The sequence below is a fragment of the Actinomadura litoris genome (genome assembly GCF_009733595.1).
Taxonomy (GTDB): domain Bacteria; phylum Actinomycetota; class Actinomycetes; order Streptosporangiales; family Streptosporangiaceae; genus Spirillospora; species Spirillospora litoris.
Window position 1 is genome coordinate 114373 of sequence record NZ_WOFH01000012.1, and the last position, 57318, is coordinate 171690.

Genomic DNA, 57318 nt, shown 5'->3' on the forward strand with positions numbered 1-57318 from the left:
CCCCGCCCCGAGTGTCACCTCCTCGAACCTGGACCAGGTCCTGCTTCCGGGCGGCGGCTCCTTCGTGGGCGTCCTGACCGCCAGGGGACGGCCCCCGCAGTCCTTCGCCCTGCTAACCGACCAGGGGATCCGCTATCCCGTGCCCACGTCGGAGGACATCGCGAAACTGGGCTACTCCCCGGCCAAGGCCACTCCAATTCCGACAAATCTCCTACAACTGTTCAAAAAAGGGCCGACCTTGACCGGCGCGAACGCCCTGCGTCCGGTTCCGGCCAGATGATCAGCACATGGAGAAACAAACACTGAGCAAGCCCACATATAAGACGAGCCGCAATGGCGCTCCCGAAGGTATTGCATAGACATGCCAACCACGCCTTCCCTACGCTGTACTTTGCTCGCAGTCACGGGGTGTGTCGCGTATCGATCAAGGAATTCGATCGGCACGCGCGAGCGCTCGTCGTGACGCGCACAGGGACCGACGCGCGAGGAGAGCCACAGATGACCAACCACTCATCGGTCAACCGGCAACACATGCAGCAGGCGGCCGGAAAGGTCCAGGACGCCCACGGCCGGATCGGTCAGATCAAGGGCCAGCTGAACGCCCACCACGCCGAGCTCCAGGGCGCGTGGAAGGGCGAGTCCGCCGCCGCGTTCACGCAGGTCTACAACATGTTCGAAACCGAGTTCACCAAGGTCCTCAAGGACCTGGGCGTGATCCACGAGAAGCTCGTGGGAACGAAGGCCAAGTACGAGAGCGCCGAGCAGGAGAAGACCGCCCGGGTCAGCAGCCTCAAGGGCCTCGTCAACGGCTGACCGGCCCACCCGACCGCTAGAACTGGAGGATGCCGTGAGCACCGAATACACCTACGTCAACTTCGGCGGCATGCAGAACGCGCAGGCGAACTTCATGAAGGCGCTGAGGAGCTACCAGGCCACCCTCGACACGCTCGACGCCCAGGTCCGCGCCAACCTGGCCGAATGGGACGGCGACGCCCGCGCCGCCTACGAGCAGAAGTCACGCGAGTGGAAGCAGGCCGCCCAGCGGATGGCCGCCGCCGTGTCCGGCATGGGCACGGCCGTCGGCGACTCCCACGACATCCACCTGGGCGCCGAACGCTCCAACACCGCCATGTGGACATAGCCGGTCCGCGCACAGGGAAGAAGACCACCATGGCCCCCCGGGATCAGCCCGACGACCCGACGTCCCCACCACTCCCAAGGCCGGACTCCGGACCCGCAGGCGCCATCGCTCCCGTCTCGCTGAACCGGACGCCGCCCGGCGCCGGGACCATCGCCCATCGCCGCGAGCAGATCCGCCAGGTGGCGCGGGAGATGGGCAAGGACCTCGCCGACCTCAAGAACACACTGAGCCTGCTCCAGGGCGGCTCCCGCGTCGCCGGGCGCGTGGGCGGCTGGGACGTCGCCTGCGAACTCGGCTCGGGACTGGACACCGCGCACGAGAACATGGTCGCCGCCGTCAACGCCTACTGCGCGGCCTACGACCAGGTGATCAAGCGGCTTGAGCGCACCGCGACCAACCTCGACAAGGCGGAGGAAGAGGCGACGCACACCGTCCGCCGCCCCCGTCCGCCCTCCGGCGTGAAGCCGTGGCAGCAGCAGTGACACCACGACGCGTGACTGGAAGGGATCATGGGGCGTAGAAAAGAGGAGCAGGAACTCCGGCAGGGCGCCCTCGGGCACGGGAACCCGGCGCAGTACGACCACGACACGATCGTCGCCTACCTCCAGGGCGCGAACGTGGCGCCGCTACAGGAACTCGGAAGAGCTCACGCCCAGGCACGTCCGGTGTTCCAGCGTGTCCAGCAGGCGCTCGGCGCCCACGCGAACCGCCTCAACGCGGTGTGGACGAGCGAAGCGCAGGTGCTCAGCGCCAAGGAGTTACGCGCCCTCACCGACTCGGCGAGCGCGCTCGAAAAGGCGAGCAGCCGGTTCGAGACGGCGATGGCGAGCGCCGAAGGCACCATCCGGAACGCACAGACCAATATCCCCGCCCCCGGCCCCCTGGGAGTGCTACCGCAGTCCGGAGCCTCGGCCGGCCCGATGATGAGCCAGGCCGCCGACAAACAGGCCCAGGAGCACCTGGCCAAGACAAACTCCGGCCTGGCCTCCGCCTTCGCCCAGATCCCACCGAACATCCCACTCGATCTGATGAGCCCCATCGAAGACCCGATCGGTGGCGGCTCAGCACCGGGGGCGACCTCCGGCGCCGGAGTTCCCGGGTCTTCCGCAGGTGGCGCTCCTGCGAGACATATGGGAGGCGATGGACCCGAAGCTGCGGGAGGTGCCGCTCAGTCTCTCGGTCAGGCCGGCGGGACGCCGGGAGGACTCCCGACGTTGGAAGGCGTGGGACCCGGCGGTGAGCCAGCGCCGGGTGGCCAGGTGGGCGCCGGTCCCTCAGATCTCCAGGGAATCCAGCCGTCACCATCCGGCACCGGCGGCGGCCCGGGAAGTCCGGGCGTACCACCCCCAACGGTCGCGTCGCCGGGCTCCCCGCCCAGTGGAGGAGCCGGGCCGCCCCTTCCTGGAGGACTTGGCGTTCCGCTCCCGCCGAGAGCGCTTCCGACGATCCCCACCAATCCAGTGACAGCGCCCAATGGTCGAGGCACCAGCCCCGCCGTCGGTCAGTCCCCGGCCGGTGGACGCGGCAATCTGCCGGTTGCCGGTATGGGCGGTGGAGGAGTTCCACGGGCAGGTGGGGTGCTCGGCGCCACCGGGACGTCGAGTCGCCTGCCCGGTCTGAACAGCGCGTTGGGCGAAGGGCTCGGAACCAGGGCGATCGCACCCGGCGGAGTGATCGGCGCCGGCCCGTCCGGCGGTGGTCGGACGGCATCGCGGCCGGGAACGGCAGGTGTCGGCGAGCCGGGAGGGACACGCACCGGACTCGGAATGCCGATGGGAGCCGGTACTGGCCGCACCGCCGCTTCGCGCGAGCGCAGCATCCCTCTGACCGAGGACGAGGACGTGTGGAGCGAGCACGAGGGGGTCGCCCCGAGGGTGATCGGAGAACCGACCGGCAACGGTCGCTGAGGGGCTGTCAGATCGTGCACACGAGAACGATTCGCTCGGCGATTGCGCTGACGGGCGTGATCGCCCTGGTCTCAACTCACGCGGCGCCTGTCAGGGCCGCGTCCTCGGTAGCGCGTTCAGAGGAATGGTGGTTCGACGCGTGGGAGATCGAAGAGAAGGTCTGGCCCGTGACGCGCGGAAAAGGAGTCGTCGTCGCCGTCGTGGACACCGGCGTGGAAGCCCGACTGCCTGACCTCGACGGGGTGGTCCTCAAGGGCACCACCTACAACGGTCCCGGCGGCGGAGACGGCCGCAAGGATGGAGACAGTGAACTCGGCGGCCATGGGACCGCCATGGCCGCCTTGATCGCCGGGCAGGGACGCGGAACCGGAATGATGGGGATCGCCCCGGAGAGCCGGATCCTTCCCATTACAGCCGGGGGGCTCGCCTACGCGCGTTCCATACGCTACGCGGTCGATCACGGCGCTCAGGTCATCAATATTTCGGCAGTAAGTGATGGATCGTCCTGCCCAGATGACCTCCAGCGGGCCGTTGAATATGCAGCACAGCACGATGTCGTGATCGTCGCAGGCGCAGGCAACGATGGTTTCGTGGCCGAATCGGGGTTCTATCCCGCCAACTGCGCAGGTGTGCTCACCGCGGGCGCCGTGGACGCCTACTTGAAGATCTGGACGAAGAGCACCCCTGGCGACAATGTGATGATCGCGGCTCCCGGCGTAACGGTGGGATCGATCAGCAAACGCGGAACCTTCGACTGGGATCGCAACGGCACCAGCCAGGCCACGGCTCTCACATCGGGCGTGGTGGCGCTCATGCGCGCCCGGTACCCGCGGATGCCGGGACGCCAGATCGTCCAACGCATCCTCGCCACGGCGAAAGACGTCGGCCCCAAGGGCTGGGACAAGAGGTCCGGCTACGGCGCGATCATCCCCTACCTGGCCCTCACCGCGAACGTGGCGTCCGACGCCCCTAATCCGGTCTACAGCAGGCTTCCTCCGGCACAGATGAAAGGCGGTACAAATCCTTCACCATCGAAACAATCGATTAGGACGACAGCTACGGACTATCGTAAATCGGGAGGCGGCGGCCTGCCCTGGTGGTCCTTGATGGTCATGGTTTTGGGAGTCGCCCTAATAATGGCCGGGGCAATTCTTGTTCGGCGTCGTCGTTTTAGGGGCGGCAGGGAGCTGTGAGTTGCGGTAGTTGGAGGTTTCACAGCATGGGAGCGCACTGTGAGTGAGCATCGCCTTTGGGTCAGGGACATCAATCGTCTGCAGGCGTTGGGACGGACCGCGCTACCCGACCTGGCCAACGACGTGAATAAGACGAAGTTCGGAATAGATTCTCTGAATTTGAACCCGGCGGCCTTCGGGGAGAATCCGATAAGGGTGGAGATGGAACGGGCTTACGAGGATGCGAGAGCGCAGTTCAGCAAACAACTTCAAGCCGCCTACGCCGGCCTTCGTGACTCCGGCAACGCCATCGCGAAGGCAGCCGATCATTATCGAGAAATAGAGAAGAAGTTGGCGAGCTGACTGCATCGCCGTTATCGAAACAGAAAGGAAGAGTTCATGGGGGTCGGCGATGTCAAGAAACTTCTCGGCATGCATGGTATTGAACTCATAGATGCGGCTGCTCAAATGGTTGGACAGGCGCCTCCGTCGCAAATGAGTAGGCCTATGACCACGCCTGATCCCAAACTTCTCAGGCCTACCCAGGATGAATGGTGGCGGGCCAGTGATCACCTTACCGCGCACATCGAGGAGGTGAGAACGCATGTGAGCGTCGTTCTCGCCAACTGGGATGTCCCGGCTGGGTTCGAGACCTACATGAATAAAATGATTCAGCTTCTCCAGGACCAGCAGGCGGCAGTTCGGGGTGTCTCGTGGCACCTGGATGCGGTTGGCGAGGCTCTCCAGAAGGCGAAGGACGACACGGAGGAGAAGATAAGCGAGGTTGCCGCCGGCATCGCCGCCGGGATTATTGGCGCGGTGGTGGGATCTGCGTTCTCGCTTGGTGCGGCGTCGGCGATCGGCCTCGGATTCCTCATTGCCTTCATTACCGGCTTCCTCACATGGTTGGTCAACCGCGCGAATATTCAGAAGTCGCTGCTGAGCGCGCAAAATGGGCAGCTTGAAAACTTGAAAAAACTTGTCAGTCGAGAGAGCCTGGCGAAGGTGACGCCGCCGGACCCGCCGAACCTCAGTCGGGTGAAGGGCTTTTCCTCGATCCACGAGCCCGACGGAGTCTAGGTCTCGGCGTTCGGTTCGGACCGGCCAGCGATGAACGGATGAACAATGTACGATGAGTCTGAGCAGGCACACCGCCTCCGGGAATTGATCCTGGAAGTCGGTCAACGTCCATTCGTCGCCACCTCCGCCGATAAGATGATCAAGATGACCGCGGTCGCCAGTGGACAGGTCGTGGGGTTGGAGATAGATCCGAAAATCTATCGAAACCCGAACAGTGCCGGACTGGCGCGCAACATTCTCGAAACTTTGAACCGAGCCATCAGTGGTGCGGCCGGTATGCATCTGGAAAGCCTCCAGCAGATCACTGGAAACGACTCTTTTGGGCAATTGATGCAGGGTGCGACCGATCTCGTGAGTGAGCTTATCGACGAGGCGGACGATTTTAGGCGCGGGCCGCACGGCGCCTAGAGAGGGCGCCCTTCAAGTTCCCCATATAAAATTTCGATGGAGAAGGAATGTCGGAAGTTCGACCAGGAGTCGTAAGGCTTTCAACGGGCCCAGGGGCTCGTGGGTGGGTCGTGTGGATTTTCAATTCCGTTTGTACTGTTGCGGTCGAGGTCGCCGGCTTCTATCTTGCAGCTGATCTCATCGGCGACGACAAATATGCTATCGCTGCCCTTCTGATTCTAACGCTCGTGGTATTTTTCGTTTTCATCGCCGGTATGCTATATTTTGCCTATCGTAGATCGTTCTGGCTGGATGGCAGATGCTTGTGGCGGCGTGGGATCGTGCGTGACCGCGAATATGATCTCTCGGTTGCTCGGATCGGTTTGGAGTTCTCGGGTGTTGGGTTGGCCGGGCCGGTGGTTCCTCGGTTGAAAATAACTGCGGGCGGGGAGGGGCGTTCGGTCAACTTGTTGTTGTGCAACAGGGATTTTCGGTACAAGGTGTTGCCGGGGGAGCAGTTGCTCGCGCTTGCTGCGGCTATCGGCACCGGGCGGGGAGCCGAGACGCCTGAGGCGTCGGTCGCCGCTCGGTTGCGGCAGATGGCTGAAGATTCAGGTGTGGGCGGGGTTGTTTAGGTGGGTGAGGAGTTGGTGGTGGCGGTGCCAGTAGTCGGGGGAGCGGCCGTCGCCTAGGGGGAACCAGGTCAGGGGGGCGGACGGGGGGCCCAGGCGTTGGCGGGTGAAGCCCGGGGGGCCCGTGCGGGCGCCGGCGGCGGCCAGGCCGATCGGGGACGCGGCGCCTGACCAGCGGGGTTCGGTGGTGAGGTCGGGGCGGCCCGGGGAGAGTTGGGCCATGAGGGCCGTGATCGGGGTTTTGGTGGTGAGGGCGTCGATCAGCGGTGGGAGGTCGGTTATGGGGGGACGGGTGGACGGAGGGTAGGCGACCACCAGCGTTGTCGTTTCGGTTTCGCCGGAGAAATTCAGGGTGGCTATCGCGTTTTTTCCGGTGAGGATGAGGTGTGGGGCCCGGGGTAGGTCGGGGCCCTTCCAGGGGTGTTTCAGGGGTTCGGTGGGGCCCCAGCCCAGGGGTGGGTGGCCGGTTATGAGGTGGAGGAGGTGCTCGATCTGTGCGCCTGGGTTTTCCGCGGGGCGGGCCTGGAAGGTCAGGGTCAGGTGGGAGCCGAGGGGTGCCGACGGGCGGGTTTTGTAGGTGGGGGCGTAGTCGGTCGCGTCGGGGACGTGGGTGAAGGCCGTGCCGTCCCAGCGCATCGGGCGGCCGGTGAGGCCCTCGTAGTAGCCGTCGCCTGGGGCGACCACCCAGGTCGCTTTCGGGGTCCCCGCCAGGGTGCGGAGGGGAATGGTCAGGCGGCTGGCGGGGCTTGTGACGATCTGGAGGACGCGGGGGCCGCATTCCGCCAGGGCCTCGGCCAGGGCGGGGCTCAGCGCGACCACCGGTCGGTCCCGGAGGACGACCATGGAGTGCGGTGTGAGGGCGTCGGCGCCGCCCCGGGTTTCGTTCACTGGCCCCATACCGTGCCGTTGTGGCGGGTCGCGAGTTCGCGGGCGCAGTGCCGCGCGAGGTGGAAGGCCTCGGGAGGTGACGCGGCGGCGTGGAGTTCGACCCACCAGACCGGTTCCCGGGCGGGGGCGGAGAGGAGCCGTTCCACCTCGCCCGGGACGGTGATCAGCGTCGCGTCCTGGACGCGTAGGAGGAGGCGGTCGTGGGAGTCGAAGATGTAGGGGCCGCCTACGTCGAGGCCCTGGATGCCGGACGAGGCGACCAGCGCGGGCAGTGCGTCCAGGTCCGGTTCCTCCTGGGACAGGACGACCAGCTCGCGGCTCATCGGACGGCCAGGGCGCGGGCGAAGGCGGCGGCCGTCATCCGCGCGGCGGCGGTGTGCGCCGCGGCGCCGACGCGCTCGGGGGTGATCGAGACCCCGGCGGCGAGGTGGCGGTCGAAGGGGATGTAGACCACGGGGAGTCCGCCCGCGCTCAGCATCTGGACCGCGCGTTTCACGTCCGTGCCCGGGTTGGGCGCGTGCGCCACCAGGGCGATGACCGTCCGGGGGAGAAGGCCGGTGTTCTGGGCGAGCCAGTTGACGGCGGCGCGGGCGCTGAGGGCTCCGTCCACGGTTCCGGGGGTGACGAAGACCTGGGCGTGCGCTTCGGCGAGGATCCCGCGCTGGAGGTCGTCGGACAGGCCGGCGCCGCAGTCGATGACGGCGGTGGAGAAGTAGCGGCTGAGGTTGCCCACGCCCTGCTGGAAGAGGGCGTGGTCCAGCGTTCCCGCGACGGCTCCTCCGGGCGCGGCGGGGAGTACGTAGAGGCCCTCGTCGGTGCGTCCGAGGTGGGCGGCGGTCTCCTCCCAGGAGCGTGGACGCGCGGCGGCGAGGTGGCGGAGGGAGCTGGGCGAGGTCGCCCCCGCGCGCAGGGGGAGCGAGCCGAGGCCCGGGTCGGCGTCGACCGCGACGACCCGGTCGGCGCGGTGCCGGCGGATGATCCCGGCGACGAGCGCCGCGACCGTGGACTTGCCCGCGCCGCCCCGGACGCTCGTCACCGCGATCCGGCGGCAGGACGGCACGGGCGCGCCCAGCTGGGCGCCGACCCACTCCAGTTCGCCGGCCGCCGAGGACGGCCCGACGGGCCTGCGCGGGCCCGGTGTCCGACGGGGGGCGCTCTCCTGGGCGGGGGTGTTCTCCGACGGCTCCCGGGGGCGGGGGTCCGGTGTGGGATGCGGGGCGGGGGCCGGGACGCGGGGGGACGCCGGTGCGGGATGCGGTGCCGGTGCGGGGACGGGCGGCTGGGGGACCGCCGGTGCCGGGTGCGGCACCGGGGGCTGGGAGGCCGCGAGGGCGGCCGTCCATGGGCTCTCTACCTGGGGCGCCGCAGGGAGCGCGGCGGGACGCGGGGACGGCGCGACGAGGCCGGACTCCAGACCGCCGAGGTCGTGGAGGACGGCCCGCTGCCAGTCGCGATCGGTCACCGGTCCCCTTCCAGCGCCGCGAGATCAGTCGGCCGAGACGAGTCTAGACAAGTCAGGAAAAAGGGAGAGCGGTTTCGACCGGACGTGTGAGGCGGGGTCAGAGGTAGAGTCCGACGGCCTCGGCCGAGGCGGGGGCGGCGGGCTGGAAGTCGGCGGCGCGCAGGGTGATGATCTCGATGTCGTCCGGGCGGTCGCCGGAGGTGAGGCGCTGCCCCTGCGCCGCGATGGCGGCGTCCAGGAGGTTGCGCATGAGGCGGCCGTTGCCGAAGGACGGCCCGCGCGGCACCGCGTGGAGCAGCGTCCGCAGACGTCCGGGGACGTCCGGGGCGAGCGTGAGGCCCTCGGCGGCGGCGAGCCGCTCGAAGATCGCGACGAGTTCGGTGTCGGAGTAGTCGGGGAACGCCAGCCGTTTGGGGAAGCGGGACTCCAGGCCGGAGTTGCCGGTGAGGAACGCGGTCATCTCGCGCTCGTATCCGGCGGCGATGACGACGAGGTCGCCCCGGTACTCCTCCATGAGCTGGACGAGGGTGGCGACGGCCTCCTGCCCGTAGATGTCGCCGGCCAGCGCGTACGCCTCGTCGATGAACAGGACGCCGCCGAGCGCCTGTTCGACGGCGGCGCGGACGCGGGGCGCGGTCTGGCCGAGGTAGGGGCCGACGAGGTCGGCGCGGGAGACCTCGACGAGGTGGCCGGAGGACAGCAGCCCGAGCCGCCCGTAGACGGACGCGACGAGGCGGGCGACGGTGGTCTTGGCGGTGCCGGGGTTGCCGGTGAAGACCATGTGCCGGGTCGGGGTGACGACGGGCTGTCCGGCGCCGCGCCGCAGCTCGGCGCCCCGGGCCTCGGCGACGAGGCGGTGCACCTCCTGCTTGACGTCGGCGAGGCCGACCAGGGCGTCCAGCTCGGTGAGCGGGTCGGTGGCGGGCAGGACCCGCGAGGTGCCGCTGAGGCTGTCGGGGATGTCGTCCGGGAGGAGGGTGGCGAGGTCCTGGGGGGTGGCGCGCTTCTTGGCGGTGACGCGGCGCGCCTGGAGCACGGTGGCGCGCTCGGACAGGTTGCGCATGACGCGGGCGTTGCCGAACGAGCGGCCGCGCGGGGCCTTGCGGAGCAGGCCGGAGATCTTGGCGCGGGCGGCGGGGGTGGGTTCGAGGCCGGTGGCGAGGGCCTGGCCGGTGAAGATCTCCAGCAGCTCGTCGTGGGTGAAGTCGGGGAAGCGGATCGTGTGCGGGAAGCGGGAGGCGAGCCCGGGGTCGGAGGAGACGAACCGCTGCATCTCGCGCTCGTATCCGGCGGCGATGACGACGAGGTCGTCGCGGTTGTCCTCCATGACCTTGAGCAGCTCGGCGATGGCCTCGGGCCCGTAGTCCTCGGACATGCCGCTCTGCGTGAGCGCGTACGCCTCGTCGATGAACAGGACGCCGCCGACGGCCTGCCGGGCGACGGCGCGGGTCTTCACGGCGGTCTCGCCGAGGTACTGGCCGACGAGCCGGGAGCGGGACGCCTCGACGAGGTGCCCCGACGACAGCAGGCCGAGGTCCTTGAAGATGCGGGCCAGCAGCCGCGCGACGACGGTCTTGCCGGTGCCGGGGTTGCCGGTGAAGACCATGTGCCGCGCGGGCGGGACGGGCGCGGGCAGCCCGGCCTCGCGGCGCATCTTGGCGGCCTCGGCGCCCGCGACGAGCAGCTCGATCTCCTGCTTGACGGTGTCGAGGCCGGTCAGCGCGGCGAGTTCGGCGAGCGGGTCGCCCGGGGATCCGGACGCGTCGAAGGCGGCGGGGACGTCGGGCCGTTTCACCACCAGCTCTTCGCCGGGCTCGGTGCGCTCCCGGACGCCCTCGACGACGACGTCGGCGAGGCGCTGCGCGAGGCGCGCGTTGCGCAGGTTCCGGACGGGCGGGGTGCGGACGAGCAGTTCCCCCGCGGCGGTCAGCGCGCGTTTGTGCGCGCGCGCCCCGCGCTGTTGCAGCGCCCGGTTGAACAGCTCGGTGTACCCGTCGGCGGTGAACGGGTGCGTCGGGACGACCTGGAGCCGCAGCGCGAGCCCGGGGTTGACCTCGCGGATCCGCTCGTCCCCGCCGGGTTCGCAGAGCGCGACCACATGCAGGTCGTCGTGGACGTCGAGGGCCCGGTGCAGCTCCTCCAGGATGGCCTCGCCGCTGCGGACGTCGCGGGACATGTCGTCCAGCCCGTCGATGACCATGAGGCGGTGCCCGGCGGAGTCGCGGGCGTCGTTGTAGAGGTGCGTGGTCGCGGCGGACACCTCCTTGGCGGCGAAGAAGTCGCCCGCCAGCCAGAGCGGCGGCTCGGTGACCTGGCGTTCGCGCAGCAGCCGGGCGATCTCCTGGGCGGCGTCGCGCTTGCCGGTGCCGTCCGGGCCGACCAGCATCAGCCGGACGGGCGCGTCCCCGCCCGCGACGTCCTCCAGGGCGGCGAGCACGTCGGGCTGCCCGACCAGCTCGGAGCCGACGTCGGCCTTGCGGACGCGGCGCGCCCGCGTGGAGGGCCCCTTGCCCACACCGGCGGCGAGCGGATTCACCATGCGGCGGCGCGGGGTGAACAGGCGCCGGACGTCCTCCTCGAACTCCCCGACCGGGATCCACTCGGGCTCGGGGATCTGCGCCTCGTCCGGGAAGCCCTGGGCCGCGCCGGTGAACCGCATCGCCATGTCCAGCCAGCCCCGGCACGCCTCGATGGCGCCCGCGCCGAGCGCCCGGCCGAGCCAGGCGCGGGTGGAGGTGTACCAGGGGTGCGGCTTGAACCCGGCGCGTTCGGCCGCGAACCGTTCGAGCAGCTCGCCGTAGCGGTCCTCGGTGACGGCGGCGGCCAGCTCGACGGGCACCTGCTCCAGGCCGCCCTGGAGGAGGAGGTGGACGAGCATCTCCTCCACCGACTCCTCGTGCGGGGCGACCTCCAGAAGGTGCTCGTGCACGGCCAGGAGCCCCGAGCACACCCATTCCAGATAGCCGATGGGGCCCGCGAGCTCCGGCAGGACGGCGACGACGTCGTCGGGGGCGTGGGCCGTCCAGAGCGCGCGCTGGTCGGGCAGGGGCGCGTTGATGTCCAGTCCGGGCGGCGGGTCCTCGTAGAGCCGGATCATGGCCTGGCGGCGCTGCTCGACGGGCTCCAGCCCCTCCAGGACGTCGAGCGCGTCGCGGGCCAGGCCGAGCGCGAGGTCCTTGTCGGGGGCCTCCTCCAGCCATTCCAGCGGGCGGAACCCGCCCTTGGTGACGCCCCAGTCGCTGATCGTCCGCAGCGGCTCGCGGGGCTCGCGGTGGTAGCGGCCGAAGAACTGGTACTGAAGGCGCGAGTGCGTGCCGGAGTTGACCGCCGCCGCGCCGCACAGGAAGTCGACGTCCAGCACCAGCTCGGCGACGACGAGCGGCGCGGGCGTGCTCAGCACCGAGTGCTGGTCGGTGGTCAGCTCGGCGCAGCGCGGGTCGGCGACGAGCTTGTCGATGCGGGCGCGGATGTCGTCGTAGAGCCCGTCCGGCACCCGCCAGGGCCCGAAGGAGTACAGGTCCAGGATGGGCTCATCGGTGACGAGCAGTTCCAGATTCTCCGGCAGCCGCACCGCTTTCCCCTCTAAAGCACACAACCCGGTGCGAACAGACTAGAGCGTCCACCGGGCTCGGGGGCGGCGCTTGCGGAGGAGGGCATCGGAGGTGACGGTGCGCGAACGCCGCCGGGACAGGGCCGGAAGGCGGAAACCTTCGCGTGTTTTTCCCGTGGCTGTCATCTGTCACTTTGTTCACGGTTCCCGGGCGCTCGGGCGACCGTTCCAGGCCGGTCCACTGGGTAGGTAACCGATGACCCGGCCGCCCGCACCCTGGGAGACCCACGTGATCACTAAGCTGCTCGTCGCCAACCGGGGCGAGATCGCCGTGCGGGCGTTCCGCGCCGCCTACGAGCTCGGCATCGCCAGCGTCGCCGTCTACGCCCACGAGGACCGGCTGTCCCTGCACCGCCAGAAGGCGGACGAGGCGTACGAGATCGGCGAGCACGGCCATCCCGTCCGCGCCTACCTGGACGTGGACGGCATCGTCGCGACGGCGCTGCGGGTCGGCGCCGACGCCGTCTACCCCGGCTACGGGTTCCTGTCGGAGAGCCCCGAGCTGGCCGAGGCGTGCGAGCGCAACGGGCTGACGTTCGTCGGGCCGCCTTCGGCCGCGCTGAGGCTGGCGGGCAACAAGATCGAGGCGGTCGCGGCGGCGCGCCGGGCGGGCCTGCCGGTGCTGCGCTCGGCGACGCCCGAGCCCGGCCGCGAGCTCGCGGCGGCCGACGAGGTCGGGTTCCCGCTGTTTGTGAAGGCGGCGGCGGGCGGCGGCGGGCGCGGGCTGCGCCGCGTCGACAACCGCGAGGACCTGGAGGCCGCCGTCGACACCGCGCGCCGCGAGGCGCTCAGCGCGTTCGGCGACGCGACCGTGTTCCTGGAGCAGGCCGTGGACCGGCCGCGCCACATCGAGGTGCAGGTGCTCGCGGACGCCGCCGGGCACACCGTCCACCTGCGCGAGCGCGACTGCTCGGTGCAGCGCCGCCACCAGAAGGTCGTGGAGATCGCCCCGGCGCCCCGGCTGGACCCGCTGGTCGCCGAGCGGCTGTGCGCGGACGCGGTGCGGTTCGCCGAGGAGATCGGCTACGTCAACGCGGGCACGGTCGAGTTCCTCGTGAACGACCGGGGCGAGCACGTCTTCATCGAGATGAACCCGCGCATCCAGGTCGAGCACACCGTGACCGAGGAGGTCACCGGCGTCGACCTGGTGCAGAGCCAGCTCCGCGTCGCGGGCGGCGAGACGCTCGCCGACCTCGGCATCGCCCAGGACGAGGTCACCGTCTCGGGGTACGCCGTGCAGTGCCGCATCACCACCGAGGACCCCGCGAACGGGTTCCGCCCCGACACCGGCAAGATCTCCGCGTACCGGTCCCCGGGCGGCGCCGGGGTCCGCCTCGACACCGGGACGACGCACGCGGGCGCCGTCGTCACCCCCCACTTCGATTCACTGCTGGTCAAGCTGACCTGCCGCGGACGGACGTTCGAGGACGCCGTCCGGCGCGCGCGCAGGGCGGTCGCGGAGTTCCGCATCCGGGGCGTGGCGAGCAACATCCCGTTCCTTCAGGCGCTCCTGGAAGAGGAGGACTTCTGCGCGGGCGGGGTCACCACGTCCTACATCGCCGACCATCCGGAGCTGCTCACGGCCCGGTCGAGCGGCGACCGCGCGACGCGCCTCGTCCGGTACCTGGCGGACGTGACGGTCAACAAGCCCAACGGCGAGGCGCCCACCCCCCTGGACCCGGCGGAGAAGCTGCCGCCGCTCCTGCTTGAGGGCCCCTTCCCCGAGGGCTCCCGCGACCGGTTGCTCGCCCTCGGCGCGCGGGCGTTCGCGGAGCGGCTCCGCGCCCAGGACGCCCTGGCCGTCACCGACACCACGTTCCGGGACGCGCACCAGTCGCTGCTGGCCACCCGCGTGCGGACCTACGACCTGCTCTCGGCCGCGCCCTACCTCGCGCGGATGACGCCGCAGCTCCTGTCCGTGGAGGCTTGGGGCGGCGCCACCTACGACGTCGCGCTCCGCTTCCTGGGCGAGTCGCCCTGGGACCGGCTGGCCGCGATCCGGGAGGCGGCCCCGAACCTGTGCATCCAGATGCTCCTGCGCGGCCGGAACACCGTCGGATACACGCCCTACCCCGACTCGGTCGCGCGGGCCTTCGTCAAGGAGGCCGCCGACACCGGCGTGGACATCTTCCGGGTGTTCGACGCCCTGAACGACGTGGAGCGCATGCGCCCGGCCATCGACGCCGCGCTCCAGACCCACGCGCTGGTCGAAGGGACGCTCTGCTACACCGGCGACCTGTCGTCCCCGGAGGAGCGCCTCTACACGCTCGACTATTACCTGCGGCTCGCGGAGCGGCTCGTCGACTCGGGCGTCCACATCCTGTGCGTCAAGGACATGGCGGGCCTGCTGCGCGCGCCCGCCGCCCGCACGCTGGTGACCGCGCTGCGCGAGCGGTTCGACCTGCCCGTCCACCTGCACACGCACGACACCGCGGGCGGACAGCTCGGCACCTACATCGCCGCGATCGAGGCCGGGGTGGACGCGGTGGACGGCGCCGCCGCGCCGCTGTCGGGCACCACCAGCCAGCCCCCGCTCCAGGCGATCGTCGCCGCGACCGACTTCACCGGCCGCGCCACCGGCCTCGACCTGGACGCGCTCACCGCGATGGAGCCGTACTGGGAGGCCGTCCGCAGGCTGTACGCGCCGTTCGAGATGGGCCTGCCCTCGCCCACCGGGCGCGTCTACCGGCACGAGATCCCCGGCGGGCAGCTCTCGAACCTGCGGCAGCAGGCCGTCGCGCTCGGGCTCGGCGACCGGTTCGAGGAGATCGAGCGGTGCTACGAGGCGGCCGACGCGATCCTCGGACGGCTCGTGAAGGTCACCCCGTCCAGCAAGGTCGTCGGCGACCTGGCCCTGCACCTGGTCGCCGCGGGCGCCGACCCGGGCGACTTCGCCGAGAACCCCGAGCGCTACGACATCCCCGACAGCGTCATCGGGTTCCTGAACGGCGAGCTGGGCGACCCGCCCGGGGGCTGGCCCGAGCCGTTCCGCACCAAGGCCCTGGCCGGACGCCAGTACACGCCCGCCCGCGCGGAACTGGACGAGGCGGAGGAGAAGGCCCTCGCCGGTCCGGAGGTCCGCGACACGCTCGACCGGCTGCTGTTCCCCGGCCCGGCCAAGGAGTACCGCGAGGCCCGCGCCGCGTACGGCGACCTGTCCGCGCTCCCGACGAGCGCGTTCCTGTACGGCCTGCGCACCGGGCACGAGATCGCGTTCGACCTCGAACCCGGCGTGCGGGTGCTGGCCTGCCTCGAAGCCGTCGGCGGCATCGACGAGGCCGGCTTCCGGCAGGTCATCTGCAACGTGAACGGCCAGTTGCGGACGCTGTCGGTGCGCGACAGGTCGGTGGCCTCGGACGCCCCGCCCGTCGAGCGCGCCGACCCGGCCGAGCCCGGCCACGTCGCCGCGCCGTTCGACGGCTCGGTGACGCTGCGGGTGGCCGCGGGCGCGGAGGTCGCGGCCGGGGACGTGGTCGCGACCATCGAGGCGATGAAGATGGAGGCCGCGATCACCGCGCCGGTCGCGGGGCGGGTCGCGCGCCTCGCCGTCCCCGTCGCGACCCCCGTCCAGGCGGGCGACCTGCTGCTCGTCATCACCTGAGCGCGGCGGGCCCGGCGAGCTCAGCGGACGGAGCGGGCCGCGCCGTCCGCGCCGTCCGCGCCGTCCGCGCGGGTCACGCCGCGCGGACGGCGTAGCCCGCGAGGGCCGGTTCGAGCAGGTCGAAGGCGGCGCGTCCGCTCTCGGCCAGCGCCGCCGCGATCTCCTCGTGGCCCTGGCCGTCGATCGTGCGGCGCAGGGTCTCCTGGAACAGCACGCGGTGGACGCCGCCGAACTGCGCCGCGACCAGGCGGGGGAGCAGGTCGCCCGGCGCAGCGCCGGTCTCGCGGGCGAGGACGTCGGCCAGCGCGTCCTCGCGCTCCTCGTGGAACTCGCGGATCCGCGCGACCAGCGCCGGGCTCCCGGTGATCATCCGGGCGAACTCCGGGCCGGAGAAGCCGATGACGGCGTCGTGCCGGGACACCGCCGCCAGGAACGCGCGCCGCAGCGCGGCCAGCGCCGACTCGCCGGGCGCCCGCTCGGCGACCGTCCGCGCCGGCAGCCCGACGAACACCTCGTGCAGGTCGAGGGCCAGGTCCTCCTTGCGCGGGAAGTAGTTGGTGACGGTCATCTTCGCCACCTGCGCCGCCGCCGCGACGTCCGCGATCGTCACCTGGTCGAAACCGTGCCGCAGGAACAGGCGGGTCGCCTGGTGCGAGATGTTCTGCCGCGTCTGCTGCTTCTTCAGCTCCCGGAGTCCCATCCCGCCATCATCGCATACTTCGACCTAAGTTTGTTCTTGACATATTTCTAGGTCGGATCTAAGTTTAGGTCTTGAGGGTCCCGGGTACCCGAACGGGGTGACCCGTTCCCTCCCGGCCGGACGAGCAAAGGACACCACCCTGAACGCCAGCCACGCCCCCAGCGCGTCCCCCCGCGTGCCGTCCCCCCGTGGCGCGGCCGTGACCCGCGATCTCATCGACCCGATGAAGGACTACCTGTCCCGCATCGGACGCACCGCGCTGCTGACCGCCGAGCAGGAGGTCGACCTGGCCAAGCGCATCGAGGCGGGGCTGTTCGCGCGCGAGCGGCTGGAGACCCGCGGCCCGCTGCTCAGCGAGCAGGACCGCGACGACCTGGCCTGGATCGCCGCCGACGGCCGCCGCGCCAAGGAGCACATGGTCGAGGCCAACCTGCGCCTGGTCGTCTCGCTCGCCAAGCGCTACATGGGCCACGGCCTGCCGCTGAACGACCTGGTCCAGGAGGGCAACCTCGGCCTGATCCGCGCGGTCGAGAAGTTCGAGTACCGGCGCGGCCTGAAGTTCTCCACCTACGCCGTCTGGTGGATCAAGCAGGCGATCAGCCGGGCGCTCGCCGACCAGAGCCGCACGATCCGCATCCCCGTGCACGTCGTCGAGGTCCTCAACCGGATGACCCGGCTGCGCCGCACGATGGCGCAGGACCTCGGCCGGGAGCCGACCTCGGCCGAACTCGCCGTCGAGCTGGACGTCACCACCGAGAAGGTCGAGTGGCTGCGGCGCCAGTCCCGCGAGCCGCTGTCCCTGCACACCCCGCTCGGCGAGGACGGCGACGGCGAACTCGGCGACGTCATCGAGGACCCCGACGGCGGCGACCCCGCCGACGTGGTCGCGACCTCGATGTTGCGCGGCCGCCTCGACGCCGTCCTGGAGACGCTGACCGAGCGCGAGGCGGGCGTCATCTCGATGCGGTTCGGGCTGGCGGGGGGCGAGCCGAAGACGCTGGAGGAGGTCGGCAAGGTCTACGGGGTGACGCGCGAGCGCATCCGGCAGATCGAGTCCAAGGGCATGCACAAGCTGCGCCACCCGTCCCGCCGCGAGACGCTGGCCGACCTGCTGGGCTGAGCCGTCCCGGGTCCCGGCCCGCCCGGCCGGGACCGGTCCAGTACACGCGCGGCCCGGCTCGTCGGCGAGATCGTCGGAATGTCACGACGACTTCAGCGGTAGGTCGATCTCCTCCCGCGGTGGGATGACAGTCTGGGTGATGTCCGACAAGACTGCAATGGGCGTTCGGCGCGAACTGGAGAGAGACGAGGATGACGGCGAGGCGGTCGACGGGGTGGTCGACGGGGCGGCGCGGGCGGCGCACGGCAGCCGGGTCCAGGCGCGCGATCGCGGTGGGGGTCACCGCGGTGCTCACGCTCGGACTGCTCCAGGGGCCGGCGACGGCGATGCTGCCCTCCCCCTCACCCGGGCCCGCGGACATGACGGGCGTCCCGCTGGCGGCCGCGGCGCCGCCCGCGGCCACCCCGCCCGCCTCCGCGACCGGGGTCGCCCCCGCGAACCTGCGCGCCACGCTGGACGCCGTCCACGCGGCGGGCATGTACGGGATCTTCTCCTCCGTCCGGGACGGCGACCGGCGCTGGAGCGGCGCGTCGGGGGTCGCCGACACCGCGACGGGACGTCCCGCCGCCGCCGGCATGCGGACGCGCGTCGGCAGCATCACCAAGACGTTCGTCGCCACGGCGATCCTCCAGCAGGTGGAGCGGGGGCGCGTCGTCCTGGACGCGCCGATCGGCACCTACCTGCCCGACCTGTTCCCCGGCCAGCGCGGGCGGCAGGTCACCGTGCGGATGCTGCTGAACCACACCAGCGGCATCGGCGACTACGTCGTCAACGCGTTCCCCTCCCTGGCCGACCTCTCGCCCGCCGACCTCGACAGGGAGCGCTTCAGGAAGGTTCGTCCCGAGCAGCTCGTCGCCTGGGGCCTGGCGGCGCCTCCCACCGGCGACCCGGGCGAGCGCTGGTCCTACTCCAACACCAACTACGTCATCGCCGGGCTGCTCCTGGAGAAGGTCACGGGGACGAAGGCGGAGGAGTACATCACCCGCGAGGTCATCCGGAAGGCCGGGCTGAAGCACACCTACTTCCCGACCGGGCCCTACGTCCACGGGGCGCACCCGCGGATGTACGAGTCGCTGTACCAGCACGTGAACCCGCCGCGCGACTACAGCGTGTTCGACATGAGCTGGGCCTGGACGGCGGGCGCGCTGGTCTCCACCACGGACGACCTCAACCGCTTCTACCGGACGCTCCTCACCGGCGGCCTCGTCAACCGGCTGTCGCTGGCGCAGATGCAGCAGACCGTCCCGGTCAAGGACCCCGACGGCGACGTGCTGATGAAGTACGGCCTCGGCATCTACTCCGTGAACCTGCCGTGCGGCACGTTCTGGGGCCACGACGGCGCGGTCTTCGGCGCCGGGACGCAGGCGCTGTCCAGCGCCGACGGCGGCCGCCAGGTCGCGTTCGGGTTCAACCTCATGAAGTACCAGCGGCTGGACGCCGACGGCGCCCCGCTGCCCGACCCGATCGACAGCGCGCTCGGCGCGCACGTGATCCAGGCGCTCTGCGGGACGCAGTCGCCGACGGGCCCCGCCGAGCCGGGCCCGCCGCTGCGCCCGCTGCCGCTCCGGTTCGCCCGCACCGGCCCCTGACCGCCTACGAGGACGCCTGCGGGGCCAGGTCCGAGGGGTCGGTGTTGGCCCCGCACAGCACGACCACCACGCGCTCGCCGGGCGCCGGACGGTAGGCGCCGGTGCGCAGCGCGGCCACGGCCGCGGCGGTGCCGTGCTCGACGGCCAGCCGGTACTCGCGCCACAGGAGGCGGCGGGCCTCGACGATCGCCGCGTCGGTGACGAGGACCGATCCGGCGCCCGTCCGCGCGGCCACGCCGTGGGCGATGCCGCCGAGCCGGGTGGCGCCGAGGGAGTCGGCGGCGACGCCGGAGACCGCCACGTCCACGGGCTCCCCGGCGGCCAGGGCCCGGTCGAGCGTCGGGCAGTTCTCGGGCTCGACGCCGACGACCCGCGCGCGGCCTTCCAGCGCCGCCGCGACGCCCGCCATCAGCCCGCCGCCGCCGACCGCCAGCAGGACGGTGTCGACCTCGCCGCCGGTCTGCTCCGCGATCTCCAGGCCGAGCGTGCCCTGGCCGGCGCAGACGGCGGGCTGGTCGTAGGCGTGGCAGGCCAGCGCGCCGGTGTCGGCGGCGCGCTTGGCGGCGGCCTCCTGCGCCTCGGCGTAGCGGGTGCCGACCCGCACGACGCGCGCGCCGAGCGCCCGCAGCCCCGCGACCTTCACCGGCGGCGCCGTCTCCGGCACGAACACCTCGGCGGGCACCCCCACCCGCGCCGCCGCGTGCGCGAACGCGAGGCCCGCGTTGCCGCCCGAGGCCGCGACGACGCCGGCGGCGGGCAGCCGTCCCGCCTCCCGCGCGGCGAGGATGTGGTTGAACGCGCCCCGCGCCTTGAACGATCCGGTGTGCTGGATGAGCTCCAGCTTCAGCCAGGTCCGCGCCGCCTCCCCGGGTGCCCCCGGCGACCCGGGGAGGAGCGGGCCGGGCGCGACGGCCGGCAGCGGCGTCCTGCGGACCCGTCCCGCGATCCGCTCCGCGGCGGCCTCGACGTCCGAACGAAAGATCACCCTGCGTTCCCCTTCCCACGTGTGCCGGGCTCGGATTCCATCCCTACCAGGCTTCGGTGGCACGGAGGGTGGGCCCTGCGCGTTCCGCGGGATGCCCGTCAGGTGCGGGCGTGCTCGGCGGCGTCCGCGCCCTCGCCGTCCCGTGCCGCCTCCTTGTCGAGCGGCACCTGCCTGACCAGCCACGCCAGCGCGAACGCCAGCACGCCCACGCCCGTCGCGACCAGGAACCCCTGGTGGACGCCGCCCGCCACCGCGTGCCGGTAGGCGTCGCGGACCCCGGCGGGCAGCGTCCGCAGGCCCGCCGCGTCCAGCTGCGCGGAGCCCTCGGTGGCGGCGGCGTAGCCGCGCTCGGCCATGATGTCGCGGACGCGCCCGGTGAACAGCGCGCCGACGATCGAGACGCCGACCGAGCCGCCGATCGTCCGGGCGAGCGTGGCGGTGGACGAGCCGACCCCGAGGTCGGCGCGCTCGACGCTGTGCAGCGAGACCAGCAGCGTCGTCTGCATGAGGCAGCCGATCCCGGCGCCGACCAGCGCCATGAACGCGCCGGTGGTGAGCCGCGAGGTCGCGGTGTCCATGGTCGCCAGCAGTGCGAGCCCGGTGGTCAGCAGCGCCCCGCCCGTGACGATGAACGCCTTGTAGCGGCCCGTCCGGGAGATGACGGGCCCGGCGACCATGTTGACGGCGACCATCGCGAGGAACAGCGGCATGCCGAGCAGGCCCGCGTTCGTCGCGGACGAGCCCTGCACGGCCTGCTGGAACAGCGGCAGGTAGGTCATCGCGCCGAACATCGCGAAGCCGAGCAGGAACCCGATGACCGTGACGACGGTGAAGTTGGCGTTGCGGAACAGCTTCAGCGGCAGGACGGGCTCGGCGGCGCGCCGCTCGGCGACCACGAACGCGACGCCGGCGGCCACCGCGAGCGCGCCGAGACCGATGATCATGCCCGACGTCCACGCGTACTCGGCGCCGCCCCACGTGGTGACCAGCACGACCGAGGAGATCGTGGTGGCCAGCAGCGCGACGCCGAGGTAGTCGATCCGGGCCTGCGAGCGCTGCTTCGGCAGGTGCAGGACGGTCGAGATCATGAACAGCGCGAGCAGGCCGAGCGGCAGGTTCACATAGAAGCACCAGCGCCAGCCGAGGTGGTCGGTGATCGCGCCGCCGACCAGCGGCCCCGCGATCATCGCCAGCCCCATCACGCCGGAGATCATGCCCTGGTAGCGGCCCTGGTCGCGGGGCGGGACCAGGCTGCTGATGATCGCCAGCGCGCCGACCATCAGCCCGCCCGCGCCGAGCCCCTGGATCGCCCGGAAGCCGATGAGCTGGGTCATGTCCTGCGACATCCCGGCCAGCGCCGACCCGGTCAGGAAGATCACGATCGCGGTGAGGAAGGCGCCCTTGCGCCCGTACATGTCGCCGAGCTTGCCCCAGACGGGCGTGGAGACGGCGGTCGCGAGCGTGTACGCGGTCACGACCCAGGACAGGTGGCCGAGGCCGCCGAGGTCGCTGACGATGCCCGGCATCGCGGTGCCGAGGATCAGGTTGTCGAGCGAGGCCAGCAGCATCGCGATCAGCACGGCGCCGATGACGACGTACAGGTTGCGGCCCTGGCCCGGCCCGTCCTGAGGGGGTGCCTGGGGGGTCATGGTCGGTCGCTCCTCGCTCTCGATACTTACTTGCCGCCCGGCAAGTTAACGGTTCGAGTGTCCGCGCTAACTAGCCGGGCGTCAAGTAAGTTGAGGCGGTATCTTGGTCCTAGGACGAGCGGAGGAGACGACCGTGACCCGCCCCCAGACGCGCCGCAAGGACACCCGCGAGCGGATCCAGCACGTCGCGCTGGAGCTGTTCCTCGAACGCGGCTACGACCAGACCTCGCTCCGCGAGATCGCCGAGCGGCTGGAGGTCACCAAGGCGGCGCTCTACTACCACTTCCGCACCAAGGAGGACATCGTCACCAGCCTGATCGAGGACATCGGCCGCCCGGTCGACGACCTGATCGCCTGGGGCCAGGGCCAGCCCGCCACCCGCGCGACCCGCCGCGAGGTGCTGCGCCGCCTGAACGAGGCGCTCGACACCGGCGCGCCGGTGTTCCGGTTCCTCCAGGAGAACCAGGCCGCGCTGCGGTCCCGGGGGAGCGCCGACGGCTTCCGCGACCGCATGCGGGCGCTGGGCGCGCTCCTCACCGTCCCCGACGCGGGCATGGTCGAGCAGGTCCGCACCCTCAGCGCCCTGTTCACCGTCTACTTCGGCACGTTCGCCGCCAGCCACATGGAGGGCGACCCCGACGAGAAGCGCGCCGCCCTCCTCCAGGTCGCCTGGGAGCAGCTCGACGCCGCCCACGGCTACACCGGCGAGGACGGCGAGTAGGGCAGCGCCTGGTCAGAGCCCGGTCAGCGGTGGTCAGCGGCGGTGCGTGGACGGTGCGCGGCCCGTCAGCGCCCCCGCCGAGGCTTCGGTCGTGCGAGCGGGAGACCGATCCCGCCCGGAGCAACGGGAGCAGACGATGCGGAACGCCGACGCCACGACCAGCAAGACCGTCCTGATCTCCGGCGCCGGCGTCGGCGGGCCCGCGCTCGCCTACTGGCTGGACCGCCACGGCTTCGACGTCACGGTCGTCGAGCTGGCCCGGGGGCTGCGCGCGGGCGGCCAGGCGGTCGACGTGCGGGGCCCGGCGCTGGAGGTCGCCGGGCGGATGGGCGTGCTGGAGGAGATCCGCGCGCGCCGCGTCCAGATGCGCGGCATGTCCATGGTGGACGCGAACGGCGACGAGCTGTTCCGCAGCGAGGAGTACACGATCACCGGCGGCGACCTGGGCGGCCCCGACATCGAGATCCTCCGCGACGACCTGTCGCGGATCCTCGCGGACGCGGCGGGCGACGGCGTCGAGTACCTGTTCGGCGACTCGATCGCCGCGCTCGACCAGGACGAGGACGCCGTCCGGGTGACCTTCCGCAGCGGCCTCACCCGGACGTTCGACCTGGTCGTCGGCGCCGACGGCCTGCACTCCACCACCCGCTCACTGGTCTTCGGACCCGAGCGCGACCACATCACCCACCTCGGCAAGTACCTGTCGGTGTGGACGGCCCCGAACTTCCTCGGCCTGGACCGCTGGCAGGTGTTCCACCAGATGCCGGGCAGCGCCTGGGGCGGCGGCGTCATGAGCGTGCGCGGCAACGCCGAGATCCGCGTCTACATGGGCTTCGAGTGCGACGAGCCGGTCGCCTACGACCACCGCGACACGGCGGCGCAGAAGAAGCTGATGGAGGACGCGATGGCGGGCGGCGGCTGGGTCGTCCCGCAGCTCCTCGACAGCATGTGGGACGCGGCGGACTTCCACTTCGACTCGATGGCGCAGATCCACATGGACCGCTGGTCGCGGGGCCGGGTCGTCCTGCTGGGGGACGCCGGGTACTGCGGGTCGCCGCTGTCCGGGCAGGGCACGAGCATGGCGATGGTCGGGGCCTACGTCCTGGCGGGGGAGCTGAAGGCGGCGGGCGGCGACCACCGCGCCGCGTTCGCCGCCTACGAGTCGGCGCTGCGCGGATACGTCGCCGCCAACCAGGGGCTCGCGCTGACCAACATGGCGCGGGTCGACGCGCAGCGGAGCGCGGCCATGGGCGGGACGGCCGAGGACACGGCCGCGGGCACGGCTCGGATCGACTTCCAGGACTTCGGCGAGATCGTCGACTCCTTCACCGTCCGCGACTACTGAGGCGGGGTCTCAGGGGGCGCCGAGGGAGGCGGCGCGGGCGAGCAGCACCTTCCGTTCGGGCGCGTTGCGGGTCAGTTCCGCGGCGCGCTCGAACTCCGTCCGGGCCTCCTCCGGCCGTCCGAGCCGGGCGAGCAGGTCGCCGCGGACGCTCGGCAGCAGGTGGTAGCCGCGCAGCGACGGCTCGGCGGCGACCGCGTCCACGAGCGCGAGGCCACGCTCGGGGCCCTCGGCCATGCCGACCGCGACCGCCCGGTTCAGCTCCACGACCGGGGACGGCGCGACCCGCGCGAGCACCTCGTAGAGCGCGGCGATCTGCGCCCAGTCGGTCTCGGCGGCGGTGGGGGCCTGCGCGTGGGACGCGGCGATCGCGGCCTGGAGCACGTACGGGCCCGGCGGCTCGCCGATCTCCCGCGCGCGCAGCAGCGCGGCGAACCCGCGGCGGATGAGCAGCCGGTCCCAGAGCGCGCGGTCCTGGTCGCGCAGCGGGACGGGCTCGCCGGACGGCCCGGTCCGCGCCCGCGTCCGGGACGCCTGGATCTCCATCAGCGCGGCGAGCCCGTGCGCCTCCGGCTCGCCGGGGACCAGCCCGGCGAGGACGCGGCCGAGGCGCAGCGCCTCCTGGCACAGGTCCGTCCGGACCCACGCCTCGCCCGCGGTCGCCGCGTACCCCTCGTTGAAGATCAGGTAGATGACCTCCAGCACCGAGGACAGCCGCGCCGCGCGCTCGGGCCCCTCCGGCACCTCGAACGGCACGCGGGCCTCCGCCAGCGTCCGCTTCGCCCGGACGATCCGCTGCGCCACCGTCGGCTCGGGGACGAGGAACGCCCGCGCGATCTCCTCGGTGGTCAGCCCGCCCAGCATCCGCAGCGTCAGCGCGACCCTGGCCTGCGTGGACAGCACCGGATGGCAGGCGGTGAACACCAGCCGGAGCACGTCGTCCTCGATGGGCTCGGCGTCCTCGGCGAGGTCGAACTCGGCCGGCGCCTCCCGCGCCTCGGGCTCCAGCCCGTGCCCGATCTCGGTGAGCTTGGCCTCCAGCCGCTGCTCGCGGCGGATCCGGTCGATGGCGCGGCGCTTGCCGACGGCCATGAGCCAGGCGCCCGGGTTGTCCGGGACGCCCGACCCGGGCCACTGTTCGAGGGCGGCGACCAGCGCGTCCTGCGCGATCTCCTCGGCGAGCCCGACATCGCGCAGCAGGCGCGCGAGCCCGGCGATGATCCGCGCGCTCTCCATCCGCCACACCGCGTCGATGCTCGCGTGCACGTCAGAGGCCGTCACGCCGCCGATGACAGCACCCGCACGGGCCCGCGCGCAAGTCCGGGCGGCGGCGCGGCCCCGGGGCGGCGGCGCGGCCCTGGGCGGCGCGGGCCGCCGCCCGCGCCGGGGTCACGCGCCGGGGGCGGCGTCCTCCGGGCCGAAGACCTGCTTGATGACGCCCTCGCCGTCGCCGACGATCCGGTAGAAGCGGCGGGACAGCTCGACCGCCTCCTCCCGCGTCCGCACCTCGATCAGCGCGAAGCCGACGACGCCCTCCTTGGACTCGGTGAACGGCCCGTCGGTCACGGTCACCTTCCCGCCCGAGGAGGTGATCCGGGTGCCGTGCGGCTCCAGCCCGCCGGTCGCCAGCAGCACGCCCGACCTGGACATCTCCGCGATGAACGCGCCCATCTCCGCCTGGAGCCTCTCGTCCTGCGGGACCTCCTCGCCGCCGCCGCCGTCCGTCGTCATCAGCATGAACCGCATCGTGATGCCTCCTGGTCTCGTGTCCGGGCTCTCCCCGGCCTTCACGGACGCGTCGAAGGGCGGGCGGCCGGATCGACATCGCGGACGACCCTTTTCGGATTTTTTCTCTGGGACGCATCGTGCCAGGTCAGGGCCGAAACGGTACACCGAGCGGTGTTCTGGGTCTTGGTCGTCGCCCCCGGCGGCGAGTAACTTTGCCGTGAAGGCAGGAATTTCTCGCGCCCCTGAGGAGGCGTCCCCCGTGGGAGACCCGCCATCTGGACCCGGCGTGCCCGCCATCCCTGACGTGCCCGCCGCGCAGGGACGTGAGCTGGCCGGGCCCACCGTCCTGCGGATGCTGGTCGGCGCGCAGCTCCGCCGGCTGCGCGAGCGGGCCGGCATCTCCACCGAGGCCGCCGGCTATGAGATCCGCGGCTCCCACTCCAAGATCAGCCGGATGGAGCTGGGCCGGGTCGGCTTCAAGGAGCGCGACGTCGCCGACCTCCTCACGCTCTACGGCGTGACCGACGCCGCCCGCCGTGACCCGCTGCTGCAACTGGCCGAGCAGGCCAACGCGCCCGGCTGGTGGCAGCCCTACAGCGACGTCGTGTCGAGCTGGTTCGAGCCGTGCCTCGGGCTGGAGCAGGGCGCCGAGGTCATCCGCGCCTACGAGATCCAGGCCGTCCCCGAGCTGCTCCAGACCGAGGACTACGCCCGCGCCCTGCTGCGCGCCCGGCACATCGACGCCTCCGAGACCGAGATCGAGCGGCGCGTCGAGCTGTGCATGCTCCGCCAGCGCATCCTGACCCGCCCGTCCCCGGTGAAGTTCTGGGCGGTGCTCGACGAGGCCGTCGTCCGCCGCCTGGTGGGCGGCGCCCTGACGATGCGGCTCCAGCTCCAGCACCTGATCAAGGTGTCGGCCGAGCCGAACATCACCGTCCAGGTGCTGCCGTTCGCCTCCGGCGGTCACGCCGCCGAGGGCGGCCCGGTGACGATACTGCGCTTCGCCGAGCCGGAGCTGCCCGACGTCGTCTACCTGGAGCAGCTCGCCGGGGCCCTCTACCCCGACCGCAACGCCGAGGTCGTCCGCTACCGCGACGTGATGAACCGGCTGGGCGTCCAGGCCGAGCCCCCGTCCCGCACGCCCGACATCCTCCGGACCCTGCTCGACCAGTACGTCTGACCGGCGGGCGGCCCGCGGGCCGCCCGCTCCGGACCTACCTCCCGGTGGGCACGTAGGTCGCGATCAGCACGCCGCTCTTGAACGCGGTGGTGCCGGCCGGCTCGAACGCGGCGGCGAAGTCCTTGCGGGCGAGCAGCTCGGCCGGGTCGCCGGTGCCCACGATGACCGGGTGGATCCACAGGCGCAGCTCGTCCAGCAGCCCGCCCTCGATCAGCGTCCGCGTCACCGCGCCGAACCCGTACTGCAGGATGTCCTGGCCGTCGCGCTCCTTGAGCGCCCCGATCTCCGCGACCGCGTCGGCGCGCCTGACGACGGTGGTGTTGCTCCAGGTGGGCTTGTCGAGCGTGTCGGAGACGACGACGTGCTCGATGGTGTTCATCCGCACGCCGAAGTCGCCGGTCGCCTCCTCCATCGCGGGCCACACCTCCGAGAACCCGTCGTAGGTGGTCCGGCCCATCACCATGGCGTCGCAGGAGAACAGCAGCTCGCTGGCGTAGGCGGCGGCCTCGTCCTGGAAGTAGGCCGACGTCCAGTTCTGCGGGTTCTCGATGACCCCGTCGAGCGAGATGTACGTCGAGTTGATGATCTTGCGCATGGTCTGCTCCCAGCTGCGTGGTGGGAGGGGCCGTCCGACCGGCCCCCTCCGCGGTGCCGATGGACCCCACACTGCCCGGACCGTTTTACGGGATTCTTACGGTCCCGTTCGCGGGGGAGCGGAAGTCAGGAGGGGTGTCGGTCGTCTCTGGAGGTTCCGGGGAGCCGATCGGGGAGCCACGCGCCTACGCGGACTTCGCGGTCCCGCTGAAGATCTCGTTCATGTGCTCGGCTCCGTCGCGGATCTCGGGCCGGAGCTGGTGGCGGTAGACCGTTTCGGTGATCTTGGTGCTGGCGTGTCCCACCAGGTCGCTGATCTTCTCGATCGGTACCCCGTGGTCACTCATGATGGACACGAACGTGTGCCGCAGCTCGCGCGGGGACCACTCGCTGGCGTCCAGCCCCGCAGCGCGCAGGACCTTGCGGAACCGGCGGCGGACGCGCGGCGCGTCGTACGGCGCTCCGTTCTCGTGGCAGAACACGAGATCGTGATCCTCGTACGCGTCTCCGGCTTGGAGTCGCTCGGCCGCCTGCCGCTTCTTGTGCTTCCTGAGCGCGTCCACGGCGGTGTCGGCGATGCCGAGTCCCCGCCTGCTGAGCGGTGTCTTGGTGTCGCCCTTGTGGCGGTCAGCGCGCCGGACATAGACGGTCGCCGTCTCCAGATCCACGTCACTCCACTTGAGGGTGCGGAGTTCCTCCGTACGCAGTCCCGAGACGATGGCGAGGATGACGTAAGCGCCGAGTCGGTGCTCGGGCTTGGCGGCTTCCTCAAGGACGTCCTTGGCCTGCTGGAGGGTGAGCGAGCGCGACTGACGCCCGGCCTTGCCTTCTGGCGTGTCCACCAGCAGGGCGACGTTCCGGCCGATCCGGTCATGGCGTGCCGCTCTGCGGATGGACCTCTTGAGCAGGCTGTGAACCATGCCCAGAGACGACGAGGTGAGGTGCGGTGCCCTGCCGTCGAGCCACTTCTCTACGTCGTCCGCTGAGAGTTCCTTGAGGCGCGCATGCCCGATGAACGGGATGAGCTGGTTCTTGGCGAGCGACCGGTACACCGTGTTGGACGAAGGTGACTTGCCTGACTTGGCGTACGCCGTCAGGTAGTCGTTCACCGCGTCGCGGACGAAGTAGTTGTGCTCGGTCTTCACGCCGCCGTCCAGCTCTTTGACGGCCTCCTTGAGCTTGTCCTTGACCTCTGTCTTGGTCTTCCCCTTCCTCTTGAGCCGGTTGCGCTTGCCGTCCGGGCCCATCCCGAGTGAGAGAGCGCCGGTGAACCCGCCGTTCTCCTCGTAGATCGACCCCTCGTACTTCCCGACCAGGATCTTCGTCAACGGATCCCTCCTCCTGCCGTTCGAGGACGCCTCCGACGATAACTCAAGACGTCCCAAGACGTCCCTTGCTTGGAGGGTGTCAGTGGACTTCTTCCATGGCGGTGAGGAACTCGGCGAGGTGCCGGTCGGTGATGCGGCGCGACTTTCCGATCTTGATACTGCGGAGCTGGCCGGTGCGGATCAGGAAGTAGACCTTGTCGCGTCCGATGCTGAGGATCTCGGCCACTTGCTCGACGGTGTACGCCTGCACGGTCACCACCTCCTCTTCTTCGGGACTCGTCCCGAGATCGTTCGTGGTGTGGGGTTGGCGATCATCTCCTTGGCTACGGTGAGTGCTCGTCTCCGTCTCGTCTCACGGACGTCTCCACGCTCCTTACGTGCAGGCGCGTGTGAGACGAGACGTTGAGACGACTACCGGTCGTGATCGGACGCCTTGTAGCGTCCGCGCTTGACCTGAACGGCTTGGCCTGCCTTCACGAGTTCGGCGAGTCGCCGGTACAGGGTGGGGCGGCTCATGTCCGTGAGCATCAGAAGGTGAGCGATCGGGAGACCTTCGTCCGGCGCCTCGTCCAGCACCCGCCGTAGAACGTCGTCGGTGTGGTCGTCAGGGATGGGCGTGGCGGCGACGGGGGCCGTGTGCGACACGTCCAATGCCCGCGATGAGACCTCATCCAGCGCAGGACGGACGTTCGCGTGCCTCTCGGCAGTCAGGGTCACGGTCGCGTCGTCGAGTAGGTAGGCGCGGGCTCGGCGCGGTGTGTCGTGCTCGGGGGCAGAGAGCAGGAACTTGCCGGGCGCGTTGAGGGTGTGGGCGTGCCATCCGGCGTTGAGCATCCCTTGCCCGAGGATGAGATCGACGTCCTTCCGTTCCCGAACACGGAAGCTCACGCGAACGTCCATCTGAGACCGGACGGCACCCTTCCCCATGGCCTTCTGCGTAGGCCGTTGCGTAGCGGCGATGAGAGTCACGGCGACGGCGCGTCCCCGCCGCGCGATGGAGTCCGTATCGGTGGCCGCGTCGGGGGCGTCGTCGGCGAGTTCGGCGTACTCGTCCACGACGATGACGAGCGCGGGAAGCTCAGGCGTCGGATCCCACACGCGCCGCCCATGGGCGACGAGCCAGTCGGCGCGCGCCTCAAGAACCGTTACCGCGTCGCGCAGCATCACGCGGGCCTGTTCGGGAGTGGTGGCCAGCCGGTCGATACACGACGCCCACGGCTGGAGTTCCATCCCGCGCTTGAGGTCGATCGCCCAGATCACCACGTCCCGGCACGCGGACAGATTGCCCATGAGGACATTGATGCCGCCGCTCTTCCCCGAGCCGGCCACGCCACCAATCAGCCCATGACGGCGCAGCAGCAGAACACGCGCGCTCGTGGCGTCCTCGAACGGTCCGAGGTCGATCGGCTCGGTAATGGACGAGACGGACGGTCCGGGCCAGGGGATGGCGCCCGCGTGCGGGTCGGTGTCGAGTACTCGCAGCTCGAACCGGTTGGCCTTGTCGTCCCGCGTCGGAGAGACGCGTACAGCCCCCCGGAACGTCCCGAGCGCTGACTCGATCGCTGGCACCTTGCCGAGGACGTCTTGAAGCGTCTGGCCACGCGCCAGCGCGAACCGGGCGCGCCATCCCCACACGTCCACTACAGCGGATTGAGGACGAGAGCCGTTCAGCCCGACCGACCGCGCGATCTCCGGCCACGCGGCGAGCCTCCGATCGACACGCACCTTGGCGCGTCGCCGTCGATGTGCCCACCACGGCACCGCGAGCAAGGCACCGCCCAGGACAAGCACCCGGGGAAGCGGCGAGAACGCGATACCGAGCGCGGTCACGGCAGCAAGCCACCCACCAGCACCCATGACGACGACGGCGGCGTACACCCGCTCCATTCGCTGGGCGAGCCCAACCCGCTCGCCGAACATGGCGAGTGCCCAAGCCGCCACCGTCGCGACGCCCAACACCCAAGGCCACCACCCCGGACGGGCGAAGTGCAGAACCACACCTCCCGCCAACAGAACACACACCAGATAGACCGGCGCGAGTTCCGACCGGTAGCGCCACAACGCCCGCGCCACCAGCACCCCAGCGACGTCCGGGAATGGCCCGTCACTGTCCACGATGACCATGGGCTGGAGCCCGTTGCGGCGCATCTTCTGCGCATGCCGCCGCATCTGACGCGTCCGGCTCATGAGCGTCCCCAAGCATCGGGGGGAAGCTGCCCTTGCGCGCGAAGCTCGTCCCGCAGGTAGTAGAGCGGATCCGGCTCGGCATCGCGTTCAGCACTCAGACAGGCGCGTCCGGCCGCCACCAGGTTTGCGCGGTCACGCCGAACCCGGACGAGAACAGCCGAGAGCCGATTGACTTCGGAGACGAGCGCGGGAACGTCGGCGAGTGCCGCATTGAGGCGAAGCCACACAGCCTCAAGTGAGGGCATCGCATCAGAGAGACCCGAGACGATCTCCCGCGCGACGAGGTTACGAGAACGGACCTCCAGAACATTGATTTCGACGGGACGCGGCGTATCAGGCACTAGGGCATCCCTCCCTTCGGTAAGGAACGTCAGGGCTGAGAAGAGGACTGGACGAGAACCGCCACCAGGCGGCGAATCTCCGGCGCGACACTCGTCGCGGCGAGGAAGAACCCGAACAACAGGCAAACCACGATGTGCCAGCCGCGAAGCCCCATGTACCGCCAAGCGACCCACACCGCAGCACCCAGAAGCGCCACCAGGGGAACCGACACGTTCACAGACTCACCCCCTCACAGCCACAGATCCGGGTACCGCGACCCGTGCCCGCGCCGGATCCACCGGGCGCGGGCGCGGCACTTGCGGCACCGCCGGTTGCCGGGTTCGACTCGCGCGCCACACGGACACGAGTGGCCGGTGATGATGCGCGGCATCCGCATGCTCACCGCCCTGCCGGAGAACGCTCAGGGAGGTCGTCGCACGTCTGCGTCCGTAGGACCCGCTGCGAGACGGCTCCGACCCGAGACGGCGCGGCGCCGCCACGCACGTACCGGCGCTCCTCGGCATGGATGCCGATGACGAGCATGGCGAAGATTCCGCAGGTGGATCCAGCGAGGAAGACGGCGACGATCGATCCAAGGACGAGGATCATGGGGGATCCCTCCTCTCGTACGGGCCCGGCGCCGGCGGCGGCCGGTCCGGGCGACCGGTGGCTTACGAGAAGAGAGTGCGCGTGACCTGGGGGACGAGATCACTACATGACTGGACGTGTTCATGACGTCCTCATAGGGTTGACCGCGTCCTGGGACGTCCCGGAAGCCGGACGGGTGCATGCCGAACGAACGCCTACGCGCCACCCTGCTAGAGCAGGGCCTCACGGTCGCCACGCTCGCCGAGTCGATCGGGGTCGATCACAAGACGGTCGAACGCTGGATCACCAAAGACCGCACCCCGTACCGGCGGCACCGCTACGCAGTGGCTTCACGCCTGGGCGTTGACGAAACCTTCCTCTGGCCCGACGCCCTCTCCAACGAACAGGTCACCGCAGCGTCCAGCAGCGAACTGGTGACGATCTACCCCCACCGTTCCACCGTCCCGAGGGACGCATGGGGACGTCTGTTCGCGACGGCCGAGGAAGAGATCGGCATCCTCGTCTACGCCGGACTCTTCCTCTCCGAGGACACCGGCATCCAACGCACCCTTACCGACAAGGCCAAGGCAGGCGTCCGCGTCCGAATCCTCCTCGGCGACCCGGACAGCCCCCAGGTGGCCGAACGCGGCACAGACGAGGGCGTAGACGATGCCATGTCAGCGAAGATCCGCAACGCACTCGTCCTCTACAAGAAACTCCGCAAACAGGACGGCGTAGAGTTCCGCTTCCACCAAACGGTGCTCTACAACTCGATCTACCGCGCGGACGACCAGCTCCTCGTCAACACCCACGTCTACGGCATCACAGCCGCCCTGGCTCCCGTATGGCACCTCAGGCGCATAGCCGGTGGCGACCTGGTGAACACCTACCTAGAGAGCTTCGAACGAGTCTGGGAATCCGCCACACCCATCCCGGGGGGAGTAGCCATGGGCCGCAGGATCGACTACTACGACGACCCCAATGCCCCCAAGGCCAACAGCCTCGTCCCGGCCGTCAACGTGGTCGTAGAGAACGACAAGGGCGAGATCCTCATGATCCGCCGCACCGACAACGACAATTGGGCCCTCCCCGGCGGCGCCGTAGACCTAGGCGAGTCCGTAACCCAAGCCGCCATCCGCGAAACCAAGGAAGAAACCGGAATAGATGTAGAGATCACCGGCCTGGTAGGAATCTACAGCGACCCCAAACACGTGATCCACTACACCAGCAACAACGAAGTCCGCCAGGAGTTCACCGTTCTCCTTAGAGGTCGCTGGTCTGGTGGTGGGCTTAGGACGAGCGACGAAAGTAGAGACGTTTGCTGGCTTTCGGCACCTGAGTTGCTGAATCGAAAAATGGATAGGTCAATGCGTAAGAGGGTCGGCCATGCCCTCAAGTATGAGGCGGAAGCGGTAGTTAACTAGGTCTTCAAAAGAACTACTTATGGCGGCACTTGTGGATTTCAACTCCCTTAGAGTGATCATAGAAAATAGTCTTGCCCAAACAGAAGGTAATGCGTTCCAAGAACTTTGTGATCGCCTCTGTCTCGAACTCTATCCAGATGACTATCACCCGGTGCGTCCGGGCGGTCGCCGAGGGGACACTAAGAATGACGGCTATTGCCCCAAGGCAAGAATCTTCTTTGCTGCGCACGCAACACGCGGCGAAACCGCAAAGAAGACCATAAAGAAGATAACGAGTGATCTGGAAGGTTGTCTAGAAAATCATCGCGATGTTGCGGTGTGGAGGTATCTGACGAATGATACGCTGACAGGCCAAGTTGATCAGCATATCGATAATGTGCTACGCCCCAGTAATCCGAGTATAGTAATCGAGGTTTGGGGTCACAAGCGCTTGGCGGACGTAATTTCTCGTCTCAAACCTGCCCAGATTGAGCGTGTTATCCAGATCTCACTTAACTTTGACTTCCGTGATCGCGTAACTGAATACTTGCTGGAAGAGGCAAGAGTTTACAGAGGCCGGCTGGTTGGCCGTTGGCTGGCGGCCGGGTTGAGCTATGAGAAGGCCAGTGAACTTGCCGATGACGAGAGCATTGGTGCGTACAGTCAATTCGAGAATGAACTCTCAAGCCCAGGTTTGACCTTTATTGTGGGCGACTTTGGCTCAGGAAAATCAGTCACTGCACTCCGTATTTACGGGCACAGCATCCAAGCTGCACTTCAGGACGAGAATGCAAGACTGCCAATATTTCTACCTGTCCAAGAGATCTCTGGCTCTTTGATTGAGGCAGTACGGAGAGTAACTGATAGATTCCCAGAGCGCCGCGCAAATGGCTTGATGCTAGTCGTTGATGGTCTCGAAGAGCCTGGACTCGGGGCCGCTGCGGTTCTACTTGAACAAATCCAAACTCTCGCGCACAGTAATCCTGAGAACAAAGTCATAGTAACAACGCGCCCCGGCCCTAAACTGACCGGTGGCACCGTTTGTCAGCACCCGATAATGACTGACGAGGAAGCCGGGGCTCTTGTCGAACGGCTCGACGGTAATCAAAGTATGCTGTGGACGCATACTCACGGCATTAGCGAGATGTTGCACCTTCCGCTCTTCCTAATAATTGCCACGATCCGCCAACAAGGCGGAGAGGGCATACCTCGATCGAAAGGCGCATTTCTCGCTGCTCTGGCGCAGGAAGTGCTGGGTCCACCTTCCACACGCGCTACTGAGATCGAGAAGACGCTGAAGAGAATCGCAAGGCTGAGTATGGAGTATGGGGGGCCAGTGCCTGTCGCAGAGCTAGAAGATGATGCCTACCTCCCTCAGGCTCTCGCAACACGATTCGTCCTGCGGCGGCGGAGCATTGTCACATTTGCCCTACCCATACTGCAGCAATACTTTGCTGCCAGATCAGCTTTGGAAACCAACTTCACAGATGAGGAGCTAGAAGACCTCACTCTAATGGATCGTTGGAGATACGCGCTGCTTCTTGCTGTGACGGAGGGATCATGGCGTCAAGGGCGCGCACTGATCGAGCGGCTAATCGAGCGCGTTCCTGGCCTAGCCGCGTGGCTCGTAAAGAATGCAATACCGGCTGCCAACTACAAGTCTGAGGTGCCGCTTCCTGATGACCTCGAGTGCGCTCGGCGTGTAAGAAGCTCGCTCAGCTCCTGGGTCTCAGCGTTCGATTTTCCAGAGATGTTCGGCTTTTCTAGCCACGAAGGAGTCGTATCCACAGTCGGCGCCCGTGTTTCTGATAATCACCTTCACGTAGGTCTCAAGGTGGGCAGCCGGAACCAGGGCATCGTAAGACTGCCCAGGAACCCTAATGAAGCGGAGGCGGATGGCTCAATCTGGTCGCCGATCTGCATGGGTGAGGTGCCTGCTGACTTCATGGCGTGGCCTTGGCAATGGGCCCTCTCTATTCTCACACGCGAACTCGGAACGCTGCTCAGATCAAAGGCTCTTCCACTGCCGAACTGTGAGGCTTATTCACGTGAGCGAGAGTGGGCCCTCGCTAGGGCGATTATGGGTAAGCGTGATGTCCTGCATGAGCCGCTAGCGCGTGAGCCTCTGGTCGAGAGTGCAGAAAATCTTCTAGGTCTTCTGAGCGAGGAGAACCGTCAACACTTTATTATTGACGGGGTGAGGCCGTTTACTGGCACGAGGGACGAGTTGGCTGGATTCGCTAACAAGCTTTCTTCCTTGACCGATCAAAACATTCAACGCCCTTACGTTGTTCCGGATAATCTTAGTCCCGAGTCGGGCCTAATTGAGGAACTGTATTCCGAAAGGGCTATGAGCTTGCTTGTAAGTCAGGTTTTCAATGCTGCCCTTGAGATCTATAGCGTGCTTGTTGACATCTACTTCTCCCGTTTCGCTCCGACTCTTGGGTTGGCATGTATGAGGCCTATTGAAATCACAGGCGTACTTCGGAGCATGCAGGGGGATTACTTCAAGTGGTCTTTGAGCTATGAAGTGAAGCCGATTCCAGACGGGCGGCGCAGTAATGCCAAGATATCTCTGAGTGGATCGAGCGGTCGAAGAGCTCGCACCCGAGAAGAATTTATTGAGAAGTACGAAAATCTTTCTCGACTCATTTCTGATCTGCGCCCGAATGCGAAACATTGGGCCCAGCCTCGATCGGTACAAACGGGCGTCCACATGTTCAAGGATATGCCAGCAACGGCCTTGGCTTATCGCTGGCTCTGGGATGACTTGAAGGACCTTTCTCTGATGGACAATGCAGCTCCTTACGGTGAAGATTGATCGTCAACCACTGGCCGCATGGACGCGATTTTTCCTTGGCATTGCAAATGAGCATCGACCTTGGAGACGGTAGCGATGATTCCTGAAGACGATTGCTGAATGGAATGTGAAACGATATGTGTATTGCCGTAGCGCCCTATAATTTCAGCCAGTCGATCTCTGACTGACAGTTGGTCGCCATCTGGGCTTGTCGTCATGTCGCAGTAGGTGAGGTATTCGCTCAGCAGTGGGGGAGCAAAACCAAATTCCTCTGCGAGAGCGCCGATAAGACCGCGTTCGCGGGCTTCGGTTAGGGCGCAGGAGTGGTGGGCTACTAGGCGGCATAGGTGGTCGTCGGCCTGGTGGGTGTCGCGGAGGTAGCGGGCTCCGTCTAGGGGGTGGAAGCCCGTGTTCACAAGGTCGGGGGCGTAGCCGATGTCGTGGAGCCACGCGGCGGCTTCTAGGAGGTCGGCCTTGTCGCCGAGGATCGGGACGAGGGTTCGGGCTTGGCGGGCTACGCCTTGGGTGTGGGCCCAACGGCGGGGGAGTGTGGTTTCGAGGTGCTTGCGCGCTAGCTCGCGGGCCCATGGGGCGGTGTTCTTGTTCATGGGTGTGACGGTAGGTCGGTGTTGGTGGACGTCCACGGGCTTGTGGGGCTCATCTGGGGACGTCTTGGCGGACGTAGCGTCCTTTGCCGTGGACGCAGGTGATGAGGTCGGCTTCCTCTAGGGAGCGAAAGGCGCGGCGGGCCGTGTAGCGCGCGACGCCGTAGCGCTTCTTGAGCTGGGCTTCGCTGGGGAGCATGTCGCCCGGCGCTAGGTGACCCGTGATGATCTGCTGGCGGAGGTCTGCGGCGATGCTCAGGTACCGGGGAAGAGCCTGAGCGGTCGGGTCGGTGGTGGGGTCATGAACGAAGCGGCCTACGCCGGGTCGGATCTTGACGAGGTCTTCGTCTTGCAGGACGGAGAGGGCCCGCCGCACGGTGTTGCGGGTGACGTCGAACTCAGCGCAGAGGGCCGCTTCGGCGGGTATCCGGGTGCCGGGGGTGTAGGTGCCGTCAGTGATGCGCTGGCGTAGGGCGTCGGTGATTCTGCGGTAAGCGCCCCAAGTAGTGCGGCGGGCCGTGGTCATCTCAGTCGTCCGTGTGCGCGTTGCAGGTCCCCGAGATCCAGGGGGCGAGGTGAAGGGTGAGCCTCTCGGCGGCGAGTTCCACGTCGGTGGAGGGAGCCAGCCACTTGCCGGTGCTGGCGCGGTACCACCAGATGCAGTGGCCTCGGACGACGGAGACGCTCTCACCGACGCACGGGGCCGACTCGCAGAACACGCGTAGGAGGGGTGACGGTGATCTGGTGTGGAACCGGGTTGTCCAGTGGTAGCGGTGCAGGACACGGGACAGGCGGAAGAGGTGCCAGCGTGCCTGCCGTGAGCCACAGCCCAACGGCAGAGACAGCACGGTCGGCCTGAACGGGGGCACGCGCATTGGCCGCGCCGTCTCCAGCTTGCTTGTGGTCGCGTCGCGCGGTCGCCGTGGGGGCAGGGCGCTGTGTGGTTCCATCAGGGCGTCCTGCGCTTTGGTGCCCGCGCGCTTTGGGCTTCGAGTACCTCGCGCAGCTCTGCGGCGGACGGCTGGATCACGGTCGGATCGACGCCGGCGGCCGGGTCGTGGAGGCTGGCAACCCAGTCGCCGAGAGTGCCGTCCGTGCGGACTGCGCGCCAGATGCGGTGACCGGGGAAGTCCTGGCGGAGGTTCGCGAGATCGGTTTCTGCGTTGGTGGTCGCGTGGTGCGAGGTGTCGGGCGCGGCCTGGTAGGGCCGGTCGGTGGGCATGGTGGCTCCCTGGCTTTGGTGTGGTGGGTTGGGGTGTTGCCGTGTGGAAAGGCTCGCGCTCTGGCCGGGGACCTCTCTATCGGCATCCAGGGACGTCTAGGGACGTCTTCTGTTAGCGTCGTGAGCGCGTCGTCCTGACTTGCGTCTGCGGAGGTCTGATGAACGACTTGTTGCGGCGTGCTCTTGCCGACGCCCACCTGACCGAGGCCGACGTTGCCGGGCGTGTGGGCGTTGACCCCAAGACCGTCCATCGGTGGGTGGCTGGACGCGTTCCCTACCGGCGGCACCGGGTGAGGGTCGCCGCCCTGCTCGGATGTGACGAGGTGGACTTGTGGCCGCAGGTGCGGGCCGCTGCTGTTCAGATTGCGCCGCCCGTAGTGGAAGTCCTCGCGACCTACCCGCATCGGTGGGCCGTGCCGCGTGAGGTGTGGCGGCGGCTCTTCGAGGGGGCGCACGACGAGGTTGGGGTGCTTGCGTATGCAGGGCTCTTCCTCGCGGAGGACGCGGGGATCTTGCGAGCGTTCGCGGAGAGGGCGCGGGAGGGCGTTCGGGTGCGGATCCTGCTCGGGGATCCGGACGGGACGAGCGTCGCCGAACGCGGCACTGACGAGGGTGTGGGCGAGTCCATGGCGGCGAAGATCCGTAACGCCCTCGTCCACTACCGGGCTCTGTCACGCGTGGACGGTGTTGAGATCCGGCTTCACGACACTGTGCTCTACAACTCGATCTACCGGGCTGATGACGAGTTGCTGATCAACCCGCACGCGTACGGCATCGCCGCGTCCCATGCTCCCGTCCTGCACTTGAGGCGAGCTGAGGACGGCGACATGGCGAGCACGTACCTGGAGAGCTTTGAGCGTGTGTGGGCCGGTGCCTCGCCGGTCGGGTAGCTGACATGCGGAAGCCCCAGCCGCGAACCGAGATGGTTCGCGGCTGGGGCTTCGTGGTTCACGCTGAGGTCGGTTGCTCCGCGTTGGTGATGATCTCCTTGACCTTGCGCCGGTCGATGCCGTGCTTCTCCGCGAGGTAGCGCTGAGAGGCGGGGCGGCCTGGTCCGTCCAGGCTTGCCAGGTACTCGGCCAAGACTGCGTCCTCTGGCGTCTGGTCCACTTCGGTACGAGGTGGCGCGACAGTGGTTGCGGCCCTGGTGAGGGTCATCAGGAGTTCGAAGGAACCGACCAGGGCGAGCGCGGGCCATGCGCTCACGATGGCGCCTATGGGGCCGTGTGCGGCGCCGTGCGCCACGTTGGCGCCTACCGTCGCCACGATGCCCACGGCGAGGCTCCACTTTGCCAAGGCCGGTGCCGAGTGCTTCCGGCGACTCGCGTCCAGGATCACCATGGACGCGGCCCAGATCAGTCCGTCCACGGTGAAGGGGACGAGACGCGCGGTCGGTCCGGTCTCGCCGTGCGAGCGGACGAGGTCGTACGCGTGCCGGTAGGAGATGACGGCGGCCACGGCAGCTACCGCCATGACGGCGAGTGCGGTTGTAAGGCGGATGAGTCGATCAGCCATGAAGGGAACTCCCTCCTGCTCGGAGGGAGGGAGCCCGGGGAGCCATCCGGGGGGCCAACGCCTGTCGATGGAGTCCGACGCGACGCGACCGTCCCGGACGGTCCGGCAAGCTCCCTCCCTGCGTGTTCGCAGGTGAGCGGCGCCCCGATCGACTCGTCCGGACGACACCAGATGTGGCCCGATTCCGCCTTTCGGCCCCGCTCCGTCGGGGATTCTTACGGTCCCGTTCGCGGGACCTGGGGGTTAGGGTGCGGCTCATGCGTTTCGGGGTGCTGGGGCCGCTCGCGGTGTGGGCCGATGACGGGCGGCTCGTCGCGGTGCCCGGGATCAAGGTGCGGGCGCTGCTGGCGGACCTGCTCGCGCACGAGGGGCGGCCCGTCCCGGCGGACCGGTTGATCGACGACCTGTGGGGGGACGCGCCGCCCGGCAATCCGGCGGGGGCGCTGTCGGCGAAGGTGTCGCAGTTGCGGCGGGTGCTGGAGGACGCGGAGCCCGGCGCGCGGGCGCTGGTGGTGTCGCGCCCGGCGGGGCACCTGCTGGAGGTGGCCGAGGAGCGGGTGGACGCGCGGCGGTTCCAACGGCTCGTCGACGACGCGCGCGGTGTCGAGGATGTGAGGGCCAGGGCGCGGTTGCTGGGCGAGGCGCTGGCGTTGTGGCGGGGCGACGCCTACGCCGACCTCGCCGACGAGCCGTTCATGCATGCGGCCGTCGCGCGGTTGGACGAGTTGCGGTGGACGGCCCTGGAGGAGCACGCCGAGGCGCGGTTCGCATTGGGGGAGCACGGCGCGCTGGCCGGGGAGCTGGGGGACGCCGTCGAGGCCCGTCCGCTGCGGGAGCGGTTGCGGGCCGTGCACATGCGGGCGCTGTACCGGGCGGGGCGGCAGAACGAGGCGCTGGAGAGCTACGAGCGGCTGCGCGTACTGCTCGCCGAGGAGCTGGGGCTCGATCCGGGGGCCGGGATCGCGGGCCTCCAGCGGGCGATCCTCACGCAGGACCCGGCGCTGGACGTGCCGGAGGGGCCCCGGTCGAACCTGCCCGTCCCGCCGGGGGAGCTGATCGGGCGGGACGCGGCGGTCGCCGAGGTCCGCGCCCGGCTCGGCACCGACCGGTTGGTCACGCTGACCGGGCCGGGCGGGGTCGGCAAGACGCGGCTGGCGGTGGAGACGGCGGCGGGGCTCGTGGGGGAGTTCGCCGACGGGGTGTGGATGGCGGAGCTGGCCGGGTTCGACGGGTCGACGGTCGCGGAGGCGGTCACGGCGATCCTGGACGTGCGGGACCGGCCCGGCGCACCGGCGGCGCCGCTGGACCGGCTCGCGGCGGCGCTCGGGGCGCGCCGGCTGCTGCTCGTCCTGGACAACTGCGAGCACGTCGTGGAGCAGGCGGCGGAGCTGGCCGGGCGGCTGCTGCGGCGGGTGCCGGGCGTGCGGATCCTCGCCACGAGCCGGGAGCCGCTCGGGCTGCCGGGCGAGGTGGTGTGGGCCGTGCCGCCGCTGGAGGTGCCGGGTCCTGACGACGCGGCGGACGCGGCGGCGCGGGCCGGCGCCGTGCGGTTCTTCGCGGCGCGGGCGAGCGCGGCCTCGCGGGAGTTCCGGCTGGACGCGGGCACGGCCCCGGCGGTCGCGGTGCTGTGCCGCAGGCTCGACGGGATCCCGCTGGCGCTGGAGCTGGCCGCGACCCGGGTGCGGACGCTCGGTGTCGAGGGGCTCGTGGCGCGGCTGGACGACCGGTTCCGGCTGCTGGCGGGCGGCCACCGCGACGTCCCGGAGAGGCAGCGGACGCTGACCGCGATGATCGGCTGGAGCTGGGACCTGCTCACCGGGCTGGAGCGGGCCGTGCTGCGGCGGCTGGCGGTGCACGCGGACGGCTGCGCGGTCGAGTCCGCCGAGGCCGTGTGCGCGGGCGCGGACGTCGCCGCCGAGGACGTGCTGGACCTGCTCGCCCGGCTGGTGGACCGGTCACTGGTGATCATGTCGGAGCGGCCGGGGGAGGGGCCCCGGTACCGGCTGCTGGAGTCCGTCGCCGCCTACGCCGCCGACCGGCTGCGGGAGGCGGGCGAGGACGGGCGGGCCCGGGAGCGGCACGTCCGGTACCACCTCGGGCTCGCCGAGCGGGCCGAGGCCCGGCTGCGCGGCGGGGAGCAGGCGCGGTGGCTGCGCGTCCTGGACGTCGAGACCGCCAACCTGCGCGCCGCGCTCGACACCGCCGTCGCGGGCGGCGACGCCGAGGCGGCGCTGCGGCTGGCGAGCGCGCTGTCGTGGTACTGGTTCCTGCGCGGCAGGCTGTCGGAGGCGCTGCGGTCGCTGGACGCGGCGCTCGCGCTGGAGGGCGGGCCGCCCGCCGCGCGGGCGCGGGCGCTGACGTGGCGGGCCGGGCTCGGCACGCTCGCCCGGCCCGGCCCCGGCTGGCCGGCGCGGCGCGCGGCGGCGCTGGAGGCCGCCGACGCGACCGGCGACGCCGCGCTCGGCGCGTGGGCCCGCTGGTTCCTCACCTTCTCCGGGTTCGAGGTCGACGACGTCGCCGCGGCGGCCGGGGTGCTGGACGAGGCGCTCGCCGCGTTCCGGGCGTCCGGCGACCGGTGGGGCGAGGCGGCCGCGCTGCTGCTGCGCGCCAAGCAGGCGCACGCCCACGCCGACCCGGCCCGGCTGGCGCGCGACACCGAGCGCGCCGCCGCGCTGTTCGGCGACCTCGGCGACGACTGGGGGCGCTCGCTCGCGCTGGAGTGGCTGGGCGCGACGGCGGAGCTGACCGGCGACTACGACCGGGCCGACCGGCTGCTGGGCGACGCGCAGCGGATGGCGGAGGAGCTGCACCTGTGGCCGGACGCCGCCGCCCGGCTGGCGTGGCGCGGCTGGGTCGCGCACCTGCGCGGCGAGCAGGGGGACGCGCGGCGGCTGTTCGGGCGGGCGCTGCGGATCGCGGGCGAGCAGGGGCACGCGCAGGCGGTGACGTTCGCCGAGATCGGGCTCGGGCTGGCGGCGCGCCGGGACGGTCAGCTCGACGACGCCGAGGAGCGGCTGACCCGGCTGCTGGACGCCGTCCCCGAGGACGGCTTCCCGCCGCTGTTCCTGCCGCTCGTCCAGACCGGGCTCGGGCATGTCGCGCAGGCGCGCGGCGACGCGGCGGCGGCGCTGGCGTTCCAGCGCGACGCGCTCGCCGTCGCGATCCGCCTGGAGGCGCCCCGGGACCTGGCGTTCGCGCTCGAAGGGCTGGCGGGGGCGCGGAGCATGGCCGGCGGGCACGCGGAGGCGGCGGAGCTGCTCGGCAGGGCGGCGGAGGTCCGCGCGGCGGCCGGGCTGCGTCCGGGCCCGGCCGAACGCGAGGACATCGACCGCGCCGCCGGGGCGGCGCGCGCGGCGCTGGGCGAGGCGCGGTTCGCCGCGTGCCGCGCCGAGGGCGCCTCCGCGGAGCCGGCCGCCTTCCTGCGCCGCGCCGAGAAGGACGCGGGGCCCTCCCGGTTCGGCTGACGCCCGAGCCGGTAATTACCGTGCCGTGCGCCCCATCCGCCCCGGAAATTCCGTGGCCAACTCGAACAGTGAGGAAGTGGTCACGGAAATGGTTTCCGCGGAACGATGAAATGTTGCGAAACGTAAAAGAAAGAGACGGCGGCCTTGTCGGCCCCCGTGCGGGTCATTGATCATCGGCGTCTATGCGGCATCCGGAGCTGGTGATCAGGCGGATGGCCGGTGACCGGACCCTGGTCCTGGCCGCGTGCGCGACGGCGCTGTTCGCGACGACCGTGCTCGCCGCGCTGTTCGGCTACACGGGGTCGGTGACGCGCGAGGGGCTGCGGCGCACGCTCGCCGAGGCGACCTTCGACACGGCCGGGACGCGGATCGCCGGGCACGTCCCGGGCGGCGGGCTCGACGCGGCGCAGAAGCAGGTGGACGCGGCGCTGCGCCAGATCTACCGCGACGTCCCGCTGACGGTTTCGGTCGGGGTGCGCAGCGATTCCTACACGCTGCCCGGTCAGGAGAAAAGCGAGCATCCGGAGCTCACCGCTTTCGAGACCTATTCCGGCATCGAAGGGCACGCGCGGCTGGCGGGCGGGCGGTGGCCGAATGCGAACACGGCGCCGAACGCCGAGGTCGAGGCCGTTCTGCCGGCCGCGGCGGCGCGGGCGATGCGGGTCGGGGTCGGCGACGCGCTGACGCTGCGCGGCCGCGTCGACACGGCGTCGGTGGCCAAGGTGAAGATCGTCGGGTTGTTCGAGGTCAACCGCCGGGACGACTACTTCTGGCAGGGCGACCGGCTGGTCACGACCGGGACCGAGCGGCTCGACTACACCACCTACGGGCCGTTCGTGGTGCCGCCGCCGGTGTTCGCGGCCCGCTTCACCGGCACCGGCGCGGACGCCCGCTGGACGGTCATGCCCGACCTGCGGGGCCTGGAGGCCGGGTCGCTCGGCGGCCTCGGCGACCGGGTGGAGGGCACCCGCGCCACCATCGAGAAGGCGGGCGGCGGCCAGTTCACGACCGTGACGAGCCTGCCGGTGCTGACCGGGCAGCTGCACGGCGCGGTGATGGTGGCGCGGTCGACGATGCTGATCCCGGTGATCCAGCTCGTCCTGCTCGCCGGGTACGCGTGGGTGCTGGTGGCGCGGCTGCTCGCCGAGCACCGGCGCGGCGAGGTCGCGCTGCTGCGCACCCGGGGCATCGGGATGCGCCAGCTCGCCCGGCTCAGCCTGACCGAGGGCCTGCTGATCGTGCTGCCCGCCGCCGTGCTGGGCCCGCTGCTGGCCGGTCCGCTGCTGCGGCTCGCGGGCAGGGCGCCGGCCGTCCGCGCGTCCGGGCTCGACCTGGACGCCGGGCCGCTCGCGCCGCTGTGGGGCGTGGCGGTGCTGGCGTCGCTGGCCGGCGCGATCGCCCTGACGGTCCCGACGCTGCGCGGCGCGAACGCCACGTTCGTGGAGGTCCAGGCCGGGATCGGGCGGACGGCCCGGGGCCGCCTGCGCGGCTCGGGCATCGACCTCGCGCTGCTGCTGGTCGCCGCGCTGTCGGTCTGGCAGCTGTCGAAGTACGGGGCGGACGGCGCGGGCGGCGACGCCTCGGGCATCGACCCGGTCATCGTGTCCGGGCCCGCGCTGGCGCTGCTCGCCGGCGGCGTCCTGCTGCTGAAGCTCGTGCCGGTCGCCTCCCGGGTGGCCGAGCGCGCCACCGCCGGCGGGCGGGGCCTCGCGCCCGCGCTCGGCGCGCGGCAGGTCAGCCGCCGCCCCCTGCGGTACGCGGGCCCGGCGCTGCTGCTGGTCATGGCGATGGCGGTCGGGGTGCTGTCGGTGACGACGATCGCGACGTGGCGGCGGTCCCAGACCGACCAGGCCGACTTCCAGACCGGTGCCGACCTGCGGCTGGAGCGGACGGACAAGCCGGGCGGCCCGTCCGTGCTGGGCCAGGGCGGACGGTTCGCGTCGCTGCCCGGCGTCACGGCCTCCACGGCGGTGCTGCGCAGGGAGGTCAACATCGGCACGACGGCCTCGACCCTCCTCGCCGCCGACACGCGCGCGCTGGAGCCGGTCCTGCGGGTCCAACCGGCGCTGCGGAAGGACATGCGGCTCGGTGAGCTGGCGCGGGCCCGCCCGGCCGTGCCCGCGCTCACCGTCCCGGGCCGCCCCGCGCGGCTGCTCTTCGACCTGCGGCTCCGCAAGCGCCCCGGCAAGCCCCCGCCGCTTGAGGACGGCCAGCAGGCGCCCCCGGCGCCCACGGGGGTCTACCAGGCGGAGGCGACCATCGAGGACGCGCACGGGCTGACCCAGCGGGTCACGCTCGCCGGGCTGCGCCCCGACGGACGCGCCCGGACCGTCGCCGTGGACGCCGCCGCACTCGCCGGTCCGGACGGCGCGCCGGCCTACCCGCTGTCGCTGCGCGGCCTGCACTACGTCTACGACGACAACGACAGGTCGGGGCCGCTCGAACTGTCCCTGCTGGGCCTGCGGGGCGAGGGCACGGGCGCGGCGACCGCCCCCGCCGGGGTCCGCTGGAACCTGATGCGGGACCCCGTCCTCGGGGCCGAGACGCCGCGGCTGACCGCCAAGGGCGCGGCGCTGACGCTGCCGATCGCGGCGAGCTCGCCGCTCGGCGGCTGGGACATCGGCACCGGCGAGACCCTGCACGCCATGGTCGCCACGGCGGCGCCGCCGGGCATGCGCCCGCGCAGCGACGAGCACCTCCAGCCCGCGGTGCCGGGCGTCGTCACGAGCGAGGCCGCGCGGCGCGCGCGGGTCGGGGTCGGCGGCACGCTGACGCTCGACACCGCCGACGGCGCCCAGCCCGTCAAGGTGATCGGGATCGTCCGGGCGCTGCCGGGCACGCCGCCCGACCGCCCCGGCGTGCTGGTGGACCTGCCGACGCTGACCGAGTCGCGGCTCGCCGCCGCGAGCGCCGCGCCGGGCAGCACCGACCCGGGCGAGTGGTGGGCGAGTGTGCGCGGCGCCCGCACCGCGCCCGCGGCACAGGCGATGACCGACCATCCCGCCTGGGGCACGGTCAGCGGCGACCGCGCCGCGCTGCGCTCCCGGCTGCGGGACGCGCCGCTCGGCGCCGCGCTCCAGGGCGCGCTCGTGCTCGGCTTCGGCGCCGCGCTGGTCTTCGCCGTGATCGCGTTCGCGGTGAACGCGGCGGTGTCGGTGCGGGAGCGGGCGCGCGAGTTCGCCGTCCTGCGGGTGCTCGGCGTCCATCCCCGGCAGATGACCGGGATGCTGGCCGTCGAGCAGGCGTTCCTGGTCGCGATCGGGCTGGTCGGCGGACTGGCGCTCGGCCTGGTCGTCGCGCGGCTGGTGATCCCGCACATCGTGCTCAGCGTGCAGGCGGCGCCGCCGTACCCGCCCGCCGAGCTGATCGTCCAGTGGCCCGTGGTGCTGGCGATGCTCGCCGGGGTCGCCGCCGTGTTCGGCCTGGTGCTGCCGCTGGTGATCCGGATGCTGCGGCGCCGCGACCCCGGGGCCGGGCTGCGCGCCGGGGAGGACCGATGAACCGTCCCCTGAACCGGCCCTGGCTGCGGCTCGCCCGCGCGCAGTGGCCGCCGATCGCCGCCGTGGCCGTGCTGACGCTGGTCACCGCGCTGCTCGCCGTGACCGTCCCGGCCCGGGTGGCGGGCGGCTACGACCGCGCCGCGCGGGCGACGGTGGCGGGCGCCGACGTCCGGGTCGAGGGACGCCAGGACGCCGCCACCGTCGCCCGCTACCTCCCGCTGTCGGACGATGTGTCCGTGCGGTCGGCGACCTGGTACGGGATCCTCCCGCGGCACCTGAGCGACGCCGTCGGCCCGCCGGAGCCCTACGTCACCACCACCGAGAACCGGATCGGCGGGGAGTTCCTCGAACCGCGCCTGGTGACGCTGGCGTGGGATCCGGGCGCGACCAGGCGCGTCCGGTTCGTCGCCGGCGTGCCGCCGCAGGACATGCCCTCCGACTCCACCCCCGACCACGGACGCGCCGTCCAGATCGCCCTGCCCAAGCCGTACGCGGACAAGTTCGGCTACCGGGTCGGGACGGCGCTGCCGCTCGGCGACCTCCGGGCGACGGTCAGCGGGATCTACGTGCCGCGCGACGCCGCCGACCCGTACTGGGCGACGCGCGCCGACCTGCTCCGCGTCCGGACGGAGCTGCGCGGCGAGGGCGTCCGCGTCCACACCGGCGCGGCGCTGCTCAGCGGCGGCGGGTACTGGCGGATCGCGCACGGCGCGCCCGACCGGCGGCTGTTCGTCACCTGGCGGTTCCCCCTCAAACCGGACGGTATCGACTCCGCGCGCGTGTCCGGGCTGGCCGGCGACATCGAGGCGTACCACGTGGCCGTCAAGGGCCGCACCGACCTGTTCGAATGCGCGGTCGCCACCGAGCTGGACGCCCCGCTCAAGGCCTACGGGGGCCAGCTCCGATCGGCGAAGGCGGTGAACGGGCTGACGCTCAGCGGCGTCGCCGCGATCGCGGCGGGCGTGCTGCTGCTCGGCGCCGGTCTGCTCGGACGCAGGCTGAGGCCCGCGCTGGTCACGATGCGGGCGCGCGGAGCGTCGCTCCGGCAGCTCGCCGGGCCCGCGTGCGGGCTGCTCGCGCTCGCGGTGCTGCCCGCCGCCGCGCTCGGCGCCGGGCTCGGCCTCCTCCTCGGCACCGGCCCGCCGCAGGCGCTGTCGGCCTACGCGGCGGGCGGGCTGGTCGTCCTCGTCCTCGTGCTGCCGGTCGCCGTGATCGTGCGCGAGTTCGGCGGCGCCACCCAGATCACCGCCGGGCGCGACGACCTCGTCGGCGCGCGCCCGTCGCGGCGGCGGCTCGTGCTGGAGGGGCTGCTGATCGTCCTCGCGGTGACCGGGGTCGTGCTGCTGCGCGAGCGCGGCGCGGGCGCGGGCGGCGACCCGCTGATCGCCGCCGTCCCGGTGCTGCTCGGGGCGGCGTGCGGGGTGGTCGTGCTGCGCGTCTACCCCTACCTGCTGGCCGGGCTCGGACGGGCGCTGCGGCGCGGCTCGGGCGCGGTCGCCTTCATCGGCGTCGCCCGCGCGTCCCGGCAGAACGTCGTCAGCGCGCTGCCGATGGTCGTGCTGCTGCTCGCCGCCGCCGTCGCCGGGTTCGCCGGGAGCGTCGAGGCCGCGCTGGACCGCGGCCACGACCGCGCCGCGTGGGCGGCGGTCGGCGCCGACGCCCGGATCTCCGCCGAGCTGCTCGACCAGAAGGCCGTCGACCGCGTCCGCGCGGTGCCCGGCGTGAAGGACGCGGTCCCGGCGCGGGTGGTGCGGGCGGTGCGGCCCGCCTCCGGACCCGCCCGGGTCACGCTCATCGCCGTCGACCTGGACGCCTACCAGCGGATCTCGCCCGGCCGCCTCCCGGCGCACCCGCGCGGCGCGCTGCTGTCCCCGGCCGCCGCCCGCGAGCTCGGCATGAGGCCGATGACGCTGAGCAGCCCCAACTTCCCGGAGATCCGGGTCGAGCCGTCCGGCCGGATCGAGGACTTCCCCGGCGAGCAGCACGGCGGCTCGTTCGTCGTCGTCCCGTTCCGGTCGCTGACCGGCACCGAGAAGGTGCCGAGCACGGTGTTCGTGCGCGGCGAGCCCGGTGAGGCCGCGCTGCGCGGCGCGCTGGAGGCGTCGCTGCCGCCGGGCACCATGGGCGGCGACCCGTACAAGAAGGTCGAGATCCGGCGGGACGTGTTGCGCGGCATGACGCGGGCGCCGATGGTCCGCGTCGTCCAGGACTCCTTCCGGGACGCCGCGCTCATCGGCGGCGCCTACGGGCTGCTCGCCGTCCTGCTGGTGCTGGTCGTGGAGGCCCGCGCCCGGGGCCGGGGCCTCGCGCACCTCCAGGTGCTCGGGCTGACCCGGCGGCAGAGCAGGCGGCTGGCGCTGGTCGAGATCGGTCCCGTGCTGCTGTGCGCGGTCGGCGCCGGGTGGGCGCTCGGGCTGGTGCTGCCCGGCGTCACCGGACCCGTCGTCGACCTGCGCCCCTACACCGGCGGCTTCGCCGTCTCCAACCACGCGGTGGACCCGGCGGCGCTGCCCGCCCTGCTGGCCGCGCTGCTGCTGGCCGCCGCGGCGGCGGTGGCGATCGACCGCGCCTTCGACACCCGGCACGACCTCGCCGCCGTCCTGCGGACGGGCGACTGATGAGGAGGGGCACCCGATCATGAGCCCTGGAAGGGCCGCCGCGCCCGACCTCGCCGAGCTGGAGCGCCGCGCCGCCGAACGCGGGCCCGCGTTCGGCGAGGGCGCCCACATCGTCTGCGACAACCTGGTGCGCATCTACAAGACCGACGGCGTCGAGGTCGTCGCGTTGCAGGGCCTGGACCTGCTCGTCGATCCCGGGGAGCTGGTCGCCATCGTCGGCGCGTCCGGGTCGGGCAAGTCCACGCTGCTCAACATCCTGTCGGGGCTGGACGTGCCGACCGCCGGGGTCGCCCGCGTCGCCGGGTCGGACCTGCTGACGATGGCGTCCAAGGAGCGGCTGCGGTTCCGCCGCGAGCAGGTCGGGTTCATCTGGCAGCAGACCGAGCGGAACCTGCTGCCCTACCTGACCGCCGCGCAGAACGTCGAGCTGCCGATGCGGTTCGCCGGACGGGCCCGGCGCGCCCGCGTCTCCCGCGCGTCGGAGCTGCTCGGCATGCTCGGTGTCGGCGACTGCGCCGGACGGCGTCCCGCCGAGCTGTCGGGCGGGCAGCAGCAGCGCGTCGCGATCGCGGTCGCCGTGGCGAACGAGCCGCACGTCGTGCTCGCCGACGAGCCGACCGGCGAGCTGGACAGCACCACCGCCGAGGAGGTGTTCGGGGCGCTGCGCCGCGTCAACCGCGAGCTCGGCACCACCACGATCGTCGTGACCCACGACGCCCAGGTCTCCGAGCGCGTCGACCGCACGGTCGGGATCCGCGACGGCCGCACCAGCAGCGAGGTCCGCCGCCGCGACGAGGCCGACGGGACGCGGGTCAGCGAGGAGTACGCCGTCCTCGACCGCGCCGGGCGCGTCCAGCTCCCGCGCGCGTTCACGCAGGCCCTCGACATGCGCGACCGCGTCCGCCTCGCGCTGGAGAGCGACCACGTCGGCGTCTGGCCGGACCGGAGCACGGGCCGGAGCACGGGCCGGAGCACCGAGCGGACCGAGGAGGGCGAATGACCGACCCGATGGTCGTCGTCGAGGACCTGAGCAAGACCTACCGCACGGGGAGGAACGAGGTCCACGCGCTGCGCGGGGCGAGCTTCACCGCCTCGCCCGGCGAGCTGGTCGCGATCAAGGGACGCTCCGGGTCCGGCAAGACGACCCTGCTCAACCTGATCGGCGGTCTCGACACGCCCGACGGCGGCACCGTCCGCGTGGACGGGAGGGAGGTCGCCGCGCTCTCCGAGGACGCCCTGCTCGCGCTGCGCCGCGACGCGATCGGGTTCGTGTTCCAGTCGCACGGGCTGATCCCCGTGCTGTCGGCGGCCGAGAACGTCGAGGTGCCGCTGCGGCTGGCGCGCACGCCGCCCGCCGAGCGCGACGAGCGGGTCCGCGTGCTGCTCGGCCTCGTCGGGCTCGCCGACCACGCCGCGCAGCGCCCCTACGAGCTGTCGGGCGGGCAGCGCCAGCGCGTCGCCATCGCCCGCGCGCTCGCCAACCGGCCCCGGCTCGTCCTCGCCGACGAGCCCACCGGCCAGCTCGACTCCGAGACCGCAGCCGCGATCATGCCGCTGCTGCACGCGCTGGTCGCCAGCGAGGGCGTGACCGTGCTGGTCGCCACCCACGACCCGGCGCTGCTGTCGGAGGCCGACCGCGTCCTGAACCTGGCGGACGGCGCGATCACCGAGACCCCGGTCCCGACCGGCTGATCTTGGGTAGGACCCGGGACGTCGCCGCGAGGAGGGGGAGCCGATGCCGACGGTCGTGCTGGTGGGGACGCTCGACACCAAGGGCGCCGAGTACGGGTGGCTGCGCGGGCGGCTGCGCGGCCTCGGCTGCGAGGCCGTCGTGGTCGACGCGGGCACCGGGCCGCCGGGGATCGACCCGGACGTGCCCGCCGAGCGGGTCGCGCGGGAGGGCGGCGCGTCCCTGGAGGCGCTGCGCGAGGCGGGCGACCGCGGCGCGGCCGTGACGGCGATGGGCGAGGGGGCGGCCGCCGTGCTCGCCGAACTGCACGCCGCCGGACGGGTCGACGCCGTCCTCGCGGTGGGCGGCAGCGGCGGGTCCTCGATCGCGGCGCGCGCCGTCCGGGACCTGCCGATCGGGCTGCCCAAGCTGATCGTGTCCACGATGGCGTCCGGGGACGTCACCCCGTACGTGGGCGCCAAGGACGTGACGCTCACCTACAGCGTCGTGGACATCGCGGGCGTCAACCGGGTGTCGCGGCTCATCCTCGGCAACGCCGCCGCCGCGGTGGCCGGGATGGCGCACGCCCAGGCCGGGTCGGGGGCCGAGCCGGAGGAGGACGGGCGGCCGCTGGTCGCCGCCTCGATGTTCGGCGTCACGACCCCGGCCGTGGACGCGGCGCGCGAGCGCCTGGAGCGGCTCGGCTACGAGGTGCTGGTCTTCCACGCGACCGGCGCGGGCGGACGGGCGCTGGAGGGCCTCGCCGCGAGCGGGCTCCTCGCGGGCGTCCTCGACCTGACCACGACGGAGCTGGCCGACGACCTGGTCGGCGGGGTCCTGTCGGCGGGCCCCAACCGGCTGACGGCGGCCGGGCGGCGCGGGATCCCGCAGGTCGTGGCGCCGGGCGCGCTCGACATGGTCAACTTCGGGCCGCGCGACACCGTCCCGGAGCGGTTCGCGGGCCGCAACCTCTACGTCCACAACCCGACCGTCACGCTGATGCGGACCACGGCCGAGGAGATGGCGGAGCTCGGCCGCCGGGTCGCCGCCAAGGTCGCGGCCGCGACCGGCCCCGCCGCGCTGCTGGTCCCGCTGCGCGGGGTGTCGGCGCTGGACGCGCCGGGCATGCCGTTCGAGGACGCGGCGGCCGACGCGGCGTGCTTCGCCGCGCTCGGCGGGGAGCCGCTCGACCTGCACGTCAACGATCCGGAGTTCGGCCGGGCGGCGGCCGAGCGGCTGCACGCGATGATCTCGGGGGGAGCGGCATGAAGCGCGAGAGCGTCCTGGCGCGGCTGCGCGCCGCCGTCGCGGCGGGCGAGCCGGTCGTCGGCGCGGGCGCGGGCACGGGCCTGTCGGCCAAGTGCGCCGAGTCCGGCGGCGTCGATCTGATCATCATCTACAACTCGGGCCGGTACCGGATGGCGGGGCGCGGGTCGCTCGCCGGGCTGCTGCCCTACGGCGACGCGAACCAGATCGTCGTGGACATGGCCGCGGAGGTGCTGCCGGTCGTGCGGGACACGCCCGTCCTCGCCGGTGTCTGCGGCACGGACCCGTTCCGCCTCATGCCCGTCTTCCTCGACCAGTTGAAGGCGATGGGCTTCGCGGGCGTGCAGAACTTCCCGACCGTCGGCCTCTACGACGGGGTGTTCCGGCAGAACCTCGAAGAGACCGGGATGGGCTACGGCCTGGAGGTCGAGATGGTCCGCCTCGCCCGCGAGCGCGACCTGGTCACCGCGCCCTACGTGTTCGACGAGGACCAGGCGCGGGCGATGGCGGAGGCGGGCGCCGACGTCCTGGTCCCGCACGTCGGGCTGACCGCCAAGGGCAGCATCGGCGCGGGCACCGCGCTCACGCTGGACGAGGCGGTCGCGCGGGTGCAGGCCATGCGGGACGCGGCGCACGCCGTCCGCCCGGAGGTGCTGGTGCTGTGCCACGGCGGCCCCATCGCCGAACCCGAGGACGCCGCCTACGTGCTGGCGCGCACCGAGGGCGTCGTCGGGTTCTTCGGCGCCTCCTCGGTCGAGCGGCTGCCGACCGAGCGCGCGATCACCGCGCAGGCGGCCGCGTTCAAGAACCTCCCCCTCTCCGGCGACGAGGAGTCCTGATGCTGCTGACGCCCGGCGACGTGGCCACGATGACCTTCGACTGGGGGTCGATCAAATGGTTCGTCACCCCGACCGGCGTGCCCGGCGCGTCCAGCACGTTCGGCGAGGTGATCGTCAACCCGGGCGAGGGGCACGCGCGGCACCGCCACCCGGCCGCCGAGGAGATCATCTACGTGGTGTCCGGCGAGGCGACCCAGATGGTGGACGACGGGGAGCCGTTCACGATCAGGGAGGGCGACGCCGTCCACATCCCGAAGGGCGCCTGGCACTCGACCTACAACGAGACCTGGCGCCCGCTCCGGCTGATCGTCACCTACACGCCGGGCGGTGAGGAGAAGGCGCTCGAAGCGGCGCCGGACCACCGCCGCCACGACGCCGGAACGACCCCCCGGTGGCGCCGCGCGTGACCCGCCGGCCGTGTCTAGGCGTGTGACCAGCCGTCGAGCCCCTCGCCGGTCAGCAGCACGTCGAACGCGGCGTCGGCGGCGCCGGTCAGCGGGCTCAGCGGCCCGAGCGCCGAGGTCACCAGGGGCGGCGGGTCGCTCCGCCGGTGCCGCATCAGGGCCGCCGCGTAGCCGTCCGCGAGCGCGTTCGGCACCGTCACCGCGAGGTCGACGGCCAGGCCGGACAGCGTCACCATGCCGGGGTCCAGCGCGTTGACGAGGGCTCCGGCGCCGCGTCCGAGGGCCCGCGCGGCGGCGGTGACGGCCTCCCGCGCGGCCGGGTCGGTCCGCGCCGCCTTGATGATCTGGTCGGCCGCCGCGCGCGGGTCGCGCGGCGGGCGGCGGCCGAGCGCGCGCGCCATGGCCCGCCCGTCGACCTCCAGGTCCCAGCAGCCGCGCGCCCCGCACGGGCACTCCAGCGCGGGATCGCCGAAGGGCATGTGGCCGAACTCGCCGCCCGCGCCGGTCGCGCCGTCCATCGGGCGCCCGTCCACGACGAGGACGCCGCCCACCCCGACCTCGACCGACAGGTGCAGCACGACGCGCGCGCCCGCGCCCGCCCCGCGCCGCGCCTCGGCCAGCCCGGCGAGCGAGGCGTCGTTGCCGACCAGCACCGCGACGCCCGGCGGCGCCAGCCGCGCGAGGTCGACGTCGCGCCACCCGAGCCCCGACGCCTGGACGACCGTCGTCCCCTGCACGATCCCCGCGACCGACACCGACACCGCGCGGACCCGCCGCCCGTAGCGGTCGTGCACGTCCCGCACCCGCTCGGCGACCAGGTCGAGCACGTCCACCCGCCGGGTGTGCGTGCCCGAGGACGACTCGACGACGACGCCGCCGAGTTCGACGCACGCCACCCACCACCGCTCGTGGCTGATGTCGACCGCGCACACCAGCGGCCCGCCCGGATGCGCCCGCAGCGCGGGGGAGGGGCGGCCGCGCCCGCCGGTCCGCGCGGGGGCGGCCTCCTCCAGCAGCCGCGCCGCCTTGAGCCGCGCGGTGATCTCGGTGGCCGACCCGCTGCTCAGACCGAGCGCGCGCGCCGCGTCCGCCCGCGTCACCGAGGGGTGGACGTGGACGTGCCGCAGCACCGCCAGCGCCCCCTGGTTCCGCAACGCGCGGGCTGAGTGCGCGTGGGCGGAGTTCGCGTGCGCGGAGGGCGCGCGGGCCGGCCGCGCCCCCTGGTCGGGGTGCGGCGCCCACGCCGGATCATCACCTCCGCGCCACGCGTCCTTCGTCTGCATAGTGACATCCTTGCTGGTCAGGGCTTATCCTCGCGGTCCGAGGATATTCTCCGACCCACGAGGGAGAGCCATGCGTATCCGGATCGAGACCCGAACCAAGACGCGAACTCGGACCCGAACCGCCCGCCACGACGGAAGGCCCGCGTCATGAGCCCCCGGTCATGACGCCCACCGCGACCCCCACCGCGCGGGGCACGGCGCGCACGGCCGGGACCCTCGGCCTCTACGCGGCCTTCGGCTGCCTCGGCTACCTGCTCACCGGCATCGGGGCCATCCTTCCGGAACTGCGCGCCGAACGCGGGCTGCCACGCGCCGAGGCCGCGCTCTACTCCTCGGCCTTCGCGCTCGGGCTCGTCGTGGTCGGGCTGGTCGGGCACCGGCTCGCGGTCCGGCTCGGCCGGCACGCGATCCCGACCGCGCTGGCGGCGCTCGTCAGCGGCGCCACCGTGATGGCGGTCAGCGGCGGACGCCTCGGCGTCGGCTTCGGCGCGCTGCTGACCGGCCTCGGCGGCGCCGGGCTCGTGCAGGTGGTGCCGTCCGCGCTGCGCGCCGTCCACGGCGGCGAGGCGACGGTGCCGATCGGCGAGGCGAACGCGGTGTCCAGCGCCGGTTCGGTGCTCGCGCCGCCGATCATCGGGATGGCGCTCGCGCACGGCCTCGGCTGGCGCGCCGCGTTCGCGATCCCGCCGCTGGCGCTCGGCGCGGCGCTGCTGCTGACCCGCTCGGTCGTGATCCCGGCCCAGCCCGCGACGCCCACCGAGGAGGCGAAGGCCCCGACAGAGGCGGCGGACGAACCGGAGCGTCGCCCCCAGGGGGTGTCGTTCTTCGGCCGCTGGTGCGATCTCGTCCTCGCCGTGGGGGTGGAGTTCTGCATGGTCTTCTGGGCCGCGGACTTCCTGCACCACGTCAAGGGGCTCGGCTCCGGCACCGCGACCACGCTGTCGGCGGCGTTCGTGCTCGGCATGGCCTCCGGACGCGTGGCCTCCGGGCCCGTCGTCCGCGCCGTCCGGCGGCCCGACCGGATCCTCGCGCTGGCCGCGCTGCTCGCGCTGGCCGGGTTCGCCGCGCTGTGGACCGTTCCCGCGCCGTTCGCCGTCGCGGGCCTGCTCGTGATGGGGCTCGGCGTGGCGCTGCTCTACCCGGTGATCCTGTCCGAGGCGCTGGCGGCGTGGCCGACGCGTCCCGTCCAGGCGGCGGGACGGTGCGCGCTGGCCTCCGGCGTCGCGATCGGCACGGCGCCGCTGTTCCTCGGCGCGCTCGCCGACGCCACCACGCTCCGCACCGCCGTGTTCGTGGCGCCCGCGCTGCTGCTGATCCTGCTCTCGCGTTGCGGGCGGCGGCTCAGCGCGACGGATTGATCACCGAGACGACATTTTCGTTCGCGGAATGTTCGCCTCGGCGGTGTCGGACGGCGGCCGGGAGGACGCGCTCCGAAGAGAGCCTTCCGGCCGTGAAGGTCGCCATCGTGACCGAGTCGTTCCTGCCCCGGGTCAACGGGGTGACGGGTTCGGTCTGCCGCGTTCTCGAACACCTCGCCGCCCATGGCCACGAGGCCCTCGTGGTCGCTCCCGGGCCTGCCCCGAGCTCCTACGCGGGCGCGCGCGTCGCGCCCGTGCGGGGCATGGCCCTGCCCTGCTACCCGACGTTCGCCGTGGGGGTGCCGACCAGGCGCGTCACCGCGATCCTGCGCGACTTCGGGCCCGACGTCGTCCATCTCGCCTCGCCGCTCGTACTCGGCGCGTCCGGGCTCGCCGCCGCGAACCGGCTCGGCGTGCCCGCCGCCGCGGTCTTCCAGACCGATGTCGCCGGGTTCGCCCGCCGGTACGGGCTGCGCGGCGCCGATCCGATCATCTGGTGGTGGCTGCGCCGCCTGCACGGCCGCGCCGCGCTGACGCTCGCGCCGTCCACGCCCGTCCTCGCGGAGCTGGAGCGGCGGGGCGTCCCGCGCCTGGCCCGCTGGGGGCGGGGCGTGGACCGCGCCCGCTTCCACCCCTCGCACCGCTCGGCGGAGGTGCGGGCCCGCCTGGCACCCGACGGCGTCGCGCTCGTCGGCTATGTCGGACGCCTCGCCGCCGAGAAGCGCCCCGGCCTGCTCACCCGGCTCGTCGGCATCCCCGGCGCCCGGCTGGTCGTGGTCGGGGACGGCCCGGAGGAGGGGCGCCTGCGCCGCCTCATGCCCGACGCGGTCTTCACCGGGTTCCGCACCGGGACGGAGCTGTCGGAGCTGGTCGCCTCGCTCGACGTGTTCGTGCACACCGGCGCCGACGACACGTTCTGCCAGGCCGTCCAGGAGGGCCTGGCCTCGGGCGTGCCGGTGGTCGCCGCGGCGGCCGGCGGTCCGCTGGACCTCGTCCGGCCGGGGGTGAACGGCCTGCTGTACGCGCCGGACGACGGCGGGGAGCTGCGCGCGGCCGTCGCCACGCTCGTGGACGACGTCCGGACGCGGCGGCGCATGGCCGTCCAGGCGGCGGAGTCGGTGCGCGGACGCGACTGGGAGACCGTGTGCGGGGAGCTGATGGGCCACTACCGGGACCTCGTCCACGGCGCCGCCGACCGCCCGGCCGAGAGCGCCGCCTGATGGGCGCGTTCCCGTTCGTCGTGTCGATCCACGACGTCGCGCCGTCCACCGCCGAGCCCACCGCCCGGTGGCTCGCCGACCTGGACGAGCGCGGCGTCCCGTGCACGCTCCTGGTGATCCCCGGGCCGTTCGGCGGCGGCGCGGCGCTGCCGCACGACGGCCCGCTCGTCGCGTTCCTGCACGCCGCCGCGCTGCGCGGGCACGAGCTCGCCCTGCACGGCTACGCGCACGAGGGCGTCC

The 57318-nt window shown here is 71.4% G+C and carries 50 protein-coding genes and 1 pseudogene (2 of these 51 cut by a window edge); 29 read left to right on the top strand and 22 right to left on the bottom strand.

Annotated elements, in window-relative coordinates; translation table 11 throughout:
• The 9 genes from eccB to GNZ18_RS29895 all read left to right on the top strand — a co-directional run.
• A protein-coding gene (gene eccB / locus GNZ18_RS29855) for a type VII secretion protein EccB (protein WP_156219960.1) crosses the window boundary here: on the top strand, positions 1-280 show its 3' end. Its footprint begins 1082 nt before the window's first position; 280 of the gene's 1362 nt are visible here — the last part of the coding sequence; the start codon falls outside the window, past its left edge; the stop codon is at positions 278-280.
• 218 nt (positions 281-498) lie between these two features.
• Positions 499-813, top strand: coding sequence for a WXG100 family type VII secretion target (locus GNZ18_RS29860; RefSeq protein ID WP_173390921.1), 315 nt, complete (start codon positions 499-501; stop codon positions 811-813).
• Between the two features lie 34 nt (positions 814-847).
• Entirely contained in the window at positions 848-1141 is a 294-nt protein-coding gene (locus GNZ18_RS29865; protein ID WP_156219962.1) for a WXG100 family type VII secretion target, read from the top strand.
• A gap of 29 nt (positions 1142-1170) precedes the next feature.
• Positions 1171-1623 carry a DUF2563 family protein gene (locus GNZ18_RS29870; RefSeq protein ID WP_156219963.1) on the top strand — a complete coding sequence of 151 codons (453 nt, stop codon included), beginning with the start codon at positions 1171-1173 and terminating at the stop codon, positions 1621-1623.
• A 1439-nt stretch (positions 1624-3062) separates the two neighbouring features.
• Complete coding sequence (locus tag GNZ18_RS29875) at positions 3063-4241, top strand: S8 family serine peptidase (protein WP_173390922.1); 1179 nt, start codon at positions 3063-3065, stop codon at positions 4239-4241.
• 39 nt (positions 4242-4280) lie between these two features.
• A complete protein-coding gene (locus GNZ18_RS29880; RefSeq protein ID WP_156219965.1) occupies positions 4281-4583 on the top strand; it encodes a hypothetical protein in 303 nt (100 codons plus the stop codon).
• Positions 4584-4619: 36 nt separating this feature from the next.
• A complete protein-coding gene (locus tag GNZ18_RS29885) occupies positions 4620-5300 on the top strand; it encodes a hypothetical protein (RefSeq protein ID WP_156219966.1) in 681 nt (226 codons plus the stop codon).
• Positions 5301-5345: 45 nt separating this feature from the next.
• Entirely contained in the window at positions 5346-5708 is a 363-nt protein-coding gene (locus GNZ18_RS29890; RefSeq protein ID WP_156219967.1) for a YbaB/EbfC family nucleoid-associated protein, read from the top strand.
• 110 nt (positions 5709-5818) lie between these two features.
• Positions 5819-6322 carry a hypothetical protein gene (locus tag GNZ18_RS29895; RefSeq protein ID WP_156219968.1) on the top strand — a complete coding sequence of 168 codons (504 nt, stop codon included), beginning with the start codon at positions 5819-5821 and terminating at the stop codon, positions 6320-6322.
• Here the strand turns inward: GNZ18_RS29895 and GNZ18_RS29900 are convergent.
• The 4 genes from GNZ18_RS29900 to GNZ18_RS29915 form a co-directional block, all read right to left on the bottom strand.
• On the bottom strand, positions 6299-7207 hold the full coding sequence (locus tag GNZ18_RS29900; protein WP_312874835.1) for a DUF6177 family protein: 909 nt from the start codon (positions 7205-7207) through the stop codon (positions 6299-6301). The genes GNZ18_RS29895 and GNZ18_RS29900 overlap by 24 nt on opposite strands.
• Complete coding sequence (locus GNZ18_RS29905; RefSeq protein ID WP_156219969.1) at positions 7204-7530, bottom strand: hypothetical protein; 327 nt, start codon at positions 7528-7530, stop codon at positions 7204-7206. The genes GNZ18_RS29900 and GNZ18_RS29905 overlap by 4 nt, the downstream gene beginning before the upstream one ends.
• Positions 7527-8669: a MinD/ParA family ATP-binding protein gene (locus GNZ18_RS29910; protein ID WP_156219970.1), complete on the bottom strand. Its 1143-nt coding sequence runs from the start codon at positions 8667-8669 to the stop codon at positions 7527-7529. The genes GNZ18_RS29905 and GNZ18_RS29910 overlap by 4 nt, the downstream gene beginning before the upstream one ends.
• 97 nt (positions 8670-8766) lie before the next feature.
• Complete coding sequence (locus GNZ18_RS29915) at positions 8767-12240, bottom strand: AAA family ATPase (protein WP_156219971.1); 3474 nt, start codon at positions 12238-12240, stop codon at positions 8767-8769.
• A 268-nt stretch (positions 12241-12508) separates the two neighbouring features.
• Between GNZ18_RS29915 and GNZ18_RS29920 the strand changes: the two genes are divergently transcribed.
• Entirely contained in the window at positions 12509-15880 is a 3372-nt protein-coding gene (locus GNZ18_RS29920; protein ID WP_312874836.1) for a pyruvate carboxylase, read from the top strand.
• A 73-nt stretch (positions 15881-15953) separates the two neighbouring features.
• On the opposite strand, the gene GNZ18_RS29925 is transcribed toward GNZ18_RS29920, so the two are convergent.
• Positions 15954-16580 (bottom strand): TetR family transcriptional regulator, encoded by a 627-nt coding sequence (locus tag GNZ18_RS29925; protein ID WP_156219973.1) that lies wholly within the window; start codon positions 16578-16580, stop codon positions 15954-15956.
• Between the two features lie 217 nt (positions 16581-16797).
• On the opposite strand from GNZ18_RS29925, the pseudogene GNZ18_RS29930 reads away from it, so the two are divergent.
• Both GNZ18_RS29930 and GNZ18_RS29935 read left to right on the top strand, forming a co-directional pair.
• Positions 16798-17700, top strand: a pseudogene (locus tag GNZ18_RS29930) (RNA polymerase sigma factor); the annotation flags it as partial.
• Between the two features lie 272 nt (positions 17701-17972).
• Positions 17973-19289 carry a serine hydrolase domain-containing protein gene (locus tag GNZ18_RS29935; protein ID WP_312874837.1) on the top strand — a complete coding sequence of 439 codons (1317 nt, stop codon included), beginning with the start codon at positions 17973-17975 and terminating at the stop codon, positions 19287-19289.
• Between the two features lie 4 nt (positions 19290-19293).
• Here GNZ18_RS29935 and GNZ18_RS29940 read toward each other — a convergent pair whose 3' ends face one another.
• Complete coding sequence (locus tag GNZ18_RS29940) at positions 19294-20274, bottom strand: threonine/serine dehydratase (protein ID WP_312874838.1); 981 nt, start codon at positions 20272-20274, stop codon at positions 19294-19296.
• A 98-nt stretch (positions 20275-20372) separates the two neighbouring features.
• A complete protein-coding gene (locus GNZ18_RS29945) occupies positions 20373-21923 on the bottom strand; it encodes an MDR family MFS transporter (RefSeq protein WP_156219975.1) in 1551 nt (516 codons plus the stop codon).
• Positions 21924-22056: 133 nt separating this feature from the next.
• Between GNZ18_RS29945 and GNZ18_RS29950 the strand changes: the two genes are divergently transcribed.
• Positions 22057-22644: a TetR/AcrR family transcriptional regulator gene (locus tag GNZ18_RS29950; RefSeq protein ID WP_308166379.1), complete on the top strand. Its 588-nt coding sequence runs from the start codon at positions 22057-22059 to the stop codon at positions 22642-22644.
• A 136-nt stretch (positions 22645-22780) separates the two neighbouring features.
• Positions 22781-23989, top strand: a complete 1209-nt coding sequence (locus GNZ18_RS29955; RefSeq protein ID WP_156219977.1) for an FAD-dependent monooxygenase — start codon at positions 22781-22783, stop codon at positions 23987-23989.
• Positions 23990-23998: 9 nt separating this feature from the next.
• On the opposite strand, the gene GNZ18_RS29960 is transcribed toward GNZ18_RS29955, so the two are convergent.
• Positions 23999-25222, bottom strand: a complete 1224-nt coding sequence (locus GNZ18_RS29960) for an RNA polymerase sigma factor (RefSeq protein WP_156220165.1) — start codon at positions 25220-25222, stop codon at positions 23999-24001.
• Positions 25223-25375: 153 nt separating this feature from the next.
• Positions 25376-25723 carry a YciI family protein gene (locus GNZ18_RS29965; protein WP_246250654.1) on the bottom strand — a complete coding sequence of 116 codons (348 nt, stop codon included), beginning with the start codon at positions 25721-25723 and terminating at the stop codon, positions 25376-25378.
• Positions 25724-26000: 277 nt separating this feature from the next.
• Here GNZ18_RS29965 and GNZ18_RS29970 point away from each other — a divergent pair, with 277 nt between their 5' ends.
• Positions 26001-26894, top strand: coding sequence for a Sco1979 family transcriptional regulator (locus GNZ18_RS29970; RefSeq protein WP_374225493.1), 894 nt, complete (start codon positions 26001-26003; stop codon positions 26892-26894).
• A gap of 34 nt (positions 26895-26928) precedes the next feature.
• Here the strand turns inward: GNZ18_RS29970 and GNZ18_RS29975 are convergent, their stop codons facing one another.
• The 7 genes from GNZ18_RS29975 to GNZ18_RS30005 all read right to left on the bottom strand — a co-directional run bounded on the left by GNZ18_RS29975 (position 26929) and on the right by GNZ18_RS30005 (position 31933).
• Positions 26929-27489 carry a dihydrofolate reductase family protein gene (locus GNZ18_RS29975; RefSeq protein WP_156219979.1) on the bottom strand — a complete coding sequence of 187 codons (561 nt, stop codon included), beginning with the start codon at positions 27487-27489 and terminating at the stop codon, positions 26929-26931.
• A gap of 184 nt (positions 27490-27673) precedes the next feature.
• Positions 27674-28873, bottom strand: a complete 1200-nt coding sequence (locus GNZ18_RS29980) for a tyrosine-type recombinase/integrase (RefSeq protein WP_156219980.1) — start codon at positions 28871-28873, stop codon at positions 27674-27676.
• A 22-nt stretch (positions 28874-28895) separates the two neighbouring features.
• Positions 28896-29075, bottom strand: coding sequence for a helix-turn-helix domain-containing protein (locus GNZ18_RS29985; protein ID WP_312874839.1), 180 nt, complete (start codon positions 29073-29075; stop codon positions 28896-28898).
• Between the two features lie 152 nt (positions 29076-29227).
• Positions 29228-31003, bottom strand: a complete 1776-nt coding sequence (locus GNZ18_RS29990) for an FtsK/SpoIIIE domain-containing protein (protein ID WP_156219981.1) — start codon at positions 31001-31003, stop codon at positions 29228-29230.
• On the bottom strand, positions 31000-31344 hold the full coding sequence (locus GNZ18_RS29995) for a hypothetical protein (RefSeq protein WP_156219982.1): 345 nt from the start codon (positions 31342-31344) through the stop codon (positions 31000-31002). Before GNZ18_RS29995 ends, GNZ18_RS29990 begins: the two co-directional genes overlap by 4 nt.
• A 29-nt stretch (positions 31345-31373) precedes the next feature.
• Entirely contained in the window at positions 31374-31556 is a 183-nt protein-coding gene (locus GNZ18_RS30000) for a hypothetical protein (protein WP_156219983.1), read from the bottom strand.
• A 167-nt stretch (positions 31557-31723) separates the two neighbouring features.
• Entirely contained in the window at positions 31724-31933 is a 210-nt protein-coding gene (locus GNZ18_RS30005) for a hypothetical protein (RefSeq protein WP_156219984.1), read from the bottom strand.
• Positions 31934-32859: 926 nt separating this feature from the next.
• Here GNZ18_RS30005 and GNZ18_RS40940 point away from each other — a divergent pair.
• On the top strand, positions 32860-33336 hold the full coding sequence (locus GNZ18_RS40940; protein WP_173390935.1) for an NUDIX domain-containing protein: 477 nt from the start codon (positions 32860-32862) through the stop codon (positions 33334-33336).
• 19 nt (positions 33337-33355) lie between these two features.
• On the top strand, positions 33356-36136 hold the full coding sequence (locus tag GNZ18_RS30015) for an NACHT domain-containing protein (RefSeq protein WP_156219986.1): 2781 nt from the start codon (positions 33356-33358) through the stop codon (positions 36134-36136).
• On the opposite strand, the gene GNZ18_RS30020 is transcribed toward GNZ18_RS30015, so the two are convergent.
• From GNZ18_RS30020 to GNZ18_RS30035, 4 genes are all read right to left on the bottom strand, one after another.
• Positions 36121-36723 carry an HD domain-containing protein gene (locus GNZ18_RS30020; protein WP_156219987.1) on the bottom strand — a complete coding sequence of 201 codons (603 nt, stop codon included), beginning with the start codon at positions 36721-36723 and terminating at the stop codon, positions 36121-36123. The genes GNZ18_RS30015 and GNZ18_RS30020 overlap by 16 nt on opposite strands.
• A 49-nt stretch (positions 36724-36772) precedes the next feature.
• Positions 36773-37246 carry a GntR family transcriptional regulator gene (locus GNZ18_RS30025; RefSeq protein WP_156219988.1) on the bottom strand — a complete coding sequence of 158 codons (474 nt, stop codon included), beginning with the start codon at positions 37244-37246 and terminating at the stop codon, positions 36773-36775.
• A gap of 1 nt (position 37247) precedes the next feature.
• Complete coding sequence (locus GNZ18_RS30030; protein ID WP_156219989.1) at positions 37248-37439, bottom strand: hypothetical protein; 192 nt, start codon at positions 37437-37439, stop codon at positions 37248-37250.
• Between the two features lie 230 nt (positions 37440-37669).
• Entirely contained in the window at positions 37670-37942 is a 273-nt protein-coding gene (locus GNZ18_RS30035) for a hypothetical protein (protein ID WP_156219990.1), read from the bottom strand.
• Between the two features lie 158 nt (positions 37943-38100).
• On the opposite strand from GNZ18_RS30035, the gene GNZ18_RS30040 reads away from it, so the two are divergent.
• On the top strand, positions 38101-38832 hold the full coding sequence (locus GNZ18_RS30040) for a helix-turn-helix transcriptional regulator (RefSeq protein WP_156219991.1): 732 nt from the start codon (positions 38101-38103) through the stop codon (positions 38830-38832).
• 58 nt (positions 38833-38890) lie between these two features.
• On the opposite strand, the gene GNZ18_RS30045 is transcribed toward GNZ18_RS30040, so the two are convergent.
• Complete coding sequence (locus GNZ18_RS30045; protein ID WP_156219992.1) at positions 38891-39457, bottom strand: DUF2637 domain-containing protein; 567 nt, start codon at positions 39455-39457, stop codon at positions 38891-38893.
• 257 nt (positions 39458-39714) lie between these two features.
• Between GNZ18_RS30045 and GNZ18_RS30050 the strand changes: the two genes are divergently transcribed.
• The 8 genes from GNZ18_RS30050 (at position 39715) to GNZ18_RS30085 (ending at position 53220) form a co-directional block, all read left to right on the top strand.
• Complete coding sequence (locus GNZ18_RS30050) at positions 39715-42921, top strand: AfsR/SARP family transcriptional regulator (RefSeq protein WP_156219993.1); 3207 nt, start codon at positions 39715-39717, stop codon at positions 42919-42921.
• A gap of 182 nt (positions 42922-43103) precedes the next feature.
• Positions 43104-46421, top strand: a complete 3318-nt coding sequence (locus tag GNZ18_RS30055) for an FtsX-like permease family protein (protein WP_156219994.1) — start codon at positions 43104-43106, stop codon at positions 46419-46421.
• Entirely contained in the window at positions 46418-49039 is a 2622-nt protein-coding gene (locus GNZ18_RS30060) for an FtsX-like permease family protein (protein WP_156219995.1), read from the top strand. Before GNZ18_RS30055 ends, GNZ18_RS30060 begins: the two co-directional genes overlap by 4 nt.
• 19 nt (positions 49040-49058) lie before the next feature.
• Positions 49059-50039 carry an ABC transporter ATP-binding protein gene (locus GNZ18_RS30065; RefSeq protein ID WP_156219996.1) on the top strand — a complete coding sequence of 327 codons (981 nt, stop codon included), beginning with the start codon at positions 49059-49061 and terminating at the stop codon, positions 50037-50039.
• On the top strand, positions 50036-50731 hold the full coding sequence (locus GNZ18_RS30070; RefSeq protein ID WP_246250657.1) for an ABC transporter ATP-binding protein: 696 nt from the start codon (positions 50036-50038) through the stop codon (positions 50729-50731). The genes GNZ18_RS30065 and GNZ18_RS30070 overlap by 4 nt, the downstream gene beginning before the upstream one ends.
• A gap of 43 nt (positions 50732-50774) precedes the next feature.
• A complete protein-coding gene (locus GNZ18_RS30075) occupies positions 50775-51977 on the top strand; it encodes a Tm-1-like ATP-binding domain-containing protein (RefSeq protein WP_156219997.1) in 1203 nt (400 codons plus the stop codon).
• Positions 51974-52813 carry a phosphoenolpyruvate hydrolase family protein gene (locus tag GNZ18_RS30080; RefSeq protein ID WP_156219998.1) on the top strand — a complete coding sequence of 280 codons (840 nt, stop codon included), beginning with the start codon at positions 51974-51976 and terminating at the stop codon, positions 52811-52813. Before GNZ18_RS30075 ends, GNZ18_RS30080 begins: the two co-directional genes overlap by 4 nt.
• On the top strand, positions 52813-53220 hold the full coding sequence (locus GNZ18_RS30085; RefSeq protein WP_156219999.1) for a cupin domain-containing protein: 408 nt from the start codon (positions 52813-52815) through the stop codon (positions 53218-53220). Before GNZ18_RS30080 ends, GNZ18_RS30085 begins: the two co-directional genes overlap by 1 nt.
• Before the next feature lie 14 nt (positions 53221-53234).
• On the opposite strand, the gene GNZ18_RS30090 is transcribed toward GNZ18_RS30085, so the two are convergent.
• Complete coding sequence (locus tag GNZ18_RS30090) at positions 53235-54500, bottom strand: ROK family transcriptional regulator (protein WP_156220000.1); 1266 nt, start codon at positions 54498-54500, stop codon at positions 53235-53237.
• 161 nt (positions 54501-54661) lie between these two features.
• Between GNZ18_RS30090 and GNZ18_RS30095 the strand changes: the two genes are divergently transcribed.
• The 3 genes from GNZ18_RS30095 to GNZ18_RS30105 all read left to right on the top strand — a co-directional run.
• The gene (locus GNZ18_RS30095; RefSeq protein WP_156220001.1) at positions 54662-55858 is read left to right on the top strand and encodes an MFS transporter; all 1197 of its coding nucleotides are present in this window, start codon (positions 54662-54664) and stop codon (positions 55856-55858) included.
• Between the two features lie 92 nt (positions 55859-55950).
• The gene (locus GNZ18_RS30100; RefSeq protein ID WP_312874840.1) at positions 55951-57078 is read left to right on the top strand and encodes a glycosyltransferase family 4 protein; all 1128 of its coding nucleotides are present in this window, start codon (positions 55951-55953) and stop codon (positions 57076-57078) included.
• Positions 57078-57318 carry the start of a DUF2334 domain-containing protein gene (locus GNZ18_RS30105; RefSeq protein WP_156220003.1) on the top strand. 494 nt of this gene lie beyond the right edge of the window, so the window shows 241 of its 735 coding nt (coding positions 1-241); its start codon is at positions 57078-57080; the stop codon falls past the right edge of the window. The genes GNZ18_RS30100 and GNZ18_RS30105 overlap by 1 nt, the downstream gene beginning before the upstream one ends.

Coding starts and splice junctions, on each gene's coding strand:
- GNZ18_RS29860 (WP_173390921.1), top strand. CDS start 499: ATGACCAACCACTCATCGGTCAACCGGCAACACATGCAGCAGGCGGCC.
- GNZ18_RS29870 (WP_156219963.1), top strand. CDS start 1,171: ATGGCCCCCCGGGATCAGCCCGACGACCCGACGTCCCCACCACTCCCA.
- GNZ18_RS29885 (WP_156219966.1), top strand. CDS start 4,620: ATGGGGGTCGGCGATGTCAAGAAACTTCTCGGCATGCATGGTATTGAA.
- GNZ18_RS29890 (WP_156219967.1), top strand. CDS start 5,346: ATGTACGATGAGTCTGAGCAGGCACACCGCCTCCGGGAATTGATCCTG.
- GNZ18_RS29905 (WP_156219969.1), bottom strand. CDS start 7,530: ATGAGCCGCGAGCTGGTCGTCCTGTCCCAGGAGGAACCGGACCTGGAC.
- GNZ18_RS29925 (WP_156219973.1), bottom strand. CDS start 16,580: ATGGGACTCCGGGAGCTGAAGAAGCAGCAGACGCGGCAGAACATCTCG.
- GNZ18_RS29945 (WP_156219975.1), bottom strand. CDS start 21,923: ATGACCCCCCAGGCACCCCCTCAGGACGGGCCGGGCCAGGGCCGCAAC.
- GNZ18_RS29955 (WP_156219977.1), top strand. CDS start 22,781: ATGCGGAACGCCGACGCCACGACCAGCAAGACCGTCCTGATCTCCGGC.
- GNZ18_RS29960 (WP_156220165.1), bottom strand. CDS start 25,222: ATGGAGAGCGCGCGGATCATCGCCGGGCTCGCGCGCCTGCTGCGCGAT.
- GNZ18_RS29965 (WP_246250654.1), bottom strand. CDS start 25,723: ATGCTGATGACGACGGACGGCGGCGGCGGCGAGGAGGTCCCGCAGGAC.
- GNZ18_RS29975 (WP_156219979.1), bottom strand. CDS start 27,489: ATGCGCAAGATCATCAACTCGACGTACATCTCGCTCGACGGGGTCATC.
- GNZ18_RS29990 (WP_156219981.1), bottom strand. CDS start 31,003: ATGAGCCGGACGCGTCAGATGCGGCGGCATGCGCAGAAGATGCGCCGC.
- GNZ18_RS30005 (WP_156219984.1), bottom strand. CDS start 31,933: ATGATCCTCGTCCTTGGATCGATCGTCGCCGTCTTCCTCGCTGGATCC.
- GNZ18_RS40940 (WP_173390935.1), top strand. CDS start 32,860: ATGGGCCGCAGGATCGACTACTACGACGACCCCAATGCCCCCAAGGCC.
- GNZ18_RS30015 (WP_156219986.1), top strand. CDS start 33,356: ATGGCGGCACTTGTGGATTTCAACTCCCTTAGAGTGATCATAGAAAAT.
- GNZ18_RS30020 (WP_156219987.1), bottom strand. CDS start 36,723: ATGAACAAGAACACCGCCCCATGGGCCCGCGAGCTAGCGCGCAAGCAC.
- GNZ18_RS30025 (WP_156219988.1), bottom strand. CDS start 37,246: ATGACCACGGCCCGCCGCACTACTTGGGGCGCTTACCGCAGAATCACC.
- GNZ18_RS30035 (WP_156219990.1), bottom strand. CDS start 37,942: ATGCCCACCGACCGGCCCTACCAGGCCGCGCCCGACACCTCGCACCAC.
- GNZ18_RS30040 (WP_156219991.1), top strand. CDS start 38,101: ATGAACGACTTGTTGCGGCGTGCTCTTGCCGACGCCCACCTGACCGAG.
- GNZ18_RS30045 (WP_156219992.1), bottom strand. CDS start 39,457: ATGGCTGATCGACTCATCCGCCTTACAACCGCACTCGCCGTCATGGCG.
- GNZ18_RS30050 (WP_156219993.1), top strand. CDS start 39,715: ATGCGTTTCGGGGTGCTGGGGCCGCTCGCGGTGTGGGCCGATGACGGG.
- GNZ18_RS30055 (WP_156219994.1), top strand. CDS start 43,104: ATGCGGCATCCGGAGCTGGTGATCAGGCGGATGGCCGGTGACCGGACC.
- GNZ18_RS30060 (WP_156219995.1), top strand. CDS start 46,418: ATGAACCGTCCCCTGAACCGGCCCTGGCTGCGGCTCGCCCGCGCGCAG.
- GNZ18_RS30065 (WP_156219996.1), top strand. CDS start 49,059: ATGAGCCCTGGAAGGGCCGCCGCGCCCGACCTCGCCGAGCTGGAGCGC.
- GNZ18_RS30070 (WP_246250657.1), top strand. CDS start 50,036: ATGACCGACCCGATGGTCGTCGTCGAGGACCTGAGCAAGACCTACCGC.
- GNZ18_RS30075 (WP_156219997.1), top strand. CDS start 50,775: ATGCCGACGGTCGTGCTGGTGGGGACGCTCGACACCAAGGGCGCCGAG.
- GNZ18_RS30080 (WP_156219998.1), top strand. CDS start 51,974: ATGAAGCGCGAGAGCGTCCTGGCGCGGCTGCGCGCCGCCGTCGCGGCG.
- GNZ18_RS30085 (WP_156219999.1), top strand. CDS start 52,813: ATGCTGCTGACGCCCGGCGACGTGGCCACGATGACCTTCGACTGGGGG.
- GNZ18_RS30090 (WP_156220000.1), bottom strand. CDS start 54,500: ATGCAGACGAAGGACGCGTGGCGCGGAGGTGATGATCCGGCGTGGGCG.
- GNZ18_RS30095 (WP_156220001.1), top strand. CDS start 54,662: ATGACGCCCACCGCGACCCCCACCGCGCGGGGCACGGCGCGCACGGCC.